The sequence below is a fragment of the Clostridium sp. genome, from assembly GCF_050717515.1.
Lineage (GTDB): Bacteria > Bacillota > Clostridia > Clostridiales > Clostridiaceae > Clostridium_AD.
In genome coordinates this window covers 115,343-173,013 of record NZ_JBOITL010000022.1, presented here as the reverse complement: position 1 = coordinate 173,013, position 57,671 = coordinate 115,343, and the positions used below count along the sequence as shown (strand labels likewise).

Genomic DNA, 57,671 nt, shown 5'->3' with positions numbered 1-57,671 from the left:
CGTAAATTGCAGCATACATTAGGGTTCCTAATCCCCAGCATGCATCATTTAGAACTACATGTATAGCGGTCTTATATACACTAAATACAAAATTTTTAGTTATTTCTAACATATCACTAACTTTAGTAGCTAATACTTCATTATATTTATAAGTGTAGATCACCATTATAATAGCTTCGATGATTCTTGCAATTACTGTTGCAATTGCAGCTCCTCTCACACCCATAGTGTCAAAACCAAATTTACCGAAAATGAAAATATAATTTAATATGGTATTAATTAATAGCGCTATTGCACTAATTGTCATTGGAACTATAGCTTTTTCAACACACCTTAAAGCTGCACTATAAGCAAAGGTTATAGCTGTAAATATGTAACTTATACATACAATTCTTAAAAAGCCAGCACCTAAATTTACTACGGTTACATCTTTACTAAATATTGAAATTATTTTTTCAGGCATAATTATTCCTACTATAGTGAAAAGAATAGAAATACATACACCTGATATCAATGCAACACCTAGAACTTTTTTTATGTTTTTAGTGTCTTGTTTGCCCCAAAACTGAGATATAAATATACCACATCCACTGTAAAGTCCCATAACTAACAAATTGAAAAGAAAAAAATATTGATTAGCTATACCCACCGAAGCTATCTCAGCCACACCTAATTTACCTACCATTATAACGTCCATAAAATTCAATAAGCACCCTATAAGATTTTGAATAACTATAGGCAAGGCTATTATACACAAATTTTTATAAAATATTGAGTCTGTAAATAATTTTTTGAAATTATTCTTCATTAGATCCTCTCCCCTTAATAAAATAATCAGCCACCCCCATTTAAGCTTTATTTTGCTAAGGTATCCACCCTTAATTTTAAAAATGGAGGACTGAATGTAAAATTTTGTTAAAATGCATGTATTTTAAAACAAAAAAATACAACCACCTTGAAGTTGTTCAAAGTGGTTGCTTCTTCACTTATAAATAAAGTTTATATCTAGGAATATTATACCAAAAATATTTTTTTTTGCAATAGTTTGTGGTTATTAATAAAGTGAATTTCTTGATTACACAATATTTTACCGATTTTCGCTCAAAGTTAAGTGTTGCCCACGGCACTCTTTATTGAAATAATATATTCTTAATTTCTTTAAAATCTTCGATATAATAATCTGCAAATTTATTAATTATGTTATGTTGTTTTTTGTCCCTTTTTAATAAGTAACCTGTTAATACAGTCTTTATTCCTAATTCTTTTGCACCTTTCAATTCATCAGAACCACCATCGCCGATAAAAATGCATTCTTCTGGATTAACATTCATTTTCTTTAATGCAAATTCGTATATTTCTGTTTGAGGTTTTAAATATCCTACTTCATATGAGAATATTGTATCAGTGAACAAATTATTTAGGGGAGATTTATCCCAATGCATCACATCTATTATATCTGCATTACTAAGCAAACATATCTTCTTTCCACTTTTCTTTATATCTAAAAGAACGTCAAGAATTGTAAAATCTACATCAATTAATGATTTTTTAAATCTCTCTTCTCTTAATTTTAAAATTTCTTTTTTCTCACACTCATTAACCGTTATTTTCATTTTTTCAACAATACTTTCAATTATCTTTTGAGGACTTTTTTCTTTTCCTGTTGCTCTTTTTAAATATAATTCATTGTCTTCTGCATATTCTTCCCATTCAGCTTTTGTTATTCCTAATACATCATTTTCATTTCTTAAATCACTATACTTTGGGGTTACCAGTGTATAGAACAAGTCAAAAAATACAACTTTTACATCATTTATCATATTTAAATCCTCACTTTAGTTAGTTATCATTAATTACGTTTAAACAAATATTGAGAATTTCTCGTTCTACTGTATCAAATTCTTCAATTTCATCTTTTAAATCCCATAACTTTATTTCATTCATCTCTTCATTCTCACTAAATGATTCTAACTTATCTATTACTGTATAATATAACGCTTGATAGTCCATTAATTCTGTATTCGAATCATATAACTTAACTAATCCAATAAATCTTGCGTTATCAACAGATTGATTAGTTTCTTCATACAATTCTCTTATTGCACAATCTCTAGGACTCTCGCCCATCTCTATGCCGCCAGCAGGTAACTCCCATTGCTTACGCCTTGTATTATAACCAATTAATATTTTCTCATCACAGTCAACTACTATAAGAGAGCCTGTAATTGGATTGTACCTCTTAGACTTTAAATCTTGTTCTGACATAGAAATAAACTGAACTAAATTATACCCCCACATATTGCTAACTAGATACATATTTGCGCCCCCCAAAAACCAAGATTTTTATTAATTAAAATTAGTTTTTTACTTTTCTTGAAAATCCTTAAATAGTAAACTTGGCTGAATATCCGTATTATTCTGATACTTTCCACTTGAATACTTATCATATTCTCCTTCGATATTATGGTAATATATTTGGCATATCTCTACATCTGGGTATATTCTTATAGGTTGAACACAAAATATTTCTAATGTCCAATAACCACTAAATCCTACATCGCCAAATCCAGCTGTAATATGAATGAATAATCCAAGCCTGCCAACTGAGGATCTTCCTTCTAACATAGGTACATACTTATCTGTCTTTGTATATTCAACGGTTCTACCTAGGTATAACTTACCAGTTTCAAGAAGTAATCCCTCTGGGGGTATAATCAACTGTTTTGTTTTGTTTTCTTTCTTCATATCCAAAACAGAGTCTTCATAAACAAGTAGCCCATTATGTAGCCTCAAATTATAACTATTGGGGTTAAGCTGTTTATCTACAAATGGTTCAATAATAATCTCATTCCCTAACTTTTTTTTAATCTCTTTACCTGACAATATCATATAAATATCTCCTATCACTATTATTATTTTGTGAAAATATTCACTTTCTTAATTCAGATTACTAATCAATTCTAAAATAGGAGCATCGCAAATACTCCTATTTTCCTACTATAACATATGAAGAGTGTGTACTGGCATGCTATTTTAGTTTATTTAAATACAACGCATATGGAACTTCATAACATGTAGCATTATTACTAACATCAATATAATGGTTATCAATATTCTGTAATTTCACTAATTCTGAAAAACCCCATGACTTATACATTTTAGATAACCTATCAGCATCATTATTATCAGCACCAATAGTTGCTTCACAAAAGCCATTTTCAACAATCCGTTGTAATACTTTTTTCATTAGTGCCTTCCCTAAGCCAAGCCCTCTAAAATTTTCGTCAGTTCTAAAAGCACAAAGATAGGCCCTATCTTTACCATTAGCCTCCTCTTTATCTTCTGAGTTCCAAAATATATAAAGTTCGCCTATTAAGCGATTATTCTTATCATTTTCTATTGTCCAGAATTCTATATTTCCTTTCTCAATTCCCTCAATAAAATAGTTCTGAGTAGGTGAGTTGTTGTTCCCCCATAATAATTTAAGTTCATCTATTGAACCTATACGAATTAACACTTCTATTCCTTCTTTCTAATAATAGGTTATTATTTATTCAATACTTTATTAATTATAGAGTTTTGAAATTCGTCGCTAAGTATATCCATAAAAACTTCATCATACTCATTATTTCCGTATATAATCGATTTCCTTCGTCTGCCAATTTCCTTAAAACCACATTTTTTACATGCTTTTATTGCTGGTTCATTGAAAGAATAGGTTTCAATCATTATATTCTTTAGATTAAGAACATTAAATCCAAAGTCTAGTAATAAGTTCGTAGCTTCTGATCCTATGCCTTTGCTCCTGTCATTTAAATCGCCAATAAATATCCCCATAACAGCATTTCTATTTATAAAGTTTACTCTCATTAGCCTTGCGATTCCAATAACTTCATTATCATCTTCCCTTATAATATAAAATGCATAACCGCGACTATTATTCATGGTTTCAAGATATCCTCTTTGCGATTCATAGGTAATCATATCTGATATATCACCTGTTCTAATGGCTACTTCAATGTCATTACTCCACTTAGCAACTTTTTCTGTTTCACTAGCATCTACTGGTGATAAATAACACTTCTGTCCAATTAGCTTTCTTAAATGATTCATTAACCCCACACCCCTTAAATTCTGTATAATATTAGTAGTTTTACTTAAGCTCCAGTTTCTCTTCGTTTTTTAAATACCACTTGATAAACTTTTTGAAACAAGATTGGTCTTCTGTACTCAAATATTTTTCTCTTTCGGTATCGTTTAATTCAGCGATAGTCTTACCAACTTCTTTAACTTCAAATATATAACTTAATTTTGACCAATTTTGTTTATTATCTGATCCTCTTATTTCATTTGATAATTTACCTTTTGTTTCTGCCTCAAAGAAATTTATATTATTACCATCATAATAAACTAAGCATTCTTTAAATTTACAATTTCTATTTTCCTTACATTCCATTAGTTTTAAAATTCCTTCGATACCTACAGTCTCTAGAGCGTAATTCACATATGCCCTAGGAAACCCGTTTAATTCTTCAATGAAAAATCCTGAATCCATAGAAATACAGGGTTTTTTCACTATGTTATATGCTTGCATCGCTTTTACTTTTGAGATTTCTTTGATGTTATCACTTCTAGGTTCTACTAGGTCTAAGTTATATTGTATAACTTCTACATCTTCAAGCTCTCTTTGGGCTGATTTAATTTTTCCTAAATTAGATGTAACAAAAACAATTTGTTTTTTATTCATTTTAATAGGTCTCCTTACATAATTTAAATAAGCGGAATGATCTTCATTTTCGTAGATTTTGTAGCAATAAACGATTTTATATATTTATCTATTAATCTATCTCCACCAAAATCATCTTCATAGAAACCTGTGATAACAAATCCTGCTTCAATTTGCCCCCCAATTTGCTGCTCAAGACTATGTCCAAACTCTAAGGTTTGACCAGCTTCTAGACATTCATTAAGTTTTTCCTTTGATAACGCGGATAATGGTGAATAGGGAATAGAATATTTGGCTTGTAATATTCCTTCTTCTTCTTCTTGCTCGTCATCAAATAAATATAAAATGGGATTTGCAAAACCTGCAATTAAGGTCCCACCGTATTTTAAAACTCTAAAAGCTTCTTTCCAAACAGGAGAAATATCTTCAACAAATAAATTTGATACAGGATGTACAATTAAATCAAAGCTTTCGTCAGCAAAAATGCTTAGATCTGACATACCGAGCTTTACAGTCTTAATATTTAAATTATCTCGATTTGCAACATAAATATCCTGTTCTAATTGCTTTTCAGAAATATCAACTACGGTGACATCTGCACCTAAGGCTGCTATTACCGGACCTTGTTGTCCTCCACCTGATGCTAAACAAAGAACTTTTAATCCTTGGAATGGTGGAAACCAATCTTTAGGAATGCTTTTTTTACTTGTTACAGATATTTTCCATTCTCCTCTTTTAGCTTTATCTATAATTTCTTTGCTAACTGATTTGTCCAAATACTTCCACTCTCAACTTTTTTATCCCAAGCTTTATTATTGTGATCTATGATATCCATATAAGACCCCTCTCTTACTTTTATATAATCTATGCACCCTAACTATTCACAAGCTCTCCAATCCACTGATAACATTCCTCTAGCTCTGCATCGCTTATTAAATGAGACTTATGCTCAAATAAAACCTTATAATTATCATTAACCTCATTCAAAATTTTAAAATATGATTCCATATCTCCCCATCCATCAGCTACCTTCAAAGATTTAAGTGCTGGGTAATGAGCATTTGTTACATTTATGTCAACTTTCACATTCCATAAATGTACTAAATGAGTATACCTTCCAAACTTTCTAACTATCTCTTGTCCTACAAAATTATCATCCATGCTATCTTGCATATGTATTCTACCAAAATCAAGACATAATTTAATATTGGAGTATTCATCTAATAAACCCTCAAGTAAATTTGTTTCATATATATACTTATTTAATCCATCCAACTCTAATACTGGTGTGAATTTATATTTCTTCCCGTGCTCAGATAATACCTTGAAAAAATTTCTACTTCTCTCTTCGAAGTAATTGTAAGATATCTCTGATTCATAATAATATTCAGTATCATCACAAAATCTCCAGGATGACCAATCAACATTCCCATCTAAAATAACTGGCTTTGGATAATGAAGCAAAATATAATCTGGATTTAACTCCTCAGCTCTTTCAAATTCGCTCTCCATGTAGTTTATTGATTCTTCGTAAGTCTTATTATCTTTAGAAAGATATTGGGGGTCTCTTGCTTTCCATTGATTCTTTAATAGTGGAAAATGAATTCCTATCTTTAAATTTCTATCCCGAATATTATCTTTCAATATTTGCAATTCATAAAGTGACTCCATTTGATTAACTTCAATTCCAAAAAAGTAATTTCTAAAATCCCTGTTCTGTCTATTGATATCGAATCTATCGAATTGTCCGATCATAAATCTTTTCATAGTGGCCTCCTTGGAAACTAGCTTGTATGTATACTAAACAAAATTATTCAGAATTATCCAAATACTAAAGTTAATTTACATTTATTTTAGTATACTACCATTAAATGTTATTATCAACGAAACTCTGAACTCACTATATTGTTCATAAAAACTTATAATAATTTATTACTTCATATTGTAATTACATAAACCCTTAAAACATTAATGTATTTTTAAGAGTTTATGTTAAATATTAAGCATAAGACCCTGTATATTTTTTTGAAACTCAATTGATAGCATAGGAATATTATTACATCTATAAAGACCATATAGCCAAAATTTACTTTAAATAAGCCATATACTCATTGTTGGAAATTTCCCATAGCTCAATCATTTTATCTAGTTCATTACTCAGCTCTTCTCTTTTACAGTAAAGTTTATTCAATTCATCATGATTAGTTCCCAGCGCTACCATACTTTTATCGACTTCCTTCACTTCTTCCTCTAAGGATTCTATATTGATCTCTAGTTTAGACAAATCTATTTGATTTTTTTTATTATTATTAATAATTGTTTGCTTTATATTATTATCTTTCTTTATAATCCGTGGTTGTGTTATTGATTTACACAATTCATTTTTCTTATTTTTATAATGATCATAATTACCAAGATAATTTACAAAGTTGTTTTTTTCAATGGCAACTACCCTGTTACATACTTTATTTATAAAGTACCTGTCATGAGATACAAAAAATATAGTTCCTTTAAAATCTTCCAATGCTTCCTCTAGCGTTTCCATTGAGTCAATGTCAAGATGATTAGTAGGTTCATCCAGTATCAATAGATTTATTTCATCATATAAAAGTGTGCTTAATTTAAGTCTAACCCTTTCTCCTCCAGATAAATGTTTAACCTTTTTAAATGCTTCTTTACCAAAAAACATAAATTTTGCAAGATGTTCTCTAGCCTTTCCCTCTAATATTGACTTGTTTTCTCTAAAGCATTCTATAACAGTATCTTCTTCATTATTAAAAATAATATTCTGTGGCAAGTATCCAACTTTCACATTTGCACCTAGCGCTACTTCACCATTATCTACAGTAGTTTCATTGAGCAGCATCTTTAAAAAGGTGGTTTTACCACTGCCATTTGAACCTATAAGTGCTATTCTTTCACCTAAAGTAACATATAGCTTTGCATCCTTAAATATAACTTTATTGTCAAAGCTTTTCGATAGGTCACATACCTTTATTATTTCATAACCAGCCCTGTCTGTGGTTTTAAAATTCAACTTAATGTTCTGCTTTTCAAAAATAGGCTTATCTATTCTATCCATTTTATCCAGCTTCTTTTGAATGCTCACAGCTCTTCTAAAAAATTTATTGTTATCTGCTCTTAAAGCCCAATCTCTTAAATCTTTTATAGTTTTTTCCATAGATTTTACCTTCTTTTTCTGCTCTCTATAGTTTTCATATTGCAGAAGCATATTTTCTTCCTTTTGCTTAACATAGGCAGAATAATTTCCCTTGTAAGTTTCACATACTTTGTCCTCAACCTCAATAATCTTTTTTACTACATTGTCTAAAAAATATCTATCATGGGATACTATCATAACAATACCCTTGTAACTCCTAAGATAGTTTTCAAGCCACTCCACAGACTCCATATCCAAGTGATTGGTAGGTTCATCAAGAAGTAAAATATCAGGATTTTGTAATAGAATTTTTCCAAGGATTACAGTTGTTTTTTCTCCTCCGCTTAATATATTGAAGTCTTTTTCCAAAAAAACAGCATCAAGCTTTAAACCACTACAAACTTTACTTAACTTCTCTTCCCTCTCATATCCCCCTTTAGCATCATAGTTTTCTTGCATTTGACTATACTGTTTTAATGCTCGTTCAAGGGATACCCCTTGTAAATTCCCCATATTACTTTCTAGCACTCTAAGCTGTTGCTCCAAACTATAAAGATCCGCAAATGCTAAATTCAAAATATCATTTACCTTGAAGCCATCAGGGTAACTTGGTAATTGCTCAAGATAGGCTACGGATGTCCCTTTAGTCATTGCAATCCATCCTCTAGCTTCTGCCGGGTATCGATTATCTCTATCCGTTGGTTCAATTCCAGCTATTAGTTTTAGAATAGTACTCTTTCCACTTCCGTTAATACCTACTACACCAACCTTTTCTCCATCATAAACCTTAAAATTAATATCATTAAGAATCAAGGTATCACCAAAGTGTTTTATTATATTATACAATGTTAATTCAATCATCAAAATCCCTCATTTCATAAAATATTTATTTTCAAAACGCAAAAAGACCGTAAGAAGATGGTTTCTTCTTACGGTCTAAAAATAATTATAATTAACAAAATCAAAAGCATATAGATATAATCATCCCAATAAAGTCATTTTTAATAATGCCTTGGACTAATCAATAAATCCATATAAAAATCCTGTTTAACTACTTAAATATATTTTAGTAAAGTAAGTTACCATCTAATTACCAATTTCATTAAAGAGTACAACAAACAAGCCTACCTAAAACAAGGCAAAGCGAAACTCTTTAAGAAATAATTATTAATTTTAATAAATTAATGTTAGTAATTTGCTGGTGTCATAACTTACTTCCTCCATTCTATTACAATTTAACAACATTTTACACCTATATGTATTAATTGTAAATAGGTTTTTTATTTAATCTTTTCTACCATTACTATTTTTCATTTCCACGTTTAAAATTTCCGGTAACCTTGGCTAAAATTAATTGAGCCTCTTTAGAATTGGCGTTCTGTATTTTAGCTAGAAATTTTTCGCTTTCTTTACCTTTTAAAATCAATACTTGCTTGCCGTACCAAAACACAAACACTTTGTTATCTTTTGATACCTTATACGAAAAAAACTCTTCATCAAGTTTATTGCGCTTATCAATTTCATTCAATTTTAATGAGTCCCCCTTAAAACTTATATTAACAAATAATTTATTTGGTTGGATTGCATATATTTTGTATTTGATTTAGTTGTTTTTCTAAAGAAGCAATAACGGTATCATTGCTCTCAGTCTCTATTCCGTTATATTCTAGTGTAACTATATTTGGATTTGTGTAATTAAGAATCCACTCTAATAATTTGTAATCTTCATTTTCCATAGATTTATGTATATCTGCTGGAAAACCATCTTTATCATAACCAGAACCATTTACGTGAATTTCTACAACACGATTAAGTGGTAGCTTGCGAAGGTAATCATGAATATCCCAGCCACGATATTGTGCTGTAATCTTTGCATGTGTTAGATCAAGCAAAAATGACACATCATTATCTGCAAACAGTCGATTATACTGATCTGGCATAATATAAGGATAATGATCAAATAGTATACGATCTTGTGGCGAATCAGGAGTGTTCTCTAAGAGCAATGGTACTGCTAGGTTCTTTTTAAAAATCTGAATTTGTTTGCTCATATGTTCATATATATCTTCATCTGTCATACCTTGATGCATGTCCGAATTTTTAATTGAAAGATGCAGACCATAATGTGGAGAATTACAATTTTTAAGGAGACTATTTGCAAAATTAAAATCTATCATTTCTATATTTTTCATTCCTGTGTGCTCAAAATATCCTAGACCGTGTAGTAAAATTGGTCTCATTGAACGCATAGTTGAAAACTCTTCATTAAATGTTCCCCATGCACCAGACTTAATATAATCTATTTTAACAGCATCTTTTTCAATAAGATATTTTAGAGCTTTTGACCAATTGCACCCAATATACATATTTCACATCATTCTCCCATCACATCATTGATATTTTTATTGATAGTTCTTCGCATGGATAATAACATAGGACTAAAATTCTTCCTCCAAAATTTATTAGCATACAGATTTGCAGTTTCAAAATCCACATGAATACAGGATATATTGTTTAGACTGCAATATTCATTTATACTTTTTAACAATTGCGTCCCAACTTTTTTACCTCTATACTCTAGCTTTATGTAGGCGCCTATTTCATCAATTAATCCACAGTTGTAAGGGGTCATATCTATTGGGTTATTATTTTTTGATATACTTAAGTTAATAAACCCAACTGCCAACTCTTTATCCCAGGCAATAAATACATTACTTTTCGAGATGATTTCAGAGATTTCTTCTTTTGATATTCGGTCCCTTTTTAGAAACAATGGTGCAGACTTATAATAATCTTCTGATTCTTCTACAAGCTCATATAAAGTGGTTATATCTTCAGAACTAGCTTTTTTAATTTCAAATAGACACTCATTGTCCCCTTTAATATTCAAACCACTGAAGGCATCTATCAGGTATGAACCGTACCCTAAATCAAATAAAATATCTTTTAATTCTGTATCATTATAAAAGATGGTCCACATATGATTTAAGATTCCTTTATTAATCCATTGCTGTGAAATGTTCTTGTATAATGAAAGATAAGCGCTTTCTTTATATTCTTCCGCAGCACAATGCCCTATTGCAGGGCAAAACACTGAATCTTCGCCATTAAAAGGGAATTCGTCATAAGCCAAAAAACCTACTATTTCCTTATTTAATTTTGCTACTATAGCACTGTTATTTTCAATCTTATTATTTAAAAAACTTTCAAGCTCATTTATATTATTTACCCAATAAGAAGGAAAATCATTGTTATTACCACAATAGTTTTTATACTGATCAGTCCATATCTTTATAGCTTTGTTAATATCTGTTTTTTGCATATTACTTACTTTACATTCATAAACCATTTCTATTACCTCACTTGTATATTTGTTTTACTTTACCATTTTACAAATAATACTATTAAAAACAAAGGTAAAGAATAATTATAGTTATTCTTTACCTTTATAATTATTTAGCAGGAATATGATTTATAGCTTTTTCTTTAAAAAATACTGTACTATACCATTTGGATAATCAGCAAGCTTTGCGAAAACTTGATAACCACATGATTTATAAAATATCCCAATAAGATAAATTATATTTGTTTTTCTACCACATGAGCTATTACTTGTGGTAATTGTAAAATCTTATTTTTTATAAATAGTGGATATATATCTAAATCTTTAATCTTATCTATATCTTCCCAGTAAAAAGAAAGATTATGTTCTCCATTTTCTTTAAGTATAAACTCATTTCCTTTATTTATTAATTTGTCATCAATCAGATCTAATAAATAGAAAAAACATATTTCGTGAAAGTTCTCATGAGGATTTTCTTCGTGGAAGAGATTTTCATTGACCCACAACATGCGATTAACTTTAACTTCAGCATTTAATTCTTCTTTTATTTCCCTAATAATTGCATCTTCACTTAATTCATTCATGGCAACTCGGCCACCAGGAATATAATAGTAGGGTGAATGATCATCTTTCATAATCAATAATTTATTATGGTGAATTATAATACCAGCTACTCTATAATTAAATCTTCCTTCATCAGTTTTAAATGAAATATCCATATTTAAAATCCCCCTATATAATGAATTGTTTGTACTATATGGAATTATATATTTACACAATTCCTTAAGCGTTCAAAAATCTACCCATTAAAATAACATCCTTATATCCTTCATTTGTTTTTATAGCTTTTCTTTTTATTCCTTCTTTAATGAAACCAAATTTCCTATACAGCTTAATTGCTGAGGTATTATCTTCAAAAACCTCTAAATCAATTTTTTCAACTCCATTAAGGCCTGCCCATTCAATAATTTTTCCCATCAAAAGACTTCCTATACCTAGTCCACAGGACTCTTTCGAAATAGTTATACCAAATGTAGCAGTATGTTTTAACTTACTCAAAGTGCTCCTATCTAATGTAGCTGAACCTACTATCTTACCCTCTACTTCTACAACTAAAAAAAGTGCCGTGCTTTTTATGTACGCCTCTTCCTGCTCAACAGTAAAATTAAATTCATCAGCCGTTCTTGGAAAGAATGAGGTTCCATCAATAACTTGTTTAACTATCAGTATAATTTCAGCAGCATCTTTAGCTTGGGCACTTCTAATGAGTAAATTTTTACTGCACACTAAATTTTCTATCATCTTTTATCCTCCTGTATTTACTATTTGTCTACAATATGATTTTGCACTCAAGATGTTACTGAGATGTATTTTTCTTCGGCTGGGAAGTAACGTCTTTCGTATTTATGTTTAATAGCTTCTAATCTGCCTATATATACATCTCTTGCTAAAACATATGTATCATTTTCTTTATCATATAGTTCTACTAGCTTATCAATTTACTATATTTTAGCATAACAACCTTTATATTAACAGTTATTTTAAAAAAAAGGATGTACTCATAGTTTGGAATATATATAACTTTTGAAAATTAAACTGAGGTTAGAATAGGACATATTTACTGTTTTACCAAGTCACAGTTACCTTATATTTATTTTATGACAATAATACTATTTAAAATGACATACATTATTATAAAAATGACAACTTTTATTGACAAAATGATAATTATAATTTACACTAGAATTATAGACAGGAGGGAATTATTGTGGAACTTAGAAATAGAGTGAAGGAATTACGTGCTAGATACAATCTTAGCCAAGGTGATCTTGGTAAATTAGTTGATGCATCAAGGCAGACCATAAGTCTTATAGAAAGAGGAGACTATTCTCCATCTATTTTATTAGCTTTAAAAATAGCAAAAGTATTAAAAGTTACCACGGATGAATTGTTTTACTTAGAAGGAGGAGATCACAATGAAGAAATATAAGAATCTTATATTAGTAACGATGGTATCAGGTATATTGGGTGTATTTATGGGCTTTTTTTCAGAGGAATTATCAGAAGTTGATTTTACTTTTACTGGAAATATAAACAATTATATTTTCAAAATATTCTTAGGAATAACTTGCATTTTAACTATTTATTTGTTATAAATTTAATATACATAAGGACAAACTATAAAAAAATAAATTTAGATGAAATCCCAAAAAACATTGAAAGAAAAATAGCAAAAGTTATAAACTACAGTACAGTGCAAGTAGTATTAGGGTTAACTTGGGAGGCTATTGTAATTAATAAGAATTTTGATAGAAAATTATCATATTTAGTAATATTCCCAACAATGGTTATATTTGTAGGAGCTTTATTACAATCAATCACCATAAAATATTATAATTATTTATATCCTAATAGAAAATTAAATATCTTTGAAAATAAAGCCGAGGAAAAGTTTTTTCAAAAATTAGACGAAGGGGAAAAATGGGTTACATTCAATTGTAGTTATACTACTTTTAAGAAAATGCAATTGGTATATGCAGCAATAATTGTTATATGCATTATTTTATCTATAATTATCGATGTACCAATGATATTACCTATAGTAGTAGGTATACTATGGATAATTCAAATATCAATTTATATGTTTGAGGAAAAAAAATACGAAGAGTAATAAATTATTTGAAAATAACGGGAGGACTTCTAATGATAAAAAATAAAACAAATATAAAATCTAAAAAGAAAAATAATTTTTCCGCTGCAGCTATGTTTTTTGTGATTTGCGCAACCATTGGTGTTATCATGGGTATTCTCTCAAATACCTATTTAAAGGGTTTTAATGACCATATCGCTAGCAATAATCCATTTTTAATATTCTTTATATTCATTGTAGGATGCCTAATACACATAGTTATCCATGAATCAGGGCACCTTGTTTTTGGACTTATGACAGGATATTCTTTTGTATCCTTTAGAATTGGCTCCTTTACTTTAATAAAAGAAGATAAAAAGTTAAAACGCAAAAAATTCAATATACCAGGTACAGGTGGTCAGTGTCTTATGATGCCGCCAGCTTTGAAAGAAGGCAAGTATCCTTTTGTTATATATAATTTAGGTGGAGTTATAATGAATTTAATAGTTGCTATAGCAGGAATATTAGTTGCTGTTTTTGTACAAGGAGTGGCATTCCCAATGAATGTCATATTAATTCTAGTTAGTTCGGGTGGAATAATTATTGCATTAACTAATGGAATTCCAATGAAGTTTTCCGGAGTTCCTAATGATGCACATAATGTATTATCAATGCTAAAGGACCAAGAAGCTAGAAGCTCTTTTTATGTTCAGCTTAGGGTTAATGGACTACAAAGTTTAGGTACAAGAATTAAGGACATGCCCCTTGAAATGTTCAAGTTGAAAGAGAATTCAGACCTTTGTAATCCACTGAATACAGCTGTTAGGTTAATAGAATATAACTGGCATCTTGACAATATGGATTTTGACAGCGCAAAACAATGTATTGATTCCTTTATACCTTATCTTGATAAATTGGTTGCTTTATTTAGAAATGAAATCAATTGTGAGCGAATGTTTTTAGAACTTGCTAGCACTTGTGATAAACCTTTTATTGATGATTTGTATGATAAGAATCTTAAAAAATATATAAAGGCAGCAAAATTTATGATTGGTAAGAAAAGACTTCTTATGGCTTATGAAGGTTTTTATAATGAAGATAAGAATAAGGCTTTAGAATATTATGAAGATACAAAACGGTTAGCTAAAAAGTATCCTGTAAAGGGCGAGGCTGATATGGAGCTAATGATTGTAGAGTGGATTAAGGGAAACTTGAATTATTCCTAAAACACGGTGAAAAACTATTGTTCATAATTAATTAGTTGATTTACCGATTTAATATTAGCTAAATATAAAAAGAGCACCAGATTAATCCCAAAACAAATTGCAATGATTAACCTTACATTTAATATATCAGCTAATATACCACCAAGTGCCATGGCGATAGGTATGAGCATGGAAGACATTGTTCTTTTGAATCCAAAAACTTTTCCTCTTATATTTTTAGGTATAGCTACTTGAAACCCAGCTTGCATTAAAGCATTAGTTATTGATACACAAAAACCGTTTAAAGCAAGTAAAAATATTATTAGAGGGAAATATGTAGTTATTGATAAAAATATCATGGAAACAGCACTTGTTAATCCACTTAAAATGAATGCTGAAAACCTATTTATAACTTTAAAATTAATCATTGTTAGGGCTAGAAGACTCATTAGCACGCCAACTGTTTCAAAACTCATCGCTATTCCAAATCGTGCTGCTCCAAGTTTTGAACTATTATTAAAAAAAGGTAAAATCAATATTCTTGACATACTACCAAAAAAGTTTAAGAATGCTACTGTAATGTAAAGGTATTTTATACCATTATTATTTTTAATATAAAAAAAGCCTGATTTTAAATCTTCAATAAAGTTAACCTTTATATTTTCATAGTGGACATCTGGTATTTCTACAAATAACTCCGTAATAGCAGAAAAAACAAAGCTAATACCATTAAGTATAAACAATATTGGGGCACCTACTGATTGATATAAAAACCCTCCAACTGCTTTACCCATAATGCTAATTGTAGTATTCATAATAGAGAATGATGAATTTGCTTTTACAACTTTAGATTTTGGTACAATGTCCGGTATGGAGGCATCAATAGCTGGATTGAAAAAACAAGAGCATATTCCTAATATTATACCAACAACTAGTACCATCCAGGTTTGAATAGAACCCCAAATAGCTACAGCTCCAAGAAAAGTTACTGCAATTCCTCTAATACTATCAGCAATAATTAGTATCCACTTTTGCTATGTCTATCGACTACTGTGCCAGCTATGGGTGAAAGAAATATGCGGGGCAAAACTGTAGCGGCACTAAGTAATCCCATTAGGGTAGTTGAACCAGTGAAAGCAAGAATCCAAAATCCAAGAGCAACGCCGTAAACGGTATCGCCGATTTCAGAAACTAATTGACCTTGCCAAAGCAAAAAGAAATTCAAATTTAACAATTTGTTTTCTGATTTATTAATCTTTTTTTTCTTTACGTACATTTGCATAGTATTTATCCCTCCACAAAATATAAATGATATTCAAATACTTTTTTAGTTCTTCATATCTAATAGATAGCTAGGCAATCCTAATGATTGTAAAACATTTACCACAATTTGATGGGCCTGTAAGTAAAATTGCACCGCAACCCTCTGCGACTACTTTTTGAACAATAATTTTTATATTACCATCTAATATCGAATTATTACTCATTTCAAAACCTCCAAAATATTAATGGTTAACGCTTCTAGCAAAAACATGCTTAGATTTATCCCTTCCAAGGGAAAACTCAGCTTTATTATAAAATTTCCTAGTACTTTTGTAGTGATTATAACCTATAAATAGATTATAAACCAAAAATTTACATATTGATATATAAAAAGAGCCTACCAGTCCAGGCGGACTGCAACATTTTCTTATTTATAGTCTCGCAAGAATTTTTTCTCACCTTAGATAAAAAATAACTTTAAGGAACTAATGCAATCAGGTTCTCGGTAGCAACTTACTTAAATGGTACATTTTATTCTTTTACTATTGTATAAAAGTTATAATGTTTGATATAATGTTTTTATCAAACATTATAATAAAACTTAATTCATGGAAATTTTAGAATAGGTAATTTAGCGAATCGGCTGTCTACTGTAAAATAGGGGGGTGTAACATTTGAATGAGAAAATACAGTGATAAGGCTCAACTTGCTAAGTTTTAAAATTAGATTATTTTTTAAAATTTCAAGTTTTAAATTCTTATGTAAACATGTAAATGTTTGGTTAAATTAGTACATTGAATTTTTATACATTGCAATGGGATTAACATGCAATGTTACATTGAAAGAGGTGCCTCGTGGAAATACAAACGATAAAACATAAAAAATCTAAGAAAGTCGGTATAATTACTTTCTCTATTTTCTTTGCCCTTTATTTGGGTATATCAATATATTTTAGCACTCATTTTTATTTTGGTGCTGTAATTAATAACATTAATGCTTCAGGTAAAACTGTAGAGGAATTGGATAAAGAAATATCATCAAAATGTGAAACATATACACTGGAACTGAAAGAACGAGACGGTGTTAGTGAACAAATTAAGGCTGCTGACATTGATTTGAAATATAATGCAAAGGATAAAATACAAGGTTTAAAAAATAGTCAGAATTCTTTTACGTGGATTTATGGGCTTTTTAATCAAAAACATTCTGAAATATACAGCATAGTGACTTATGATAAGAAACTATTAAAAGAACGTTTTGATAAGCTCTCTTGTTTTGATAGTAAGAAAGTAATTGAACCTCAAAATGCTAGCTTAAAGTATTCAGATCTCGGTTATGTGATTGTAAATGAAGTTAAGGGAAATAAAGTAAATAGCAAGAATTTGTATACAGATGTAGTAAATTCAGTTCTCAAGGGAAAAACGGTAGTAAATTTGGAGACAACAAACTATTACATAAATCCCAAATATACTTCAAGTTCCAAAGAAGTTATAAACGCTAAAACTTTGCTTAATAAATATATATCTTCAAAAATTACTTATACCTTTTCTGGAGGTACAAAAGTTCTAGATGGATCTATAATACATAACTGGCTTGGAGTTACCGAAAACCTTTCTATTTTGTTTAATGAAAATGAAGTAGAAAATTATGTAGGTGAACTGGCCAATAATTATAATACATATGGCAAGGACAGAGATTTTGTTACATCAGTAGGAACAACGGTAAAGGTCAGTGGCGGAGATTATGGATGGTTAGTCGACCGCACAGGAGAAGTCAATGATTTAATTGTGGCTATAAAAGGGGGACAAACTATAACAAAGGAACCCAACTATACCCAAACCGCAGTATCTCATAATATAAATGATATGGGGAATACCTATGTGGAAATTAATATGACAAAACAGCATATGTGGTTTTATAAGAATGGTGCTATTCTTGTAGACGGAGATGTTGTTACTGGTGATGTAAGCAAAAAGTATTCAACACCAACAGGTGTTTATAAACTAAAATATAAAGAAAAAAATGCCACATTAAAGGGAGAGGGTTACAGTGTACCTGTCAATTGCTTTATGCCATTTAATGAAGGTATTGGAATACATGGTGCAAGTTGGAGAACTGCTTTTGGTGGAAGTATATATTTGACAAATGGTTCTCACGGCTGTATAAATTCACCAGACAAGTTAGCAATTACGATATTTAATAATATTGATACTAATACTCCTGTTATTTGTTATTAGCAATTAAAATTTCACCCCAGGGGAGTTGTGAGATGAAGTCCCTTTGCACTTCACTTACAACTAGTACAACCCAAAATACTCATAATCTATGATTATCATTCTTCTAAATTCAACAATCTCAAATGTTTTTTTATCTTGATTTTCAGTCATTTTTATTTACTCCTTATTCAGTCATTTTTCTAATTCAGAAATAATATCGGCATAACGTTTAATGGCATCTATTGTTCCTGTTACCTCCGCAGTTCTACTCCCAATCAATAATAATGGGATTGTCTTGACTCCACATAACATTTTTAGAATCCAAATCCCTATGACTAATAACCATATCTGATGCAAGTTATTTAAATTCATTACCTCAATTTTCACTACATAAAAAAAGAACATAAAAACACTTAACTTCATAATATAAATAATGTAGTTATATTGTGGAGGGAAAGCCTTGAAAAAATTAAATCCTGAAAAATTACAAGTTAAATTTGGTGCGATGACAAGTGAAACACAGCCGATTATACCCAGAAAATATACCCTTACTCATTCAGATTCTACAGGAGAACTATTTCTGACAATAGCAGCAAAATATGATTATGATAAAATCACTGTTATGAGAGATGAAGTGCTGGGGGAATGGAGTAGGGCTAATAATGACTATGCCCTCATGGTTAATGTTATGGTAGACAAAGAAAAGAACCCAGTAATGTCAGCTATCCGTAATGATATATTTGTGAAAGAGCTCCCTTTGGCATTAGAGGCAATTGTTTATGGAGATAGGGAGCTTTTAAAAGCTAATACTTTTTTATATAAAGCACCTATTTATGTGAAATTTAATTCTGTGTATCCTATGTTTAATCGCCAGGAACTATGGGGGACCCTATCAGATTATAAGTAAAGATTTCCCTTAGAAGGCGTTAATATGGCAGAACCACAGGCGATGATTTAATTCAGCATCCATATAGTACAGTTTAAAACCCCCGCAAAGGATACCCAAGCTATATAGGGAATCATAAGATAGGCAGAAATTTTATCTATCCTATGAAATTCAAAAGTAGTTAAAAGAATAAATACTAATAATAGAAGTAATTCTAAGAAAGCTATTGCATAGAGTCTAAATCTGAAAAATATAATGGACCAAAGAAAGTTGAAAAATAACTGGACAACATATAAAACTAATGCTTTTGTTACATCCTCCCCGGATCTACCTTTCATCCAAATTCTATAAGCGGCTATAGCCATTAAAAGGAATAGAATTGTCCATACTACAGGAAAAACCCATCCAGGTGGTGCAAAGGAGGGTTTATTGAAATTTTTATAATCGCTAGAGGCGGACATACTCAAAAAGCCACTTAAAAAACCTACACCTTCTGCCAGTAAAACGCTAATAATAAGAGCAATAATGCTTTTTTCACCTTTTACCTTAAAAATACTAAACATATATTATCTCCCTTTCTATTATTATTTTAAATAAGGACTCTAGTTATGTCAGCTTCAAAGAAGAAGATATAACTATATATTTTATAATATATTTATTTCGGAGTGATATTATACCTATAAGAATTTTAGGTACTTTGTGCTGATTTTTTTACTTTCAGAAGATAGCCATATGAAAAGTGTTGCTTTAAGTTATATTTTCATATAAGTTAAAGCAACACTTTAATTTTACCTACTAATTTTCCATACACATTCTGCATATGAGGTTCATTGCTATATAAATTAACCTCATCTATTGGAATCCATTTTACAGCACTATTTTCATCTTCTTTTACAACAAGTGGTTCATTTTCATCAGCCTCAACTAAATAAGCAACGGACAAATGTAAATGTGCGGATATGTAGTTGCCTTTTCTTACATGAGCAAGTACAGGTAATATATCTAGTGAGAATATATGGGAAGTTACAGGGTAAATATTTTTCACCCCAGTTTCTTCCCTTGCTTCTTTAATTGCAACAGCCAATAAATCATCTTCGCCATCTGCATGACCACCTGTCCATGACCAGGAATTATATATATTATGGTGTACCATTAAGACTTTATCTTTTGTTTTATTTACTACAAAGCCAGAGCTTGTTATATGAGCCATGCTGTTATCCCTAGTTAAAATATCTTCGAATTTATTTATGCAATACTCAATTAATTCTTTATCTTTATTTTCTTGTTGATTATAAGGGATGTAATCTTTTATTGACTTAATCCAATTCATGGTCTTTATCATCTTCTCTCTCAAGGATTATTATGACTATAGTTTTTATTTTTTAGGATTCGGTGCAACAGGCCTAGCTGGTTTTATAGTTTTCCACCTTTTTAATTTATGAGTATTTCTTGTTAAGAATTTTGCCACAAATTTAGGAAGCTTCATTTCTATTATTTTATTAGTTACCATTTCTTTCATTTCAATCACAGTAATGTCGGGCAAAGTAAAATCACCATTTTCATAGCAATGACGGCAATATATTTCACTTAAGCTTCCGTTAGCTTCAGTTCCAATATATTTTTCATCCTTATTCAAAGGCATTCCACAACTTTGACAATTAATCTCTTTCTTTTTCATAATTAACACCCCATTTCTAATATATGTATTAAACTTTTAATTACATTTTAAACTATAATATGTAACTTGAATATATAAATATAGGAAATTTTATATATTCATTTATTTGCGTCCACTCTCTTTTAAATAAAGCCATAAATAGCATATCAGTTCCTTTATTATCAATCATTGAGGTCATTTTCAGTCCCCTATAATTTATGAGAAATAAGCTACATATCAAACCATCCTTTACGTTTAAACCATAAAAGCATCTCTGTTGCAATAATGGCCATAATTAATAAAACTACAAAATAACCATGCTTCCAAGTAAGCTCAGGCATATTTTGAAAATTCATACCGTAGACTCCGACTATAAATGTTAAGGGTATAAAAATACTTGATATCACAGTTAAAAGCATCATATGTTTATTCATACGCGATGAATTTATGGACAAGTAATTATCGCGCATATCTGATGTTAGTTCTCTATCAGAAGCTATCATATCCGATAGTTTAATTAAGTGATCATGAATATCAGAAAAATATAATTTATGTTCATGAAATCCTATAAGCCGCTGAGAGTTTAATATTCTATATAATAAATCACGCATAGAATTTATGGTTCTTCGAAGGTTTAATAAATCGGTTCTTATTTCAAAGATTTCATCCATAAGGCTTCGAACATGCATTTTTTTAACGTTATTCTCAATTTTATCTAATCTATCTTCAATTTTATTAATAGTGGGAAAGAAGGAATCAACTATATTATCTAATATTTGATGAGCAATATAAGAAGGTCCTTTATCCCAATTTTCTTCATCTGTTTTTGCTCGCTCCCAGGCTTCATCCAGTTCATTTAATTCAGTACCATGATAAGACACGATGTATTTATTGCCTACGAAAAGAGAGACTTCTACTGGATCTAAAGTATTTTTATCTAAAGCATTAAGTACAAAAAAATTATAATTATCATAATAATCTAGCTTAGGGGTATTAAATGAAAAAACACAATCTTCTATGGATAAGTTATGAAAATGAAAATAACTGTCTAACAAGGATATTTCATCTTCGGTAGGATTATTAAAATCCATCCAATACCACATTATGTTATCTTTTGACAATTCATCTAAAGGTAAATCACAAATTAGTTTTAAATCTTTTGTAATGGCTATAACACGAATCAAATAAATCCATCCTTTCTTTGTGAATGTTTATAAAACAAAAATGCAATTATATTACTTGATAGTAAAATAAAGCTGCTACAAAGTCCCACCTGTTCACCAGTTAGTAAATTTAATATAGATAATATACCTACTGTTGAAAAACTAAATCCTGTTATAATATCTGAAATTTGTTGGCGTTTAAGATATTTATTTAGTAAACTCTTGTTTTGAATGTTCATTTTTATTATTTTTTTTGGAGTATCATAAATGCCTAACAAAATGAGTATTATCCCTAAAACTATTATAATTAAACTCATTGCTATTTTAAACATGCGGGTCCCTCCCATTACATAAGTATAATTGTATTTTTTTAACACATTTTTAAATATAGCGATTAAGAAAATATTTATTTTTTTAGATATGAAAGACTACTCACAAGTATCAAACTGTAACAATTCCATTATAATACAAGCATTCCTAATGACAACTAAAATATTAAATAAAAGTATATTAAAATAAATATTTTTTGAAATATAGTAAATACTAAAAAGTATGGAAATATAAAACTCTATTATTAAAAAGAATAAAAATAGTTATAAAATACTTTTGTCTTGACATACAATATAAAAATATATATACTTTGACTATCAAACTATTTGAAAATCAAAGTAAAGGGAGAGGGATAATTATGAAGTTACCTCCTTTAAAAATTGGAGAATTAATAGCAACTGTTCCTATAATTCAAGGCGGTATGGGAGTAGGAGTATCTCTTTCCGGTCTTGCATCAGCTGTTGCAAATGAGGGCGGGATTGGAATAATATCTACTGCTCAAATTGGGTATAATGAAAAAGACTTTGGAACAAATGCAAAGGAAGCAAATAAAAGAGCATTAAGAAATGAAATTAGGCGAGCTAGAGAATTAAGTCCTAAAGGTATTATAGGAATAAATATTATGGTAGCTATGAATAATTATGAGGAATTAATAACAACTGCCTTAGAAGAAGGCATAGATTTAATAATATCTGGTGCAGGTCTTCCACTTAATTTACCTAAAATAGCTAAAGGCTTCAAAACAAAGCTTGCACCTATAGTATCATCAGCAAAAGCAACTACAGTTATATCAAAGATGTGGGATAGAAAAGATAAGTGTGCCGCAGATTTAATTGTTGTTGAAGGACCAGAAGCTGGCGGACATCTTGGTTTCTCTATGGAATCATTAATAGAAAAGAAGGCTCAGGGCCTAAAGGACATAGTTAAAGAAGTTATTGAGGCAATTAAGCCCTTTGAAGAAAAGTATAACAAAAAGATTCCTGTAATAGCTGCTGGTGGAATTTATACGGGAGCAGATATTGCGGAAGTTATAAAACTTGGTGCGGCAGGGGTGCAAATGGCTACTAGATTTGTGGCTACTGAGGAATGTGATGCTTCTTTAGCTTTTAAAATGGCATATGTTAATTCAAAACAAGAAGACATAAAGATAGTAAAAAGCCCTGTAGGTATGCCAGGAAGAGCTATAAACAATAAGTTTATGAAAAGCGTCTTGGAAAAGGGATGTAAAGTAGAAAAATGTTATTTATGCATAAAGGACTGTGATCCAAGACAAACCCCTTACTGTATTACAGAAGCGCTAATACAAGCAGTAAAAGGAAACTTAGACAAGGGACTTATTTTTGTGGGAAGTAATGCCTGCAAAGTAGATAAAATTATTTCTGTTAAAGAACTTATGAGTGAACTTGTAGCACAGGCAGAACTCGAACTTTAATACTTATGGTAAAAAAATTGACAAATAACGCTGTCAAAGATATACTTTGATTATCAAAGTATTCGAAAATCAAAGTATGGGGAATGGAGATAAACATGAGTAAAGCTGTTAGCGTTGTCAATGAGCTTCTAGTAGAGACATTTAGTGATATATTGCAAATAGAGCAGAAGGCACTTAAAGAAGGGGTACTTAATGATCTATCAATAACGGAGATTCATACTATTGATGCAATAGGAATGTACCAATATAGAACCATGACGGAAGTATCCCAAGATCTTAAAATAACTTTAGGTACTCTTACTACAGCTGTAAGTAAACTTCTAAAAAAAGGGTATGTAGATAGAAAAAGAGGGGAAGAAGACAGAAGATCAGTAATGATTGCCCTTACTAGAAAAGGAAAGCTGGCCTATAGAATACATGATAAATTTCATTCTGAAATGGTGCATGCAACTATAGATGGTCTTAATGATGATGAAGAAGAGATATTAATAAAATCTCTTGAAAAATTAAATGATTTTTTCAAAGAAAAATATAAACTATAAGGTTAATGAAAGGGGCAATTAAGCAATGAATGAGGTACAAATAATTGGTACAGGAAGTTATGCTCCTCTAAACATAATGACTAATAAACAAATATCAGAATTTGTAGATACTTCTGATGAATGGATAGTTTCTATGACAGGCATTAAGGAGAGACATATATCACAAGGTGAAAATACTTCAGACCTCGCTACAAAAGCTGCCTTAGAGGCATTAAAGGATGCAAATGTTAAGCCTTGTGATATAGATCTTATAATTCTTGCAAGTACATCTCCAGATCAATTCGTTCCAGCCACTGCATGCATAGTTCAAGGAAATATTGGAGCAGATAATGCTATGGCCTTTGATATATCAGCAGCATGTACAGGGTTTATATTTGCACTTAATATAGCAATGCAATTTTTAAGAACAGGTGAGCGAAAAAGAGCCTTAATAATAGGTGCGGAAGTACTATCAAAGATTGTTGATTGGACAGATAGAAACACTTGCATACTCTTTGGAGATGGTGCAGGAGCAGCAATACTTGAGGCAGGTAGTAAAAAAGGAATTATTTCTGTGGAGTCAGCTTCAGAAGGTAAGAAGTTTGAACTTTTAACTTGTCCAACTGTAGATGTAAAAAACACTTATACAAATGGACGTGAAGATTTTAAAGCAAAAATAGATATGGATGGCAAAGAGATTTTTAGGTTTGCAGTAAATACTATTGTAAGTAGCGTAAATAAAATTTTAGATGATAATAAATACACATTAGAAGATATTAAGTATGTAGTTTGTCATCAAGCAAATTTTAGAATAATAGATTTTGTTGTTAAAAAATTAAAAGCTGACAAAGATAAATTCTTTGTAAATTTAGACAGGTATGGGAATACTTCGGCAGCAAGTATAGCTATAGCCATGGATGAGATGAATAAAACTAATTTACTTACAGCTGGAGATAAAATTATACTTGTAGGCTTTGGCGGTGGATTAACCTACGGAGCTTCATTAATAGAATGGACAATTAATAAATAAAATATTAGGAGGAATTAATAATGGTATTTGAAAAAGTTAAAAATGTAATAGTTGAACAATTAGGTATAGATGAGGTAGAGGTAACGATGGAGGCGAATTTTGCAGATGATTTAGGAGTAGATTCTCTTGAAATATTTGAGATTGTAATGTCACTGGAAGAAGCTTTTGAAATCGAAATACCAAATGAAGATATCGAAAACATTAAGGATGTAAAGGGAATTGTTAAGTATATAGAAGCAAAACTTAAATAACAGGAATTGTGGGGTTAGATAATTAGAGAGCTGAACTACTAAGTGTATTAAAATTTAGTTTCCTTCAGTGCATTAAAAAAGTATATATTACGTGAAATGTAGTTTTAGTAATATATACTTTTTTTATATAATTATCTAACCCTAACTATATTATTTTAACGACAGTTTAGAAGGCAGGTCTCCTACTCATATAAGTGGGAGTTGTATGCTATAACAAATATACAAATTCAATGGGAGTCTAAATCATCTTCTGAAGTCGTTAATATTGCAGCTGCGAAGAGGATGATTAAGAATCAAGGAGGGGTAAAATGTTTAATTCTGTATTTTTTAAAAGTTTAGGTGTAAAGTATCCAATAATTCAAGGTGGAATGGCTTGGGTTGCAGATAGTAGCTTAGCTTCTGCGGTATCAAATGCAGGGGGCCTGGGTATTATAGCAGCAGCCAATGCACCAGTTGATTATATAAGAGATGAAATTAGAAAAGCAAAACAGTTAACAGACAAACCTTTTGGTGTGAATATAATGCTTTTAAGTGAGAATGCAGAAGAAATTGCACATCTTGTATGCGAAGAAGGGGTTAAGGTAGTTACTACAGGGGCAGGAAACCCAGGAAAATATATGGATCTTTGGAAAGAACACGGAATCAAAGTAATCCCGGTGGTACCCTCTGTGGGCCTTGCTAAACGTATGGAGAGAGCAGGAGCAGATGCAGTTATTGCAGAAGGATGTGAATCTGGAGGGCATATTGGTGAACTTACAACTATGGCACTGGTGCCTCAAGTTGTTGATGCAGTTAATATTCCTGTAATTGCAGCAGGGGGCATAGGTGATGGACGTGGCGTGGCAGCAGCCTTTATGCTTGGAGTACAGGGAGTTCAAGTAGGAACAAGGTTTTTAGTAGCAAATGAATGTACAATACATGAAAATTACAAACACAAAGTATTAGCGGCAAAGGATATAGATTCAGTGGTTACAGGAAGATCTACAGGGCATCCTATTAGGGTTCTAAAAAATAAGTTATCAAGGCAATTTCAAAAGCTTGAAAAGGAAAATGCTCCAGTAGAGGCTTTAGAGGAACTCGGACGAGGATGTTTACCAAAAGCGGCAAAAGAAGGCGATATAGAGATGGGGTCTATTATGGCAGGACAAATTGCGGGTCTTGTAAAGAGAGAACAAAGTTGCAAGGAAATTATAGAAGAAATGTTTACAGAGGCAGAAGAAGCTATTAAAAAATTCATATAAAAGAGAATATTATTATTTGAAATAGATAGAAGTATTTAAGGAGGGAATTTATGAGTAAAATTGCTTTTATTTTTCCAGGACAGGGAGCCCAATATATTGGAATGGGCAAGGAATTATTTGAGAATATTGAGGAATGCAGAAATATATTTAATATAGCAGATAGAGAACTTGGGTTTGAGTTAAGTAAACTTTGTTTTGAAGGTTCGCAAGAGGAGCTAAATATCACAGAGAATACACAACCCGCTATTTTAACTACTAGCATAGTGGCGCTTATGGCATTAAGTCAGAAGGGCATAAGATGTGATGTAACCGCAGGACTTAGTCTTGGGGAGTACTCAGCACTTGTTTGTAGTGGAGTTATGGATTTTAAAGATGCTGTAAAGCTTGTTAAAAAGCGCGGAAGATTCATGCAAGAGGCGGTGCCTGTAGGAATAGGAACTATGGCAGCTATAATAGGCCTTACTACAAATTGCGTTGAAGAAGTTTGTAGTGAAGCTAGAAATTCTGGCATAGTAGAAATCTCTAATTTAAATTGCCCAGGACAAATAGTAATTGCCGGGGAAATAGCGGCGGTAGAACTTGCTTGTGCAGTGGCATTAGAAAAAGGTGCTAAAAAAGCAGTTATTTTACCAGTAAGTGCACCATTTCATACTTCTATGTTAAAACCGGCAGCAGAAAAGCTAGAACTTGAGCTTTGCAATATAAATCTTAAAGATATTACTATTCCGGTAATGACAAATGTTACTGGTGATTATGTAAATACGAAGGATGATATAAAAGCTAATTTAAAACTTCAAGTTATGAGCTGCGTTTTATGGGAAACAATTATAAGAAATATGATAAAAGATGGTGTTGATACCTTCGTAGAGATAGGTCCAGGTAAGGTATTACGTGGCTTTATTAAGAATATAGATAGAAAACTTACAGTGCTTAATGTAGAGGATTTGGCATCTTTGGATAAAGCAGTAGAAGTGCTTAAGTAGTAAAGTTGCTTAAATATTAGAATTGCTTAAACAGTAAAACTAATTAAGTGAGTGTATTATATTGATTAATAAGTGGAATCTTCGTAAGAAACAAAGCCACTATAAAAGACGTAAAGGAGCGCAGATATGTTAAAAGGAAAAACAGCAGTAGTTACAGGAGCTAGTCGTGGCATTGGAAGAGCTATAGCATTGAAGCTAGCAAAGCTTGGAGCAAATATAGTTGTTAATTATAGAAATAGTGTAGAGGCAGTACAGGAAGTAGTCAAAGAAATAGAAGATTTAGGAGTTAAGGCACTGGCAGTTCAGTGTGACATAAGTAGTTATAGTGATGTAGATTATATGATGAAAAAATGTATTGAACAATTTGGGAGCTTAGATATTCTAGTTAATAATGCGGGAATAACAAAAGATGGTCTTTTAATGAGAATGAAGGAAGAGGATTTTGATAACGTTATAGATATCAACCTAAAGGGTGCGTTTAATTGCACAAAGCATGTATCAGCAATAATGCTTAAGCAACGAAGTGGAAGAATAATAAATATATCTTCGGTGTCTGGGCTTACAGGGAATGCAGGTCAAGTAAATTATTCCTCTGCAAAAGCAGGGATTTTAGGCATGACTAAGGCTGTTGCTAGAGAATTTGCAAGTCGTGGAGTTACTTGTAATGCAGTAGCACCAGGATATATTCAAACAGATATGACTGATGGTTTGTCCTCAAAAGTAAAAGAGTCTATACTGAGTACTATTCCATTAAAGAGACTTGGCATGCCAGAAGATGTGGCAAATGCAGTAGCATTTTTAGCCTCAGAAGAAGCTTCATACATAACAGGTCAAGTTATAAACGTAGATGGTGGAATGGTAATGTAGTCTAAAAGCATTTAATACAGGACTTTAGGGTGATAATTAAAGGAGGTTCAATTTATGAAAAATAGAGTTGTTATTACAGGCATGGGAGCAGTTACTCCTATAGGAAATGATGTAGTTAATTTTTGGAATAATGTAAAAGAAGGTACTTGCGGCATAGATGTAATTAAGTCTTTTGATATTTCAGAGTTTAAATGTAAGTTGGGCGCAGAGGTTAAGGATTTTGATGTAACAGTGGCCTTAGATAAAAGAGAAGCTAGAAAAATGGATAAATACTGTCAGTATGCAATGGTTGCAGCAGACGAAGCTATTAAAAATTCAGGAATTGACTTAAATGCTATAGATAATGAAAGATTAGCAGTTATAGTTGGCTCAGGAATAGGTGGACTTGGTACTATTGAGCAAGAGCATGCAAAGCTTATGGAAAAGGGACCGGGTAGAGTGTCACCATTTTTAATACCTATGATAATAGGTAATATGGCAGCTGGTAATATTGCAATAAAGTATGGCGCTAAAGGCAAGTGTACTAGTGTAGTTACTGCTTGTGCTACAGGAACTAATGCCATAGGAGATGCTTTCCACATGATTCAAGATGGAAGAGCAGACATAATAATAGCTGGAGGAGCAGAAGGCTCAATAACTCCACTGGCTTTAGCAGGGTTTACTTCTTTAACAGCTTTAACTAAAAGTGAAGATCCATTAAGAGCATCTATTCCTTTTGACAAAGAGAGAAGTGGTTTTGTTATGGGCGAGGGTGCAGGAATAGTTATACTTGAATCTTTAGAGCATGCTAAAAAAAGAAATGCAAAAATATATGCAGAGATGAGTGGTTATGGAGCAACTTGTGATGCTTACCATATAACTTCACCGGCTCCAGATGGAGAAGGCGCTGCAAGAGCAATGGTAATGGCTCTTAAAGATGGGGATGTTAAGGCAGAAGAAGTATCTTACATCAATGCTCACGGAACCAGTACTCCCTACAATGATAAGTTTGAAACTGCAGCTATAAAATCTGCTTTTGGGGAATACGCATATAAAATACCTATAAGTTCAACAAAGTCTATGACGGGACACCTTCTGGGAGCATCAGGAGCTATAGAAGCTATAGTATGTGTAAAAGCCTTGGAAGAAAGTTTTGTACCAGCAACTATAGGATATAGTGTTCCAGATGAAGATTGTGATTTAGATTACGTTCCAAACATTGGACGCAAACAGGGGCTTAAATATGCAATGTCTAATTCACTAGGCTTTGGTGGTCACAATGCTACTATACTACTTAAAAAATGGGATGGTAAATAATTATGGATTATAAAAATATTCAAGAGCTAATAAAAACTGTTAGTGATTCACAGCTTACATCCTTTGAAATTGAGACAGAGGGTATCAAAATAAAGATGGAGAAAAAAGAGCAGCAGGTGGTAGTCCAGAAAGTACCTGTAAATGTTGAACCTGTCCAATCAGTTATTAATGATTCATTAAATAGAGAAAATATAGCTACGAATGGAGTGGCGATAGAAGAAATACAAAGCAATATATCTAGCGCTATAGAAAATGAAGCCAAGATAATACCACAGGAAAATCTATTTGTAGTTAAATCCCCTATTGTTGGAACTATGTACTCCTCACCTAGTGATGAATCACAGAATTTCGTAAAAGTTGGGTCTGTGGTTAAAAAGGGAGACACGCTTTGTATTTTAGAAGCTATGAAGCTTATGAATGAAATTGAAAGTGAAGTAGATGGAGAAATTGTAGAAGTATTGGTCTTAAATGAAGATATGGTAGAGTATGGGCAGCCATTATTTAAAATACGTAAAAAATAGTGTCGGTAAAGTAACTGAGATATGAGTGAAAGGTGGAAGCAATAATATGGAAAATATAAAAGGTACTACTTTGAATATAAAACAAATTCAAGAAATTATTCCTCATAGATATCCATTTTTATTTGTGGATAAAGTAGAGGAATTAGAGCCAGGAAAACGAGCTGTAGGATATAAGAATATTACTATGAATGAGTATTTTTTCCAGGGACATTTTCCTACGGAACCTGTACTTCCAGGGGTAATAATAATTGAAGCTCTTGCACAGGTTGGAGCAGTAGCACTTTTAAGTATGGAAGACTACAAAGGTAAAATTGCTTACTTTGGTGGTATTAATAAAGCTAGATTCAGAAAAAAAGTTGTTCCAGGAGATGTACTAAAGCTTGAGGTAGAAATAATCAAAATGAAGGGACCTGTTGGAATTGGAAAGGCATTAGCTACAGTAAATGGAGAAAAGGTTGCAGAAGCTGAAATTACATTTGCAGTGGGAATCTAATAATAATTTTAAGGGCAGGGAAGGTAAATACTATGTTTAAGAAGATATTAATTGCTAATAGAGGCGAAATAGCAGTAAGAATAATTCGGGCTTGTCATGAAATGGGCATCCAAACGGTAGCAGTATATTCTGAGGTAGATAAAACTGCTCTCCATACCCAAATGGCAGATGAGGCTATATGTATAGGACCAGCTAAATCTAAGGATAGTTATTTAAACATGCAAAATATTTTAAGTGCCACAGTGCTTACAGGGGCAGAAGCAATTCATCCTGGATTTGGATTTTTATCTGAAAATAGTAAATTTGCACAGATGTGTGAGGAATGTAATATAAAATTTATAGGACCGGATTCGCAAAATATCGATAATATGGGTAATAAGTTAAAGGCAAGAGAAATGATGATAAATGCTGGAGTGCCAGTAGTACCTGGATCAGATGGAGCAATTGCCACTGAAGAAGATGCAATAAGCTCAGCTGAGAAAATAGGATACCCTGTAATGATAAAAGCTTCAGCAGGTGGCGGGGGACGTGGTATAAGAGTTGTTACAAAAGTAGAAGAGCTTATACCGGCCTACAATACTGCAAAGGCAGAGTCAAAAACAGCTTTCGGTGATGACACAATGTATATGGAAAAATTTATAGAAGAGCCAAGGCATATAGAGTTTCAAATATTAGCGGATGAGCATGGAAATGTTATTCATCTTGGTGAGAGAGACTGTTCTATCCAAAGGCGGAATCAGAAGGTAATAGAAGAGGCGCCAGGAGCTGCCATGACGCAGGAACTTAGAAAACAGATGGGTGAGGTTGCAGTTAAAGCAGCTAAGTCTATTAAATATAAAAATGCTGGAACTATAGAGTTTTTATTAGATAAGTATGGAAAATACTATTTTATGGAGATGAATACTCGTATTCAGGTAGAGCATCCAATAACAGAAATGATTACAGGGATAGATTTAGTTAAAGCTCAGATAATGATTGCTTCGGGACAAGTGCTTCCTTATAAACAGAAGGATATAAAAATTCAGGGGCACGCTATTGAATGTAGAATAAATGCAGAAAATCCAAACAAAAACTTCATGCCTTGCCCAGGTGAAATAAAATCACTTCACCTTCCTGGAGGAAATGGAGTGAGAATTGATAGTGCGGCATATCAAGGTTATAAAATTCCACCTACCTATGACTCTATGATAGGAAAACTAATTGTACACGGAAAAGATAGGCAGGAAGCACTATGCAAAATGAGAAGGGCCTTAGGAGAGTTTATAATTGAAGGTGTGGATACTAATATAGATTTCCAATTTAAAATAATAAACAATGAAAAATTTATAAATGGGAACTTTGATACTAGCTTTATTAGTAAAGAATTCAGAAATCTTTAAAAAGTAGCTAAACATATACTGGAATTTATTACCTGAAAGTTTTATACTATAAGAATGAGTATAAAACAGAGGTGAATTGGTATAGGGAAGTTAGTTTACAACTTTCAAGGTTCAATTCTAAGTTGAGTGATGGTATGTTTTTAGAAAGGGGCAGCTATATGTTTGAGTTTAAAGGTATATTTAAAAAGAGTAGATATATCGAGGTTAAAAATTTAGAAAATGAAGATGGCGAGAAAAAACCTAATATCCCCACCGGAATGTGGGTTAAATGTGAGACTTGTGGTAAGATCCTTTATAGTAAGGATTTAGAAAATAGTATAATGACCTGTGAAAATTGTAGAACACATTTTAGAATTGGGTCTAGAGAAAGAATAAACTATACTATCGATAGTGGAACTTTTATAGAATATGATAAGGATATGATATCAGGTAATCCTATAGAATTTGAAGGATATGAAGATAAACTTCAAGATCTAAGAGACAAAACATTACTAAACGAAGCTGTGATAACTGGAGAAGGAAAGATAAATGGTCAGGATACTGTAATTGCAGTGATGGATAGTAATTTTATGATGGGGAGCATGGGGTCTGTTGTTGGAGAAAAAATTACAAGGGCTATTGAAAGCGCAACAGAAGATAAAAAACCAATTATTATATTTACAGCTTCTGGGGGAGCTAGGATGCAGGAAGGTATATACTCTTTAATGCAAATGGCTAAAACTAGTGCTGCTATTGCAAGACATAATGATAAAGGGTGCCTTTATGTAACAGTTCTTACGGACCCCACTACCGGAGGGGTCACTGCAAGTTTTGCAATGCTTGGAGATATAATAATAGCTGAGCCCAATGCACTAATAGGGTTTGCAGGTAAAAGGGTTATTGAACAAACCATAAAGCAGCAATTGCCTGATGGCTTTCAAAGAGCTGAATTTTTGCTCCAAAAGGGTTTTATAGATAAGGTTGTGGATAGAAAAGCTATGAAGGATACCTTAACTGAGATACTGAAAATTCATAGCTAATATAGATTGAAAAAGTAACATATAGGGAGGCGATTTTATGGGAACTTTACCTTTTGAAAAGCACATGTATGAACTTAAAAGTAAAATTGATGAACTTAAAAATTTAGCAACAGAGCAAAATATGGATTTAGGAAAAGAAATAAGGCAGATGGAAGTTAAACTTTATAATATGCAAAAGGAAGCCTATAAAAATTTAACTGCCTGGGATAAAGTAAGCATTGCAAGGCTTGTGGAACGGCCTACTGCGCTTGATTATATAAATAGAATTTTTGAAGACTTTATGGAGCTACATGGGGATAGATATTATGGAGATGATTCTGCTATTGTAGGTGGAATTGCTCGACTTAATGGCATTCCTGTAACTGTTATAGCTCAGCAAAAGGGAAATAACACAAAGGAAAATATAAAGAGAAATTTTGGAATGCCAAATCCAGAAGGATATAGAAAAGCTTTAAGACTTATGAAACAGGCAGAAAAGTTTAAAAGACCTGTTATTTGTCTTGTAGATACTCCAGGAGCATATTGTGGACTAGGTGCAGAAGAAAGAGGGCAAGGCGAAGCAATTGCTAGAAATCTTATGGAAATGTCAAATTTAAAAACACCAATAATCTCCATAGTTATTGGAGAAGGCGGTAGTGGTGGAGCTTTAGCCTTGGCGGTGGCGGATGAGGTTTGGATGCTCGAGCATGCAATTTATTCTATTTTGTCACCAGAGGGTTTTGCAAGTATATTATTTAAAGATGCAAATAGGGCTAAAGAAGCGGCTAATGCAATGAAAATAACAGCTCAAGATTTAATTGATTTTGGAATAATAGATAGAATTATAAAAGAGCCACTAGGGGGAGCCCATACTAATGTAGATGAGATGGCATTAAGTATTAAGCGTAATTTGGAGGAGTCAATTAATAGATTAGCAGCGGAACCAATAGAATCATTACTTACTAAAAGATATTATAAATTTAGAAAGATTGGTAAAGTTGTGGAATAAATAATAGCTTAAAAGGATAAATAATAGAATTAATGTGTTTCATTTTAGTGCGGTTAAGAAAAGTATATATACTTTTCTTTTTTTTTGTATTGAAGTGTATGTATAAATCATACATAATAGAAGATGAGAATAATATTTATCAGAATGGCAAAGGGGAATTGAGTTATGAGTAAAAAACATAGTGAGACAATTTTAGTAATAGATTCAGGATGCGATTTACCTTTAGATTACATTGGACAAGAAAATATAGTACCCATAGGTTTAGTATGCAATTTTAAAGGTAAATCAATAGAGGATGACTTTGGAAAGAAATTTATTCGTAAGGACTTTTATGATGCTTTAAGGCAAGGAGAAATGCCTACTACTTCACAGATAAATAGCGAAAGATATGTAGAAGTTTTTAGAAAGTATGTGAAGAAAAAAAAATCTATTATATATATTGTAATGTCTTCTGGAATATCAGGAACTATAAATAGTGCAAATCTAGCAAGAGAAACAATACTTGAAGAATTCCCAGAGGCAGATATAAGTATAGTTGATAGTAAATGCGCAAGTCTTGGACAAGGACTTTTAGTTTATTATGCTTATGAAATGCTAAGAAAAGGAAGTTCGAAAGATGAAATAGTTAACTGGCTAGAAGAAAATAAACTTAAGATTAACCACTGGTTTACAGTTAATGATTTAAACCATTTAAAAAGAGGTGGAAGAATATCAAGTTCAGCTGCAACAGTTGGTACATTATTAAATATAAAACCTGTTTTATTTATGGACAATGAAGGACTACTTACTCCTTTTTCTAAATGTAGAGGAAGAAAAAAGGCAATACACACCTTAGCTGAAAAATTTAAAGAAAGAACAAATCCAAATGTATTGCAAGTTATTGCTATAGGTCATGGGGATTGTATTGAAGATGCTCTAACTCTTGAGGGCTTGGTTCGCGAGAATGGAAATGTTAAAGATGTCATTTTAAATTATGTGGGTACAGCCATAGGGTCTCATACAGGTCCAGAAATATTAGGATTATATTTTATAGCTGATAAAAGATAGGGGCTAAAGGATATTGTGGAAAATAAAATCGCAATTATAATTTCATTTAATAGATAAGAAGGGGGATGTCTGTGACATCCCCCTTCTTATAATGCTAAAACTATTCTGTTTCTTTTCCTAATTTCTTAGATTCTTTAGAAACGCCTATTTCATTTGCAGTTTCCATTCTCATTTTAGATAATTCTTGTTTTGTTTTTGGATTAGCCTTTTTATTATCTTTGCTGTTTTTGTTATCTTTATGTGACATTGTATAAACCTCCTTGTATTGCTTAAGAGTAGAAAACAATTATTTAATTGCTTTGTCTCTTGCTAATAAATATGTTCATTAATAATATAACCAAAATTATAAAATGTATTCGAGAAAAATGTATTTTAAAATGATATAATTAGAATTATTTTAAAAATGACTTAGGAGGAAAGGGTTATATGAATAAAACAATAGGATTTATAGGCTGCGGTAATATGGCACGAGCTATGATAGGTGGAATAGTAAAATCTAATTTAGCTGCTAGTGAAAAAATAATAGCAAGTAATCCATCAGATAGGAGCTTAAATAAGGTAAAAGAAGAATATAATATTTTAGTAACTAAGGATAATGTGGAAGTTGCACAGGTTTCTGATATAATAATATTAGCTATAAAGCCTTATAAATATTTTGAAATTATCCATGAAATCAAACCATATTTAAAGAAGGAGGTAGTCATAGTAACTATAGCTGCAGGTATAACGCTAGAGGGTATGAGTAATACCCTGGGGGCCGATGCAAAGGTTATTAGAACTATGCCAAATACTCCAGCACTTGTAGGCGAGGGAATGAGTGCACTGTGTGCTAATAGAAATGTAACTAAAGAAGAATTGCAAGAGGTAGTAAGTATTTTTGAAAGCTTTGGTAAGATAGAAATATTAGAAGAAAATCTTATTGATGTAGTTCCAGCGGTAAGTGGTTCATCTCCTGCTTATGTGTATATGTTTATTGAAGCTTTAGCAGATGGAGCTGTACTTCAAGGAATGCCAAGAGACAAGGCTTATAGAATGGCAGCTCAAGCAGTTTTAGGAGCAGCTAAAATGGTTATAGAAACAGGTGAACACCCAGGAAAACTAAAAGATGATGTATGCTCACCAGGAGGAACTACTATAGAGGCAGTATATACCTTAGAAAAGAAAAATTTTAGGGGCTCAGTAATTTCAGCTATGGAGAGTTGCACACAAAAGGCAATTAAGATGGGTAAAAGTAACATTTAATAAAGAAAAATAGGATTTTAATTGTAAAACGGTTTAAGAAACAGCTTGCACTTTCTAGGCTGTTTTTTTATATCCTAAAATAGTGCATCATCTATAGATGCACTAAACCTAATGTAAGGAACTAGAGTGAGTTTGCTATAAAGATAAACAAAGTTTATACTTTGTTTATAATTTGTTTATAGAAAGTAGAGACATGTATTCTAAAATAGAATTATGAAAGGCTTTCATGTTATAAAGCAAATTTAAATAAAAAGGGGATTCAATAAAATGAAATTAAATAAAAAAACAACAACAATAATAAGTTTTGCTCTAGGTACAGTAATGTTTACAACTACTGCTATTGCTCAAGTATTATCTAAAAGTGGGTATGATCAACTTAAAGATTCTGTAAAGTATACAGCAGAAAGTTGTACCACTAAACTTTCAAGCTATACCATGGATATGTCATTTAGTTTAAAGGATAATGGTACAGTTATTTATTCTGGTAATTCTCTTAATAAAGTTGATGTACCAAAGGGAGCTAAAGAAACTGTATCAACAAAATTAGAAGGATTAACTAAGAGTGAAGACTATAATTACTCTGATAAAAATGGTTCTATATTTAAAGACAGTACAAAAAACATCTATTATGCAACTGAATTTGCAAGTCCTCAGGAAATTATAACTTCTAAAAACCCTTTTAAAGAAAAGGGAGCTGATGATATGGAGAAAATTGCAGATGCTCTTGTGGGTAATTTAAAAGATGCAGTTGTAGTTACCGAAAATTCAGATGGAACTAAGACTTTATCTGGTTCTTTAAGTGAAGCTCAAATACCAGCACTTGTTAATGCAGTGGTATCTTTTCAATCTAAAAATGAAGTTGGTAGTAGATCTAATAATCCTAATAATGATAGTAGCATACCTAAAATAACAAAGGATGTATTTGTAAAAGAAGTTAAAGGTAATATGGTAACAACTAAAGAGGGATTAATTCAAAATGTTCTTGGCAGCGGAGTGATTTCTGGTAAAGATGACAGTGGTAAAGATCATAAATTAACCTTCGAACTATTAGTGAAGATGACGGGTATTAACTCAACTAAGGTTAGTAAACCAGATCTTACTGGTAAGAAAGTAGAAAAAAATATACTACAAGATCGTAGTAAATTAACCAATCCTGAAAAATATATAGGAAAATACAAATCAGATATTTTAATAGAAAAGGATGCTAAATTCGTAAGAATAGGCGAACGATTTATAGATGTTACTGCTGTAGATAATAAGAGTATTAGTGGAAGATGTTATGAAGAATATGTAAAGGGATATGAGGAATATGCAACCAATAAAAAAGACTTTAAGTTTGATGCAAAATTCGGAAAAGAACAGTTTAATGGAACATTTATTGCAGAAGGTTCTTCAAATAAAAACATAAAAGGTAATATATCTATTAACCAAGGTTTAGCAAAAATATACTTTTATATAAATGGAAATGAAAATACAATTAATGATGATTCTTACAGTAAAGTGTTTAACTAATAATAAATAAGCTCACTGGTATTAAGGGGAGGGGCTCTAAAAGAAAATATATAAATAAGGCACATGAAAATAAATAACTACATACTGACTAGTTATTTGTTTTCATGTGCCTATGGCATAAGTACCCTTCCTATTAATTATGTGATAATTTATTTTTTATTTTACAAAAAAATACTGCTGCAACGCTATAATCAGAAGGGTTATAAAACTAAATTTGGGGGGTACACAATGGAAAAAGTAATTGAAATTAAAAACCTTTCCAAGATATATAAAAATGGAAGAGGTATAACAGATATTAATCTTGATATACATAAGGGCGATATATTTGGGTTTTTAGGACCTAATGGCGCTGGGAAGACTACTGCTATGAAAGTCATGACGGGCCTTATAAAACCAGATAGTGGAGATGTTAAAATTTTAGGACATAGTATCTCTGAAGAATATCAAAAGGCTATGGGAAAAGTAGGTTGTATTATAGAAACTGCAGAATCCTATCTTTATCTAACAGCCTATGAAAATTTAAAACAAATTTCAAGATATTATAAAAATGTCGATGATGATAGAATAAATGAAGTTTTAGAACTTACGGGACTTTTTAAATATAAAAATGAGAGACCAAGAAAGTTTTCTCTTGGAATGAAACAAAGATTAGGAATCTCCGCTGCAATTTTATCAAGGCCTGAAGTAATTATTTTAGATGAACCCTTAAATGGACTTGATGTTGAAGGAATGATCGCTATGAGAAATATAATAAAAAGCTTAGTAGAAAAAGAAAATGCTACGTTTTTCATATCAAGCCATCTTATCCATGATGTTGAACTTACTTGTACCAATATTGGGGTATTGTATGATGGACGAATGCTTAATGTAGATACTATGAAAAATATATTAAACAACTATGCAACCCTTGAAAATTATTTTGTCAGTGAGGTGGAAAGAAATGGTAGAATTTAAAGCTGCTTTAACAAATGAAGTTGAAAAGCTATATAAGAGAAAAAAAATTTTAGTTGCTATGGTTATATCACTTATTTTTATAATAATAGGACAATTATCTATGGTGGTATTAAGAAGTGGGTTTGGGGTGCGTGGGGTTTCTAGCATGGAATTTCCTATGCTTGTTCTTTCTTTAGCAGTTAATACAATTCTGCCACTATTTACGGCTCTTGTTACAATAGAAAGTTTTTCTGGGGAGTTTTCACAAAATACTATGAAAATTGCACTTACAAGGCCTATTTCAAGATTTAAATTTTATGTATCAAAGTTAACTGCAATTATGTTATTTATACTTGGCAATCTTTTATTCTTGATGATTTTTTCAATACTAGCTGGTTGTCTTTTTAATTCGAATTCCTTGGCATTAGGAAGTGTTTTTAAAATTTTACTCTCATACATTGTAACATTAATGCCTATGGTTATTTTATCAATAATTATCGCTTTTTTCACCAATATAATTAGAAGTGGAATAGGTGTATTTTTCCTATCTATTTTTGTTTTTGTTACCTTTAAAGGATTAGGAATTATATTTTACAGATATTCGGGTATGTTTATTACCACTATGATGGAATGGTATACGCTATATAATATGCAAACTATACCTGCTCTTAAAATTTTTCTTCAATTTATGATGATGCTAAGTTATGGTATAATATTTTTTACAGCAGGATATTATTTATTTGATAAAAAAGAATTTTAAAAGTCCAGATTAAGCGAATTTAGAAGGTCTTTGAGGTGAAAAATGAATATAAAAAAACGGTTAATTATCTCCAATACTATAACTATATTAATTCCTTTTGTCATTACAATTATAGCGGCAATGCTATTTATTTTTGCTTCTTCAACAATTTTTAATAAGGATGTAAGTTATGATAATTTTAAAAAATTTATATTTTTAAAAACGGAGTTAGCTGATACTAAAAGTACCATATGGAAACAAAATCCTGATGATATAGAAGATCTAAAGTTTCAGAAGTATTTGTATCATAAGCTATCAAATATAGATGGAGACCTTATAATACTTAAAAACAATAATGTTATTTTCACATCCAAGGATGTAAATAAAATAGATATAGAAAAATGCTTATTAGAAGCTGAAAGTAAATCTCAAAAGAAAATAGTTGTAATTGATACTAAAGATTATATGGTGGAAGTAGCACCACTTAGGTTTAAAGATGAATCTTTAGGCAATGCTATATTATTGGCACCAACTTTTGAGTATTCAAGTATTCTTGAAAAATTTATTGTATTTATCATTGTGGTATTCATTATGACTTTTATAGGGGTTAATATATTTATGTCCTATGTGTTCTCAAAAAGAATAATAAAGCCCTTGTCACTTTTGAAAACAGCTGTGAGAGATATTAGTAAGGGTGATTTAAGTTTAGAAATCATAGAAGGTGGCGATGAAGAAATTGTGGAGTTATGCGCTGATTTTGAAAAGATGAGAGTACAACTTAAGGATGCTGTTAGTTTGAAAAAAAAGTATGATGATAACAGGACAATGTTAGTTTCTAGTATATCTCATGATCTTAAAACACCTATAACCTCAATAAAAGGTTATGTTAAGGGTATTTTAGATGGTGTGGCTAATACTCCTGAAAAGGAAGAACGATACTTAAGAACTGTTTATTCAAAAACAGAACAAATGGATGTTATGATCAATGATTTGCTTTTATATTCCAAATTGGATCTTAGTCAACTTCCCTTTAATTTTGAAAAAACTGATATTATAGATTATTTTAATTACTGCATTAATGAAAGTTCTATAGAACTTGAAAAATCTAATATAAAAATCTGCTTAAAAAACGATTTAAAAGGATCAAAATACGTTAAAATAGATAGAGAAAGATTAATGAGGGTTATACTAAATATTATTGATAATGCTCGTAAATATATGGATAAAGAGCAAGGTGAAATTACCATACTGCTTAGAGAAACTAATTCTAGCATTATTATTGAAATAAGGGATAACGGTTGCGGTATTGATGAGAAGGATGTAAATAAAATCTTTGATAGGTTTTACAGAGCGGACTGCGCAAGAAGCGAAGCAACAGGAAGCGGCCTTGGACTTGCAATTGCAAAACAAATTGTAGAGGGACACAAGGGCACAATATGGGCTGTAAGTCATGAAAATCATGGTACAAGCATTTTAATATCATTCGGTAAAATACTAGAGGGATAGAGGAGTATTATGAAAAAAATTTTAATAGTTGAAGACGATGTGTGCATTGCTGAACTTGAAAAGGACTATTTAGAGCTTGAGGGTTTTGAGGTTAAAATATGTAATAATGGGGTAGATGGATTAAATGCCTTAAAAACAAATCAATTTGATTTGTTAATTCTTGATGTTATGCTTCCTAAAATGGATGGATATACTATCCTTCGTAGTTTGCAAGAGGATAAGGATATTCCAGTTTTAATGGTTTCTGCAAAAAAGGAAGACATTGATAAAATAAAAGGTTTAAGTCTTGGTGCAGATGACTATATTACAAAGCCCTTCAATCCCAGTGAATTAGTTGCCAGAGTTAAGTCACATATTCGAAATTATGAAAGAATAAAGAATAAATTTAATGGCAACGTCAAAAACAATACTCTCATAATAAGAGGGCTAGAAATAAAAAAAGATTGTAGACAGGTATTTATGAATGGAGCTGAAATAAATTTAGCTCAAAAAGAATTTGACCTATTGCTATATCTAGCTGAAAATCCCAATAGAGTATTTAGCAAAGATGAATTATTTGAAAAAATTTGGGGGTTTGATGCTATAGGAGATACTGCAACTGTTACAGTACATATTGGCAGAGTCAGAGAGAAAATTGAGGTATCTACGTCTACTCCTCAATATATTGAAACTGTTTGGGGCACTGGGTACAGGCTTAGGGTATAAAAAATATTCTAAACTTGTACCTTTTTAATTATTGAGGTTCCATTAAATATTACTCCTAATACTTATTAGGAGTAATATTTATTATAGGACAAGCATATATAATTAGAAAAGATATCAAAAATTTATGAAATCTATTGACATGAGAACAAATGTTCGCTATAATGTGAATATAGTAATAAAAATAAAAATACCTGTAAAGTATTTTTTAATATATAGTTATTGTATTTTATAGCGGCTTAGATTTACAGCTGGACTGCATTTTATTGACCACTTTAGTAGATGATTTAACTGGAGGTAAAACAATATGGAAACAAAGGATTTATGGGTTAAGATTAATTATTCAAAGCAGGGTAATGACAGTTTAGCAATAACTTATACTGCGAGTACAAACAAGGTTAATCATTCTTCTAAGTATTTAATTTGTGGGGGAATGTATAATAGAAATGGTGGAACTATAATGTTTAAGGCAAAGAATATTGAAGAAGCTACAGAAATAGCTAATAATAATTTAGTAGCCAATGCAGGTTCTAATAAATATGAGTATCTTAAAAGAAGTGTATAGTAAGACTCCCAATAGCTCAAAGGTATAGTGGCTTATAGCAAACTATAAGTTAGTTAAATAGTCTAAGTTCTAACTGACTACGTTAATTAATGATTTTTAATAATAAAGGGTATTCTGATATTTCAGAATACCCTTTATTACGTTTAAGAAACCTGAGTGTAAAACATTAAATGGCAAATTCGATATCTTCAATTACTATATCTAAATGTTCTACTAATGAAATAGTTGTCCCAATTTCTTTTGAATTAGCGGTGATTCCACTTTTCACGATTTTAACTTGAGGTCTTAAAGCAAAGTTAGGAAATACATCTGTGACTACCCCGATATCACCAGTGTTAAGTTTTACTAGGGTTCCAGGGGGGTAAGGAACAACTGCCTTAGAAAATGCTTTAACCATTTCATAATCAAATTGGGTGTCACCATGGGAGAAAATATATTCTACAGCATCATTAGGGCACATAGCTTTTCTATAAGGCCTGTCCGAAGTAAGTGCATCATACACATCTGCAATAGCAACGATTCTAGCGAATCTATTTATAGATTTATCTTTTATATTATCTGGATATCCGTGTCCATTTATTTTTTCATGATGTTGAAGAGCTACAATTCTGGCGGGAGCAGATATATCCAAAGAACCTTTTAAATAATCATAGCCTTTAGTAGTATGCTCCTTTATAATTTTAAACTCATCATCAGTTAAGGGGCCAGGTTTTAGAACTATTTCTTTTGGAACAAGAACTTTACCTATGTCATGTATCAGTGCGCCCATACATAAAGTATAAAGTTCATCTTGGTTTAGTTGCAACTGAACACCTAATACTAGAGAAATTACAGCTACATTTACACTATGTTGGTAGGTATAATTATCCATACTTTTAATATCTACCAGATTAATCATTACATTTTTCTTGCTTATAATTTCGTCAATTATATCTCTCGCAATACTTCCTATAGATTCGAAATAGGATTGTTTTTCTTTTGCAAATTTTTTTTCGTTAAAATTTATATTATTAGAATATAAACTGTATTTTTCAAAACTATAAAAGGTGTCTTTTACAGCTTTTATAGCAGTTTGGCGTAACTCAGGTTTTATTACATCTTCAATTATAGTTTCGCTATATTCATCATTAATATACACAGAATAAATCTGTAAACCTTTAATTCTTAACAAAAATTTTTCGGTTAAAGTAACACCTTCTCTTAATAAAATCCTTCCATCATTATCAAATATAGTTTTAGCCAAGAAATTTCCTGGTTTTGCAAATTCGATTGGTACAAGTCTCATAACTACATCACACCCCAAATATAACAATTAAGTAATTTATACAATTTTAATGAGTTCTAATATTTAAATTAATATTAAAGCTTGTTTTTAGTGAAAAAAAACCACACATACATAATAATTTAAATTAATGGAATTTAAAGACATAATAATATATTTTACACTATTAAGGGCTAAAATCACAGTATTACTTATTAATAAGGTATAAATAATATATTTTACAACATAAGTTGCAATTTTAAGTGTAAATATATACAGTATTTACACTTAAAATGAAAATATATGCAATTACAAATATAATACATATATTATAAAAAATGGTATAATATTATTATGTAATTTCGATTTAATTAATATGTAAAGTGGTGATGTAAAATGAAAAAGTCTATTAAAGCACTAGTAATTATATGCATCTTCGTAGCGACACTTATCAGCGCAATAACTATTAATATCAAGGGTGATAATTATAAAGCCAATAAAGATCCTGAGGTTAATAAAAAAGAGGTTGAAAAAAAATTGCCAGCAAGTGAGAAGCTAGAATATAAAGTGGCAAGCGTTATAGCCGTGGGGGATATATTAATTCATGAAGATCAGTTAAAAGCACAATTTAATAAGGACACAGGAGAATATAATTTCGAAAATAATTTTAAATATGTGAAATCACATATAAAATCCGCAGATATTGCTCTTGCAAATTTTGAAACCACCTTAGCTGGTAAAAAGGAGAAATATACAGGATTTCCGCTTTTCAATTCCCCTAGTAGCATAGTTGATGCTATGAAGGATTGTGGTTTTGACATTTTATCTACAATTAATAATCATACTATTGACAAGGGAAGTGCTGGAGTTCTTAAAACCCTTGAAGAAATCCAAAAGAGAAAACTTATAGCCCTTGGCACAAGGGAGAATCTGCAGAAGCCGTCTTACCTAATACAAGAAGTTAAAGGCATAAAATTAGGAGTTATAAGCTATAGCTTTGAAACACCAAGAAAGGGACAAGATAAGACGCTAAATGCAATAAAAATCCCAAGTGATATTGTAGATTTATTGAACACCTTTAGTTATGAACACATTGAAGAGGACCTGCGTAAAATTAAAGCACAAATTGATGAAATGAAAACTAAGGGAGCAGAAGCAATTATTTTCTATATTCATTGGGGGAACGAATATGAGAGAGCGCCTAATATCCATCAGAAACGAATTGCCAATGCATTATGTGATTATGGAGTAGATATTATTTTAGGAAGTCATCCACACGTTGTTCAACCTATTAAATTTATAACTTCAGAAAAAACAGGTAAAAGGTCCTTGGTGGTTTACTCAATGGGAAATTTTATTTCAAATCAGCAATATGAAAGAACTAATAATAGATATACTGAGGATGGGATTATTGTAAATATACAAATTAAGAAGAGCAATTTATCTAATAATATTACAATAAGTGGAGTATCTTATATACCTACTTGGGTACATAGATATACTGAAAATAATAAATTTGTTTATGAAGTTTTACCCTTAACTGATGCACTGGCAAGTAAAGAAAAATATAACCTTAATGAGAGTGCAGAGGTGTGGAGAGCTGAAAATTCTGAAAAGAGTACTCGAATGCTAATGGGCGAAAGTGTGGAAATAATAGAGGGTGGAGCGAAAGAAGTTATGAATTAAATCCTTTGCTGTTGATAAGTTATTAAGTTAATTACAGAGTTAGGGTTATTATATTTGGTGGCTGTTATACCTTCTCTTAGAATAATTTATAAAAAAGATTTTAGAATAAGGTTGAATACTTGCAATTATAAACTATAATTAAGGGTGAAACTATCAATATAGCATATTATCTTGAAAATTCAAGATCACTTAGAAATAAGCATATGCCGTTAAACTAAATTGTAATTGATGGCTTGAATAATTCTAATTGGGAGGAAATATAATGAGCATACTATCACGAAATGATATTTGCTGGTGTGGCAGTGGTAAGAAATATAAAAGATGCCATATGGAGCAGGATATATTTATAAGTAATATAGAACAAAAAGTAGGTTATAAAATACCTAGGGATATTATGAAAACAGAGGAACAAATAGATGGTATAAGAAAGAGCTGCAAGCTAACTCATGAAATACTTGATATGGTGGGTGAGCGAATAAAAGTGGGAGTAACTACAAATGAAATAAATACTTGGGTGCATGAATATACTGTTGAGCATAATGCATATCCAGCACCATTAGGCTATGGTGGTTTTCCTAAGAGTGTATGTACATCAATAAATGATGTAATATGCCATGGCATACCTGATGATACAGTTCTAAAAGATGGTGATATAGTTAATGTGGATGTGACTTGCATATTAGATGGCTATTATGGCGATGCCAATAGAATGTTTATTATGGGTAAAGCTTCAAAAGAAGCAATAGATTTGGTACGTGTATCAAAAGAGTGTCTAGATCTTGGAATACAGCAGGTTAAACCCTACAATACCCTTGGGGATATAGGAAATGCAATTCAACAGCATGCAGAAAGTCATGGATATTCTGTAGTATATGATTATGGTGGGCATGGTGTTGGACTTGAGTTTCATGAAGAACCTTTTGTACCTCATATAGGCAAAAAGGGAGAAGGCACAATATTACTACCTAATATGACCTTTACTATTGAGCCTATGCTTAATATCGGAAGCCCTGAGGCTGATGTGCTTGAAGATGATTGGACAGCTGTTACAATAGATGGTTCATTGTCATCTCAGTGGGAGCATACCATACGTGTTACTGAAACTGGATATGAGATATTAACATAGAACTACATTGTATATTAAAAACACCTCCAATTATTGGGGGTGTTTTTAAGGTTACATTAATAATATGGGTAAAAGGTTAGTCTTATAAATATCATCAAAAGGAGAGATATATTTGAAAATTAATAATTATAAAGATAAAAACAAGGAAAATAGAATTAACAAAGATAAAGAAAGCATAATATTTAATAAATCATATATAATTATGATTTTAGCACTTATAAGTTGTTTTTTATGGGGAAGTGCTTTTCCATCAGTAAAAGTAGGTTATCAGATATTTTCTATAGGAGGAAATGATACTTATCAAAAGATACTTTTTGCAGGTTTTAGATTTTTAGTATCTGCTCTTATGGTATTCACATTTTGCATAATAACAGGAAGATCTTTAAAGGTAAGAAGGGAAGATATATTTAAGGTAGCCTTTTTAGGATTTGTACAAACCTCCATACAGTATGTATTTTTTTACATAGGTCTTTCAAATACTAGTGGTACAAAGGGCTCTATATTGGCAGCTACAACCACATTTTTCAGCGTTATTATAGCTCATTTTTTTTATGAAGAAGATAAACTTAGTTTTAGGAGAATAATAGGAGTGGTACTTGGATTTATAGGTGTAGCTATTGTAAACATGAGTGGTGGGGAAATTCAAGGTGGATTTACATTAACAGGAGATGGATTTGTAATAATTTCCAGTTTGGTAGGTGCCTTAGCTGGTATATACACTAAAAAGATTGCAAAGGACATACCCACCTTTGTAATTTCAGGATATCAGCTATTTATTGGTTCTATATTTTTGATATTGACAGGATTTGCTGGAGGAGCCAGGGGATTAGATTTTAGTCCTAAGGGTTCAGTATTGCTTTTATACTTAGGATTTATATCCGCAGCAGCCTTTTCAATATGGACAGTTTTACTTAAATATAATGGAGTTGGAAAGGTTACTATATATAAATTTTCTATACCTTTATTTGGTGTGTTTTTATCCTATGTGTTTCTAGGCGAAAGGGTGGTTGGGACTAAGGTTATAATGGCGGTTATTTTAGTTATAGTAGGCATAATAATTATCAATACAGAAACAAAAAAAGTTTAAAAGTTAGGTTATTCAATTCTTATGCATGCAACAACAGTATTGGATATGTTGTTTTAGTAGTAATATTTGACGTTTTACAAAAAAAAAAGATAAAGTCTATAAGGATTTGTTATAATGATAGAAAAGTACAAATTTTAGAGAGATTATAAAAAATAGAAAATTATAGAAAAATTTTTCTGCAAAGTGATGATGATATACAAAAAATATGTTATATTTGTATTGTGGTACAGGGTCAAAGCTGATTTTAGTATTGTAGCACTTCAGGTTATAATTTAATTAATATTTAAGGAAGTGATTTTAATGGAAATTATTAACAATAGATACAGAATAGTTAAGTGTATAAAACAAAATAGGGTAGTTTCCAGTTATGTAGTTAATGACATAATAAAAAATTACGATACGGTACAATTAAATATTATTAATTCAGAATATCTAAAAAAAGAATTAATAGAATTCTATACAAAAGAGTTCATTAGTTTAACTAACCTAGACTGCAAAAATATAACATCAGTATATGATTTTGACCTAGTTAAGCTTTTAGATAATAAAAAATTAAATGATAAAGTGTATTTTTACACAAATGAATATGTGCAAAATAACTTTAGCATTTTAGATATTGCAGATGAAATGTCAAATGAAGATATATTAGATTTGTTTATAGAAATCTGCCAAAGTATAAATTATCTTCATTTAAAAGGTTTTATTTATGGAGGTATAAATTTATCGAATATTATAGTTTCAAGTATAGAAAAAGGTGAAGAAAATTGCATTAAATTCAAAGATTTTGCCACTATTGAACTTGAAACACAGGGTTTCTGGAAGGAAGAAAATAAGGTTGATTATTTTAAGGCGCCAGAAATATTAGCAGGTGGAAAAGACAGTATTTCTAGTGATATATATTCTCTAGGGGTATTACTTTTTATTATATATATGAAAAGTGAAGATCATAATTTCATTATTGATGAAGACATTATAGATCTAGATGAGTTCAAACTTTGGGAGAAAATTAATGAAAATGAAAATTTTAATGTAAAATTTAAAAAGATAATTAATAAAATGATTTATAGTGATGCCACAAAAAGATATAAAAGCATTTCAGAATTAGTAATGGATATAAATATTATTTTTAGTAAGAAATACGTACCACATAGAAAAAAAGAGATAGAAAAATTGAATTTCAATTTGAAGTTGATAGGTAGAGATGATGAAGTTGAGAAAATTATTAATATATATGAATCTATCAAAAATAAAAATAATTATAATTCTACTATTTTAATTCATGGAGAATCAGGCATTGGTAAAACTAGGATTCTTAATTCACTAAAATACATTTTTTCTTTGAATAAAGTAAACGTTTATAGCAGTTTTATGTTGGACGCTTCTACTAAAAATAGTAATAAGGCTTTTGTAGATATATTAAAACAATTTATTTCTGAATGTGAATCAGAGGTGCTAGAAAGATATGAGTCGGAACTAGTAAAATTTATCCCTGAACTAGGTGGTAAAAAGAGTATAATACCATCGGAACCATTAAGCGGTCATAAAGAAAAGTTTAGACTTATACATTCCGCAACAGGGTTTATTGAAGAATGTGTCAATAATATACCCATAGTTATTATTATTGATAATTTCCACTTAGCTGATGATTTTACCATAGAATTAATGGATTACCTTATGAGAAAAAAACTACCTAATAAAAATATCATGGTCATAATGTCCTACTGTGACGGAGAGTGTGTGCTAAATAAGAAATTCACGGAATTTAATAAAAGTATAGCTCAGAGCAATGATGTAACTAATATTTTTTTAAAAGAGCTAGATGAGAAAGAAGTAGGAAGAATGATTCAAAATATCCTTGGTATGCCTAATATACCCTATAAATTAGCAGCTAGTATATATGAAAAGACAAAGGGTAATCCATTATTTGTGCAAGAAATTATAAAGAGTTTTTTCAGTAAAAAATACATTTATGTAGATGGTGAAGAGGGGCGTTGGACTAAAGAATGTGAATATTCTGATTTTATACTACCGACAGATATGCATGGAGTACTATTAAATCAAGTTAAAGAAATGGGAGAATTGAATTACAACATTTTACAAATAATATCAATATTTAATAGTGCTGTTTCTTTAGAAATAATTGTTAGTTTTATTGATAAAGATAATAAAGGTTTAGAGAAAGCTATTGAAGGGCTTATTTCCTCGGGAATACTATGCAAAAAAATTGAGGATAGAGGTTTCGTATTCGATTTTTACAATAAGTTTCTTAAAAGTCTTATGTATGAAAAAATCAGGTCGGAAGATAGAAAAGCTATGCACAAATTAGCCTCAATAGTACTTGAAAACCAGTATAAACAGGGTGGTACGGAATATATTGATGAATTAATTTATCACTTAGAAAAATCTAATCAAGAGGGAAAGATTATTGATTATTGCATTGAAAATGCTGAAAAAATGAAGCTCCTAAAAAATAGAAGTGATGCTATAAAAAATTTAACTAAAGCCGAATCTATTATAGAGTATTCATGGGATCCAATTAAAAATATAAAGCTTATTATGGACCTTGCAAATTTGCACGAACAGGAGGGACATATTGATTTAGCTGTAAAATACTATTTATCAATACAGAAATATAAGGAAAATACAGAGTTTTACAAATATATAATAGATAGCTTAGTTAAAGTAGCAGAGGTGTATTTAAGTAAAAATAATATAGATAGTACAGTTTATTATATTGAAAAAATTCAGACTATGCTTTCAAAAGTAGATTATCTTGCAGGAATGCTTAGATGTCAGGGGATACTTGCTTCTATATATGACATAAAGCAAGAGTATGAAAGTGTACAAACTATATGTAATAATTGTATAGAGAAGTGTATAGGGGAATATGAAGAACTTAAGACAATATTTTATAACCATAAGGGATTAGCTTATTTAAGAAGTGGTAGAGCTCAAGAAGCGTTAGTAATTTTTGAAAAAAATATAGAAGTTTGCAATAAATATAATAATATTGAGGGGTTAATAAAATCCTTAAATAGAATAGGTGTTATTTATGGAGATTATTATCAAGAGGATGATAAGGCCATAAAATATTTCCTAAAGATGAAGGATATATGTGAAAAAAACAATATGAGCTCAAAGGTCATACTTGCTTTAATAAATATAGGTGCTACATATTTTTCCAAAGGGCAGTATGAAACATCCTTACAATATTTTATGGAGACACTAGAAATGTGTAAAAAATATGAAGATGAATTCCATACTTTTTATTGTTATAGTTATATTGCTAGTTCTTATTTGAAATTGGGTAATTACGATAATGCATATAAATATTATGAACTTTGTAATAAAGAGCTAGAAAATTATCCTACTCAAGGAAAAGAAATAGGGGAATTCTACTTTTTAGCGGCTCAAATAAACTATAAAATGGGTGATTTGAAAAAGGCTCAGTTATATATACAGCAGGCACTAAATATATATGAAAATGACGAATGTATTTTTAAATGGCAGTCTCAGATTTTAAATGAATATATATTATTTCATTTTAGAGAAAATGATGATAAATCTAATGAAATCATCGAAAATATTATAACTATAGCAAGTAAAATATCCTCATTAAGTAGTAGACTTAACATATTTTATGAGGTTATAATTTTTTTATATGAAAATGGAAAACGAAAGCTTATACCTACCATTTTTAGTGAAATTAACAAGATTGACATTGATATAAAAGAGCAAAGAGTGTATGTTAAAAAGTTATATGTCGATGGATTAATGGAAAAGAAGAAAAACATTAAATTTTTCAATGAAGCATTAGAATATTCAAATAAATATAATGAAGTTGATATATATTGGAAAGTATATACTGCAATGGGAGATTATTATTTTAATAAAAAGGATTATTTGTATGCAGTAATATACTACTTTGAGGCTTGTGGTATATTAAAGGATATAATTCACAAGTTACCGTTAGAGAGCAGATTAACTTACATTCAACTAAACAATGCATTGAGGCCTTTCAATAAATTTTTAGCAATTAATAATTATTATAAAAACAATAAAGATACGAAAGTATTAGAAGCTGATCCTTTTATTATCAGCGATGAGGCAGGGCTATTATATTTATTAGACCAAGTAAATCACAAAGAAATTTTAAAAAACAAGAACTTTATAAAGTCCATAAAAAAAATATATTCATCTGCCCTTCATGAAGATATTCATGACATTAGTGATGTATTAGAAAATCTACAAGGGGATAATGGGAAAAACTTAGAGCTTATAATTGATTATTTATCATATATAACACTAGCCACAAGGGGAACTATTATTATAAATGATAATGACAATGCCTATAAAGTTATCGCATCTAGTGATAGAAGATATGAATTGCCACAAAACCAAGAGGTATTATCTAAAGTTTTAACTGGAGAGAGACCAGTTTTAGTAGGGGATGTAACTCTAGAACAAAATGTAAATGGGGGTGCAAATAGTATTCATAATACCTTAAAAGCCTTTATTTGCATCCCTATTATTATAGAAAATACTAATGAAAAAGGCTTTATTAAAAATGAAAGAAGGAAAAATATACTGGGCAATAAGGATGTTATTGGATATGTATATATTGAATCACAAAGAGTATTAAATAATCTTAATAATGATAGCATGAAAAAATGTATTGAGCTCAGTAAAGTTATAGGTATAATAATTGAAAAATATAAATTTAGATTAACTGCGTCTATTGATAAATTGACAGGAACTCTTACTAGAAAATACCTAGAAGAAGCCTTAGGTGAGCAAATTGAAGTAGCAAGCCAAACAGGGAGCGAATTTTCACTTATTATGTATGATTTAGATCATTTTAAAACAATAAACGATAAGTTTGGACATAGGACAGGAGATTATGTGTTAAAAAGGGTTTGCGATGTGGTGATGAGCAATTTAAGAGAAACAGATATTGTAGGTAGATATGGCGGTGAAGAATTTATTGTTATTCTTCCAGGAACTAGTGTTTGTGATGCTGAGCTTATAGCTGAAAAACTTAGGACTAAAATAGAAGGAGAAAAAATACTAGACAATAGACGAGATGTTACTGTAAGTTTGGGTGTGGCCTCCTATCCTCTTCATGGTGAGTGGCAAGAAGAATTAGTTGAAAGAGTAGATCAAGCTTTATATGTGGCAAAACAGCAGGGGCGGAATAGATATGACATTTGGAACCGTGAGTTCTCTAAAAAGGCGAAAAGAACAGATAGACTTGCTGGAATAATATCTGGTAATGCAATACAAGACCATAGAAATGTACTTGCTATGATAGAATTAATTGAGCTTATAAACATAAATACAAGCAGAGAAGATAAAATATATACTTTATTAGGTAGAATAATTGAAATTACAGAAGCAAAAAAGGGAATCTTATTTATTTTGAAAAATGGAAATATTATAGATAAATATTCAAGAAAAATTCTTAAAAATGAATGGATGGATATAAATACCTATAATGAGAATATAATAAAATCTGTAATTGATAGTAAACAAGGAGTATGCAAGATAGATTGGGATACAATAACTGAGTATGATACAGTTACAGGTGTTCCGAACTGGCAATCTGTAATGGTAATTCCGTTGATTCAGGGTGACATAGTAAAAGGAGTATTATACTTAACGGAATCTACGGTGGCAAAAGAATTTGGTTTTGAGGATTTTAATTTTGTAAATACACTGGGGAAGATAATAGTTCCAATACTATAACAATATTTTGTTTTTTAATTATAGTATATACAAAATAAAAATGAGGGAACATAGATGTATAAAAGCATTTATGTTGTTAGCTCTATGGAAGTATATGGTGTATAATAATGTTAGGTGCCACTCACGTGGCAAGTGGCAAGTGGCAAGTTTGCAAGAGCTAAAACACACAATAAGTGTTTTGAATTTTCGAGAGATAGTATGAGGAGGAGAAAAATGAAATTTACAATTGGTACTACATATCATGGCTTTAAGTTAATCCAGGAGAAAAATATAGAAGAGTTAAATTCACAGGCAAGATTATTTGAACATGAGAAAAGTGGAGCTAGACTATTGCATTTAGAAAATGATGATGATAACAAGGTGTTTTCTATAGGATTTAGAACACCACCTAAAAGTAGCAATGGACTTCCACATATATTAGAGCATTCAGTGCTTTGCGGCTCTAGGAAGTTTCCTACAAAGGAGCCTTTTGTGGAACTCATAAAGGGGTCTTTAAATACATTTTTAAATGCTATGACCTTTTCAGATAAAACAATGTACCCTCTAGCTAGTAAAAATGAAAAAGACTTTTTTAACCTTATGGATGTTTATTTAGATGCAGTTTTTTATCCTAATATATATTCTAAGCCAGAAATATTAATGCAAGAGGGTTGGCATTATGAATTAGAAAACAAGGAAGATAAGCTATCCTACAAAGGTGTAGTTTATAATGAAATGAAGGGTGCGTTTTCCTCACCTGAGGGATGCCTTATGCGTAAGATTCAAGAATCCTTATTCCCAGACACCTCTTATGGCGTAGAATCGGGTGGAGATCCAGAGTTTATTCCAGACTTAACCCAGGAGGAATTTATAGAGTTTCATAAAAAATATTATCATCCTTCAAATAGTTATATATTCCTATATGGAGATGGAAATATTGATAAAGAGCTACAATTTATTAGCGAAAAATATTTAAATGACTTTGATAAAATAACAGTAGACTCAGCGATACAACTTCAGAAACCCTTTAGTAGTATGAAAGAACTTAAAATAGAGTATCCTATTTCCTCAGATGATGATGAGAAGGACAAAAGCTTCTTAAGCATGAACTTTGTATCAGGAGATAATATTAGTCAGCCTGAACTTCATTTAGCTTTTGAAATTTTAGAGTATCTATTACTAGAAAGTGCTGCAGCACCGTTAAAGAGAGCACTTGTTGAAGCGGACCTTGGCAAAGATGTATTCGGAAGCTTTGATAATAGCATATTGCAACCAGTATTCAGTATAGTAGTAAAGAACTCCAATGAGGCTAAAAAAGAAGAATTTAAAGAAGTTGTGTATACAACATTAAAGAATTTAGTTAAGGATGGAATAGACAAAAAGCTAATAGAGGCTTGTATAAATATAACGGAATTTAAATTGCGAGAAGCTGATTTAGGAGGTTTTCCAAAAGGATTATTCTATTATATAACTAGCATGGACAGTTGGCTTTATGATAAAGACCCAACTATGCATTTAGAATATGAAAGTTATTTAAGCAAGATAAAAGCTGCATTAACTACTAATTATTTTGAAAACCTTATAGAGAAGTACTTAATAAACAATACCCATAGTTCTATGGTTATTTTGAATGGCAAAAGGGGTCTAGCAGAACAAAAGTCTAAGGCAGTAGAAGAGAAGCTCGCTAAGTATAAGGCTAGTATCTCAGATAGTGAGATAGATAAAATAGTGCAAAGAACAAAAGCGCTTAAAGAAAGACAAATGACACCAGATACTAAAGAAGTGCTTGAAACTATTCCACTACTTGAACGTTCAGATATTGAAACTACAGTGGAACATTTACCCCTAAAGGAAAAGGATGAAAATGGAGTAAAGGTATTATCTCATAATATATTTACTAATAAAATTGCCTATATAAATATATTATTTGATGCTAAAAAAGTAGATATGGAATTAGTCCCTTATGTAACATTACTATCAACTCTTTTAGGAAGAGTAAGTACAGAGAGTACTAACTATTCTGATTTATCTAATGAAATTAATATCCATACAGGCGGAATTCATTTTACAACTGAAGTGTATGGTGATAGTGAAAATTTTGAAAAGTATAGTCCAAAGCTTGTAGTAAAGAGTAAAGCACTAGTTCCAAAGCTTCCTAAACTATTTGATATTATGGCAGAGATAATTAATACTACTAAATTTGATGAAAAGAAGCGTTTGAAGGAGCTAATTCAACAATTGAAATCAAGGCAGGAAATGAAAATCCTTGATAGAGGACATATGGCAGCAGCTGGAAGACTTACTTCCTACTTTTCACCAGCTTCAGCTTATATAGAAAAAACTACAGGAATATCTTTTTATGAATTTATAAATGATATCGAAAGAAATTTTGATAATAAGGCAGATGAAATTATTGAAAATTTAAATAAGGTATCAAAACTTATATTTAATAAGAATAATCTTATAGTAAGTATTACAGGAGAAGAGGATATTTATACTGCTTTTGCGGCAGAGCTACCTAAGATTATAAGCATCTTAGGACAAGAAGAATTGCCAGATGCGAAATATGATTTTGCCCTTAATAAAAACAATGAAGGCTTATTATCTTCATCAGATGTTCAGTATGTAGCTAAAGGTTATAACTTCATTAAACAAGGTTACGCTTATTCAGGTAAGATGCTAGTGCTTAAAACTATAGCAAGTCTGGACTACTTATGGAATAGAGTTCGTGTTCAGGGCGGTGCCTATGGTGGGTTTGCAAACTTAGCTAGAAGTGGTAACATAGTATTTGTATCTTATAGGGATCCTAATGTTGCAGAGACATTAAAGGCTTATGACGGAATATGTGACTATATAGGTAGTTTTGAGGCCTCCGAAAGGGAAATGACCAAATATATTATAGGAACAATTAGTGAGCTTGATTCACCACTAACACCTTCTATGAAGGGCGAAAGAGCTACAGCATACTATATAAGAGGTATTACTGAGGCGCAAAGACAAATGGAAAGAGACGAAGTTTTAAGTACAAAGTCTGCGGACATTAAGTCATTTAAATCATTACTAGATGATATTATAAAAGAAAATTGTTTTTGTGTACTTGGAAATGAAAATAAACTTAAAGATAACAAAGATATATTCACGAGTTTAGTAAATGTATTTAAATAATGTAAAGATGCCTGGTGCCACTCGCGTGGCAAGTGGCATCTTTTTTTTAACACTCTGGTGCCATCCACGTGGCAAGTGGCATACTTATTTTAAAAAAATTAGATAAGTTTGTATGAACTTTATAAAATATAGAAGTTAACTGATTGCATTTGTAGTATATTATAGAGTAATGATTTAACGAAGGGGAGGGGTTTGGATGTCTATTAAAGCACTTTTCACATACAACTACGGCGGAGATAAAATCAAAGATATAAAAGCCTTTGGGTATGATGTAAAAGTTATACCAGAGGAAGGTTTAATTTATAATGATGATTTGGAGGAGGTAGAGGTTTTAGTTTGTTATGACCCATTTAAAACCCTAGACATAGAAAAAATGAAAAAGCTAAAATGGATTCAATTATCTAGTATAGGCATTGACCAGCTACCAATAGAGTATGTTAAAAACACTTCGATTATAATTACCAATAATAAAGGTGGTTACAGTATACCCATGGGGGAATGGGTTGTATTAAAAACCCTAGAGCTTTTTAAGAATAGTAAGATGCTATATGAAAACCAAAGCAAGAGGAAATGGAAGATGGATACAAGTATTATGGAGTTATATGGAAAGACCATAGGCTTTATTGGAACAGGCACTATAGCTACTGAGGCAGCTAAAAGATTTCAGGGTTTTGGGGTAAATATAGTAGGTGTGAATACAGATGGTAGAGATATTGAATATTTTAATAGATGTTATGCAGATTTAAATGAAATGCTTAAATTGTGTGATGTGGTTGT

60 protein-coding genes (2 of these 60 running past the window's edge) are annotated in these 57,671 nt (G+C 30.9%); 33 read left to right on the top strand and 27 right to left on the bottom strand.

Annotation, left to right across the window (positions count from 1 at the left end):
• From ACREV6_RS07905 to ACREV6_RS07835, 15 genes are all read right to left on the bottom strand, one after another.
• Positions 1-808 carry the 5' portion of an MATE family efflux transporter gene (locus tag ACREV6_RS07905; RefSeq protein WP_431577467.1) on the bottom strand. The gene continues 602 nt to the left of window position 1, outside the view, so the window shows 808 of its 1,410 coding nt (coding positions 1-808); its start codon is at positions 806-808; its stop codon lies off the left edge, out of view.
• A 322-nt stretch (positions 809-1,130) separates the two neighbouring features.
• Positions 1,131-1,820: an HAD family hydrolase gene (locus ACREV6_RS07900; protein ID WP_431577466.1), complete on the bottom strand. Its 690-nt coding sequence runs from the start codon at positions 1,818-1,820 to the stop codon at positions 1,131-1,133.
• A gap of 19 nt (positions 1,821-1,839) precedes the next feature.
• A complete protein-coding gene (locus ACREV6_RS07895) occupies positions 1,840-2,316 on the bottom strand; it encodes an NUDIX hydrolase (RefSeq protein WP_431577465.1) in 477 nt (158 codons plus the stop codon).
• A 48-nt stretch (positions 2,317-2,364) separates the two neighbouring features.
• Positions 2,365-2,889 (bottom strand): dCTP deaminase, encoded by a 525-nt coding sequence (dcd, locus tag ACREV6_RS07890; protein WP_431577464.1) that lies wholly within the window; start codon positions 2,887-2,889, stop codon positions 2,365-2,367.
• A gap of 139 nt (positions 2,890-3,028) precedes the next feature.
• Complete coding sequence (locus tag ACREV6_RS07885; protein ID WP_431577463.1) at positions 3,029-3,517, bottom strand: GNAT family N-acetyltransferase; 489 nt, start codon at positions 3,515-3,517, stop codon at positions 3,029-3,031.
• A gap of 29 nt (positions 3,518-3,546) precedes the next feature.
• Positions 3,547-4,113, bottom strand: a complete 567-nt coding sequence (locus ACREV6_RS07880; protein ID WP_431577462.1) for a GNAT family N-acetyltransferase — start codon at positions 4,111-4,113, stop codon at positions 3,547-3,549.
• Positions 4,114-4,153: 40 nt separating this feature from the next.
• Positions 4,154-4,747, bottom strand: a complete 594-nt coding sequence (locus tag ACREV6_RS07875) for a non-canonical purine NTP pyrophosphatase (RefSeq protein WP_431577461.1) — start codon at positions 4,745-4,747, stop codon at positions 4,154-4,156.
• A 23-nt stretch (positions 4,748-4,770) separates the two neighbouring features.
• Entirely contained in the window at positions 4,771-5,502 is a 732-nt protein-coding gene (locus ACREV6_RS07870; protein WP_431577460.1) for a class I SAM-dependent methyltransferase, read from the bottom strand.
• A gap of 97 nt (positions 5,503-5,599) precedes the next feature.
• Positions 5,600-6,493: a TIM barrel protein gene (locus ACREV6_RS07865; protein ID WP_431577459.1), complete on the bottom strand. Its 894-nt coding sequence runs from the start codon at positions 6,491-6,493 to the stop codon at positions 5,600-5,602.
• A gap of 319 nt (positions 6,494-6,812) precedes the next feature.
• Positions 6,813-8,747, bottom strand: coding sequence for a ribosomal protection-like ABC-F family protein (abc-f, locus tag ACREV6_RS07860; RefSeq protein ID WP_431577458.1), 1,935 nt, complete (start codon positions 8,745-8,747; stop codon positions 6,813-6,815).
• Between the two features lie 442 nt (positions 8,748-9,189).
• The gene (locus ACREV6_RS07855) at positions 9,190-9,414 is read right to left on the bottom strand and encodes a hypothetical protein (RefSeq protein ID WP_431577457.1); all 225 of its coding nucleotides are present in this window, start codon (positions 9,412-9,414) and stop codon (positions 9,190-9,192) included.
• A gap of 40 nt (positions 9,415-9,454) precedes the next feature.
• Positions 9,455-10,252: a multinuclear nonheme iron-dependent oxidase gene (locus ACREV6_RS07850; RefSeq protein WP_431577456.1), complete on the bottom strand. Its 798-nt coding sequence runs from the start codon at positions 10,250-10,252 to the stop codon at positions 9,455-9,457.
• 8 nt (positions 10,253-10,260) lie between these two features.
• Entirely contained in the window at positions 10,261-11,235 is a 975-nt protein-coding gene (locus ACREV6_RS07845; RefSeq protein WP_431577455.1) for a GNAT family N-acetyltransferase, read from the bottom strand.
• A 230-nt stretch (positions 11,236-11,465) separates the two neighbouring features.
• Positions 11,466-11,948, bottom strand: a complete 483-nt coding sequence (locus tag ACREV6_RS07840) for an NUDIX hydrolase (RefSeq protein ID WP_431577454.1) — start codon at positions 11,946-11,948, stop codon at positions 11,466-11,468.
• A gap of 64 nt (positions 11,949-12,012) precedes the next feature.
• The gene (locus ACREV6_RS07835; protein ID WP_431577453.1) at positions 12,013-12,531 is read right to left on the bottom strand and encodes a GNAT family N-acetyltransferase; all 519 of its coding nucleotides are present in this window, start codon (positions 12,529-12,531) and stop codon (positions 12,013-12,015) included.
• A 466-nt stretch (positions 12,532-12,997) separates the two neighbouring features.
• Here ACREV6_RS07835 and ACREV6_RS07830 point away from each other — a divergent pair, with 466 nt between their 5' ends.
• Genes ACREV6_RS07830 through ACREV6_RS07815 form a run of 4 tightly spaced genes read left to right on the top strand, consistent with a single transcriptional unit; the run spans position 12,998 to position 15,084 of the window.
• Positions 12,998-13,219, top strand: coding sequence for a helix-turn-helix transcriptional regulator (locus tag ACREV6_RS07830; protein WP_431577452.1), 222 nt, complete (start codon positions 12,998-13,000; stop codon positions 13,217-13,219).
• On the top strand, positions 13,206-13,385 hold the full coding sequence (locus ACREV6_RS07825; protein WP_431577451.1) for a hypothetical protein: 180 nt from the start codon (positions 13,206-13,208) through the stop codon (positions 13,383-13,385). Before ACREV6_RS07830 ends, ACREV6_RS07825 begins: the two co-directional genes overlap by 14 nt.
• Positions 13,358-13,900: a DUF3169 family protein gene (locus tag ACREV6_RS07820; protein WP_431577450.1), complete on the top strand. Its 543-nt coding sequence runs from the start codon at positions 13,358-13,360 to the stop codon at positions 13,898-13,900. Before ACREV6_RS07825 ends, ACREV6_RS07820 begins: the two co-directional genes overlap by 28 nt.
• Positions 13,901-13,932: 32 nt before the next feature.
• Positions 13,933-15,084: a site-2 protease family protein gene (locus tag ACREV6_RS07815; protein WP_431577449.1), complete on the top strand. Its 1,152-nt coding sequence runs from the start codon at positions 13,933-13,935 to the stop codon at positions 15,082-15,084.
• Positions 15,085-15,098: 14 nt separating this feature from the next.
• On the opposite strand, the gene ACREV6_RS07810 is transcribed toward ACREV6_RS07815, so the two are convergent.
• The 3 genes from ACREV6_RS07810 to ACREV6_RS07800 all read right to left on the bottom strand — a co-directional run bounded on the left by ACREV6_RS07810 (position 15,099) and on the right by ACREV6_RS07800 (position 16,550).
• A complete protein-coding gene (locus tag ACREV6_RS07810; protein ID WP_431577488.1) occupies positions 15,099-16,058 on the bottom strand; it encodes an MFS transporter in 960 nt (319 codons plus the stop codon).
• A gap of 23 nt (positions 16,059-16,081) precedes the next feature.
• Positions 16,082-16,345, bottom strand: coding sequence for a hypothetical protein (locus ACREV6_RS07805; protein WP_431577448.1), 264 nt, complete (start codon positions 16,343-16,345; stop codon positions 16,082-16,084).
• A 70-nt stretch (positions 16,346-16,415) separates the two neighbouring features.
• On the bottom strand, positions 16,416-16,550 hold the full coding sequence (locus tag ACREV6_RS07800; protein WP_431577447.1) for a hypothetical protein: 135 nt from the start codon (positions 16,548-16,550) through the stop codon (positions 16,416-16,418).
• A 630-nt stretch (positions 16,551-17,180) separates the two neighbouring features.
• Here ACREV6_RS07800 and ACREV6_RS07795 point away from each other — a divergent pair.
• Entirely contained in the window at positions 17,181-18,563 is a 1,383-nt protein-coding gene (locus ACREV6_RS07795; RefSeq protein ID WP_431577446.1) for a L,D-transpeptidase family protein, read from the top strand.
• A gap of 171 nt (positions 18,564-18,734) precedes the next feature.
• On the opposite strand, the gene ACREV6_RS07790 is transcribed toward ACREV6_RS07795, so the two are convergent.
• Positions 18,735-18,965, bottom strand: coding sequence for a hypothetical protein (locus tag ACREV6_RS07790; RefSeq protein WP_431577445.1), 231 nt, complete (start codon positions 18,963-18,965; stop codon positions 18,735-18,737).
• Positions 18,966-19,002: 37 nt separating this feature from the next.
• Here ACREV6_RS07790 and ACREV6_RS07785 point away from each other — a divergent pair, with 37 nt between their 5' ends.
• Positions 19,003-19,449: a staygreen family protein gene (locus ACREV6_RS07785; protein ID WP_431577444.1), complete on the top strand. Its 447-nt coding sequence runs from the start codon at positions 19,003-19,005 to the stop codon at positions 19,447-19,449.
• Positions 19,450-19,496: 47 nt separating this feature from the next.
• Here ACREV6_RS07785 and ACREV6_RS07780 read toward each other — a convergent pair whose 3' ends face one another.
• The 6 genes from ACREV6_RS07780 to ACREV6_RS07755 all read right to left on the bottom strand — a co-directional run bounded on the left by ACREV6_RS07780 (position 19,497) and on the right by ACREV6_RS07755 (position 22,580).
• Positions 19,497-19,991 (bottom strand): TspO/MBR family protein, encoded by a 495-nt coding sequence (locus ACREV6_RS07780; protein ID WP_431577443.1) that lies wholly within the window; start codon positions 19,989-19,991, stop codon positions 19,497-19,499.
• Positions 19,992-20,197: 206 nt separating this feature from the next.
• Entirely contained in the window at positions 20,198-20,758 is a 561-nt protein-coding gene (locus ACREV6_RS07775) for an NUDIX hydrolase (RefSeq protein WP_431577442.1), read from the bottom strand.
• Between the two features lie 45 nt (positions 20,759-20,803).
• Positions 20,804-21,106: a zinc ribbon domain-containing protein gene (locus ACREV6_RS07770; RefSeq protein ID WP_431577441.1), complete on the bottom strand. Its 303-nt coding sequence runs from the start codon at positions 21,104-21,106 to the stop codon at positions 20,804-20,806.
• A 52-nt stretch (positions 21,107-21,158) separates the two neighbouring features.
• Positions 21,159-21,284 carry a hypothetical protein gene (locus tag ACREV6_RS07765; RefSeq protein WP_431577440.1) on the bottom strand — a complete coding sequence of 42 codons (126 nt, stop codon included), beginning with the start codon at positions 21,282-21,284 and terminating at the stop codon, positions 21,159-21,161.
• A 31-nt stretch (positions 21,285-21,315) separates the two neighbouring features.
• Positions 21,316-22,269, bottom strand: a complete 954-nt coding sequence (corA, locus tag ACREV6_RS07760) for a magnesium/cobalt transporter CorA (protein ID WP_431577439.1) — start codon at positions 22,267-22,269, stop codon at positions 21,316-21,318.
• A complete protein-coding gene (locus ACREV6_RS07755) occupies positions 22,266-22,580 on the bottom strand; it encodes a hypothetical protein (protein WP_431577438.1) in 315 nt (104 codons plus the stop codon). The genes corA and ACREV6_RS07755 overlap by 4 nt, the downstream gene beginning before the upstream one ends.
• A gap of 356 nt (positions 22,581-22,936) precedes the next feature.
• Between ACREV6_RS07755 and ACREV6_RS07750 the strand changes: the two genes are divergently transcribed.
• The 14 genes from ACREV6_RS07750 to ACREV6_RS07685 all read left to right on the top strand — a co-directional run bounded on the left by ACREV6_RS07750 (position 22,937) and on the right by ACREV6_RS07685 (position 35,646).
• Positions 22,937-24,010 (top strand): NAD(P)H-dependent flavin oxidoreductase, encoded by a 1,074-nt coding sequence (locus ACREV6_RS07750; protein WP_431577437.1) that lies wholly within the window; start codon positions 22,937-22,939, stop codon positions 24,008-24,010.
• Positions 24,011-24,105: 95 nt separating this feature from the next.
• Positions 24,106-24,552: a MarR family winged helix-turn-helix transcriptional regulator gene (locus ACREV6_RS07745; RefSeq protein WP_431577436.1), complete on the top strand. Its 447-nt coding sequence runs from the start codon at positions 24,106-24,108 to the stop codon at positions 24,550-24,552.
• 25 nt (positions 24,553-24,577) lie between these two features.
• On the top strand, positions 24,578-25,561 hold the full coding sequence (locus tag ACREV6_RS07740) for a beta-ketoacyl-ACP synthase III (RefSeq protein WP_431577435.1): 984 nt from the start codon (positions 24,578-24,580) through the stop codon (positions 25,559-25,561).
• Between the two features lie 20 nt (positions 25,562-25,581).
• Positions 25,582-25,812, top strand: a complete 231-nt coding sequence (gene acpP / locus ACREV6_RS07735; protein ID WP_216298997.1) for an acyl carrier protein — start codon at positions 25,582-25,584, stop codon at positions 25,810-25,812.
• Positions 25,813-26,120: 308 nt separating this feature from the next.
• Positions 26,121-27,053 carry an enoyl-[acyl-carrier-protein] reductase FabK gene (fabK, locus tag ACREV6_RS07730; RefSeq protein WP_431577434.1) on the top strand — a complete coding sequence of 311 codons (933 nt, stop codon included), beginning with the start codon at positions 26,121-26,123 and terminating at the stop codon, positions 27,051-27,053.
• 50 nt (positions 27,054-27,103) lie between these two features.
• A complete protein-coding gene (gene fabD, locus ACREV6_RS07725) occupies positions 27,104-28,036 on the top strand; it encodes an ACP S-malonyltransferase (protein ID WP_431577433.1) in 933 nt (310 codons plus the stop codon).
• Positions 28,037-28,162: 126 nt separating this feature from the next.
• Positions 28,163-28,903: a 3-oxoacyl-[acyl-carrier-protein] reductase gene (gene fabG / locus ACREV6_RS07720; RefSeq protein WP_431577432.1), complete on the top strand. Its 741-nt coding sequence runs from the start codon at positions 28,163-28,165 to the stop codon at positions 28,901-28,903.
• A gap of 54 nt (positions 28,904-28,957) precedes the next feature.
• Positions 28,958-30,199, top strand: coding sequence for a beta-ketoacyl-ACP synthase II (gene fabF / locus ACREV6_RS07715; RefSeq protein WP_431577431.1), 1,242 nt, complete (start codon positions 28,958-28,960; stop codon positions 30,197-30,199).
• Between the two features lie 2 nt (positions 30,200-30,201).
• Entirely contained in the window at positions 30,202-30,720 is a 519-nt protein-coding gene (gene accB / locus ACREV6_RS07710; protein ID WP_431577430.1) for an acetyl-CoA carboxylase biotin carboxyl carrier protein, read from the top strand.
• A gap of 46 nt (positions 30,721-30,766) precedes the next feature.
• Positions 30,767-31,213, top strand: a complete 447-nt coding sequence (gene fabZ / locus ACREV6_RS07705) for a 3-hydroxyacyl-ACP dehydratase FabZ (protein WP_431577429.1) — start codon at positions 30,767-30,769, stop codon at positions 31,211-31,213.
• A gap of 32 nt (positions 31,214-31,245) precedes the next feature.
• Positions 31,246-32,592, top strand: a complete 1,347-nt coding sequence (locus ACREV6_RS07700; RefSeq protein ID WP_431577428.1) for an acetyl-CoA carboxylase biotin carboxylase subunit — start codon at positions 31,246-31,248, stop codon at positions 32,590-32,592.
• A gap of 158 nt (positions 32,593-32,750) precedes the next feature.
• Entirely contained in the window at positions 32,751-33,611 is an 861-nt protein-coding gene (gene accD / locus ACREV6_RS07695) for an acetyl-CoA carboxylase, carboxyltransferase subunit beta (protein WP_431577427.1), read from the top strand.
• Between the two features lie 37 nt (positions 33,612-33,648).
• Positions 33,649-34,599, top strand: coding sequence for an acetyl-CoA carboxylase carboxyltransferase subunit alpha (locus ACREV6_RS07690; protein ID WP_431577426.1), 951 nt, complete (start codon positions 33,649-33,651; stop codon positions 34,597-34,599).
• 165 nt (positions 34,600-34,764) lie between these two features.
• The gene (locus tag ACREV6_RS07685) at positions 34,765-35,646 is read left to right on the top strand and encodes a DegV family protein (protein ID WP_431577425.1); all 882 of its coding nucleotides are present in this window, start codon (positions 34,765-34,767) and stop codon (positions 35,644-35,646) included.
• 100 nt (positions 35,647-35,746) lie between these two features.
• Here ACREV6_RS07685 and ACREV6_RS07680 read toward each other — a convergent pair whose 3' ends face one another.
• Entirely contained in the window at positions 35,747-35,893 is a 147-nt protein-coding gene (locus ACREV6_RS07680; protein ID WP_124998663.1) for a small, acid-soluble spore protein, alpha/beta type, read from the bottom strand.
• 179 nt (positions 35,894-36,072) lie between these two features.
• Between ACREV6_RS07680 and proC the strand changes: the two genes are divergently transcribed.
• From proC to ACREV6_RS07645, 7 genes are all read left to right on the top strand, one after another.
• On the top strand, positions 36,073-36,888 hold the full coding sequence (gene proC / locus ACREV6_RS07675) for a pyrroline-5-carboxylate reductase (RefSeq protein ID WP_431577424.1): 816 nt from the start codon (positions 36,073-36,075) through the stop codon (positions 36,886-36,888).
• Positions 36,889-37,155: 267 nt separating this feature from the next.
• Positions 37,156-38,400, top strand: a complete 1,245-nt coding sequence (locus tag ACREV6_RS07670) for a hypothetical protein (protein ID WP_431577423.1) — start codon at positions 37,156-37,158, stop codon at positions 38,398-38,400.
• Between the two features lie 228 nt (positions 38,401-38,628).
• Entirely contained in the window at positions 38,629-39,354 is a 726-nt protein-coding gene (locus ACREV6_RS07665) for an ABC transporter ATP-binding protein (protein ID WP_431577422.1), read from the top strand.
• Complete coding sequence (locus ACREV6_RS07660) at positions 39,341-40,093, top strand: DUF2705 family protein (RefSeq protein WP_431577421.1); 753 nt, start codon at positions 39,341-39,343, stop codon at positions 40,091-40,093. The genes ACREV6_RS07665 and ACREV6_RS07660 overlap by 14 nt, the downstream gene beginning before the upstream one ends.
• A 42-nt stretch (positions 40,094-40,135) precedes the next feature.
• Positions 40,136-41,578, top strand: a complete 1,443-nt coding sequence (locus ACREV6_RS07655) for a sensor histidine kinase (RefSeq protein WP_431577420.1) — start codon at positions 40,136-40,138, stop codon at positions 41,576-41,578.
• Positions 41,579-41,587: 9 nt separating this feature from the next.
• Positions 41,588-42,283 carry a response regulator transcription factor gene (locus tag ACREV6_RS07650; RefSeq protein WP_431577419.1) on the top strand — a complete coding sequence of 232 codons (696 nt, stop codon included), beginning with the start codon at positions 41,588-41,590 and terminating at the stop codon, positions 42,281-42,283.
• A 304-nt stretch (positions 42,284-42,587) separates the two neighbouring features.
• Positions 42,588-42,845, top strand: coding sequence for a hypothetical protein (locus ACREV6_RS07645; protein ID WP_431577418.1), 258 nt, complete (start codon positions 42,588-42,590; stop codon positions 42,843-42,845).
• 166 nt (positions 42,846-43,011) lie between these two features.
• Here ACREV6_RS07645 and ACREV6_RS07640 read toward each other — a convergent pair whose 3' ends face one another.
• The gene (locus ACREV6_RS07640; RefSeq protein WP_431577417.1) at positions 43,012-44,130 is read right to left on the bottom strand and encodes an HD-GYP domain-containing protein; all 1,119 of its coding nucleotides are present in this window, start codon (positions 44,128-44,130) and stop codon (positions 43,012-43,014) included.
• A 372-nt stretch (positions 44,131-44,502) separates the two neighbouring features.
• Here ACREV6_RS07640 and ACREV6_RS07635 point away from each other — a divergent pair, with 372 nt between their 5' ends.
• The 6 genes from ACREV6_RS07635 to ACREV6_RS07610 all read left to right on the top strand — a co-directional run.
• Positions 44,503-45,792, top strand: a complete 1,290-nt coding sequence (locus tag ACREV6_RS07635) for a CapA family protein (protein WP_431577416.1) — start codon at positions 44,503-44,505, stop codon at positions 45,790-45,792.
• Positions 45,793-46,054: 262 nt separating this feature from the next.
• On the top strand, positions 46,055-46,918 hold the full coding sequence (locus ACREV6_RS07630; RefSeq protein WP_431577415.1) for a methionyl aminopeptidase: 864 nt from the start codon (positions 46,055-46,057) through the stop codon (positions 46,916-46,918).
• 112 nt (positions 46,919-47,030) lie between these two features.
• The gene (locus ACREV6_RS07625) at positions 47,031-48,005 is read left to right on the top strand and encodes a DMT family transporter (RefSeq protein WP_431577414.1); all 975 of its coding nucleotides are present in this window, start codon (positions 47,031-47,033) and stop codon (positions 48,003-48,005) included.
• Between the two features lie 300 nt (positions 48,006-48,305).
• The gene (locus ACREV6_RS07620; RefSeq protein ID WP_431577413.1) at positions 48,306-53,750 is read left to right on the top strand and encodes a diguanylate cyclase; all 5,445 of its coding nucleotides are present in this window, start codon (positions 48,306-48,308) and stop codon (positions 53,748-53,750) included.
• A gap of 213 nt (positions 53,751-53,963) precedes the next feature.
• The gene (locus ACREV6_RS07615) at positions 53,964-56,894 is read left to right on the top strand and encodes an insulinase family protein (protein ID WP_431577412.1); all 2,931 of its coding nucleotides are present in this window, start codon (positions 53,964-53,966) and stop codon (positions 56,892-56,894) included.
• Between the two features lie 196 nt (positions 56,895-57,090).
• A protein-coding gene (locus ACREV6_RS07610; protein ID WP_431577411.1) for a phosphoglycerate dehydrogenase crosses the window boundary here: on the top strand, positions 57,091-57,671 show its 5' portion. Its footprint extends 361 nt past the window's final position; 581 of the gene's 942 nt are visible here — the first part of the coding sequence; the start codon lies at positions 57,091-57,093; its stop codon lies off the right edge, out of view.

Bases quoted from the DNA above. Each gene is read 5' to 3' on its own strand.
- ACREV6_RS07635 (WP_431577416.1), top strand. From the start codon at position 44,503: ATGAAAAAGTCTATTAAAGCACTAGTAATTATATGCATCTTCGTAGCG.
- abc-f (WP_431577458.1), bottom strand. From the start codon at position 8,747: ATGATTGAATTAACATTGTATAATATAATAAAACACTTTGGTGATACC.
- ACREV6_RS07840 (WP_431577454.1), bottom strand. From the start codon at position 11,948: ATGGATATTTCATTTAAAACTGATGAAGGAAGATTTAATTATAGAGTA.
- ACREV6_RS07775 (WP_431577442.1), bottom strand. From the start codon at position 20,758: ATGAATTGGATTAAGTCAATAAAAGATTACATCCCTTATAATCAACAA.
- ACREV6_RS07740 (WP_431577435.1), top strand. From the start codon at position 24,578: ATGAATGAGGTACAAATAATTGGTACAGGAAGTTATGCTCCTCTAAAC.
- ACREV6_RS07825 (WP_431577451.1), top strand. From the start codon at position 13,206: ATGAAGAAATATAAGAATCTTATATTAGTAACGATGGTATCAGGTATA.
- fabK (WP_431577434.1), top strand. From the start codon at position 26,121: ATGTTTAATTCTGTATTTTTTAAAAGTTTAGGTGTAAAGTATCCAATA.
- ACREV6_RS07620 (WP_431577413.1), top strand. From the start codon at position 48,306: ATGGAAATTATTAACAATAGATACAGAATAGTTAAGTGTATAAAACAA.
- ACREV6_RS07680 (WP_124998663.1), bottom strand. From the start codon at position 35,893: ATGTCACATAAAGATAACAAAAACAGCAAAGATAATAAAAAGGCTAAT.
- ACREV6_RS07615 (WP_431577412.1), top strand. From the start codon at position 53,964: ATGAAATTTACAATTGGTACTACATATCATGGCTTTAAGTTAATCCAG.
- ACREV6_RS07800 (WP_431577447.1), bottom strand. From the start codon at position 16,550: ATGAGTAATAATTCGATATTAGATGGTAATATAAAAATTATTGTTCAA.
- accB (WP_431577430.1), top strand. From the start codon at position 30,202: ATGGATTATAAAAATATTCAAGAGCTAATAAAAACTGTTAGTGATTCA.
- ACREV6_RS07655 (WP_431577420.1), top strand. From the start codon at position 40,136: ATGAATATAAAAAAACGGTTAATTATCTCCAATACTATAACTATATTA.
- ACREV6_RS07670 (WP_431577423.1), top strand. From the start codon at position 37,156: ATGAAATTAAATAAAAAAACAACAACAATAATAAGTTTTGCTCTAGGT.
- ACREV6_RS07765 (WP_431577440.1), bottom strand. From the start codon at position 21,284: ATGACCTCAATGATTGATAATAAAGGAACTGATATGCTATTTATGGCT.
- ACREV6_RS07630 (WP_431577415.1), top strand. From the start codon at position 46,055: ATGAGCATACTATCACGAAATGATATTTGCTGGTGTGGCAGTGGTAAG.
- ACREV6_RS07895 (WP_431577465.1), bottom strand. From the start codon at position 2,316: ATGTATCTAGTTAGCAATATGTGGGGGTATAATTTAGTTCAGTTTATT.
- ACREV6_RS07640 (WP_431577417.1), bottom strand. From the start codon at position 44,130: ATGAGACTTGTACCAATCGAATTTGCAAAACCAGGAAATTTCTTGGCT.
- ACREV6_RS07835 (WP_431577453.1), bottom strand. From the start codon at position 12,531: ATGATAGAAAATTTAGTGTGCAGTAAAAATTTACTCATTAGAAGTGCC.
- ACREV6_RS07700 (WP_431577428.1), top strand. From the start codon at position 31,246: ATGTTTAAGAAGATATTAATTGCTAATAGAGGCGAAATAGCAGTAAGA.
- ACREV6_RS07845 (WP_431577455.1), bottom strand. From the start codon at position 11,235: ATGGTTTATGAATGTAAAGTAAGTAATATGCAAAAAACAGATATTAAC.
- ACREV6_RS07650 (WP_431577419.1), top strand. From the start codon at position 41,588: ATGAAAAAAATTTTAATAGTTGAAGACGATGTGTGCATTGCTGAACTT.
- proC (WP_431577424.1), top strand. From the start codon at position 36,073: ATGAATAAAACAATAGGATTTATAGGCTGCGGTAATATGGCACGAGCT.
- fabF (WP_431577431.1), top strand. From the start codon at position 28,958: ATGAAAAATAGAGTTGTTATTACAGGCATGGGAGCAGTTACTCCTATA.
- acpP (WP_216298997.1), top strand. From the start codon at position 25,582: ATGGTATTTGAAAAAGTTAAAAATGTAATAGTTGAACAATTAGGTATA.
- ACREV6_RS07690 (WP_431577426.1), top strand. From the start codon at position 33,649: ATGGGAACTTTACCTTTTGAAAAGCACATGTATGAACTTAAAAGTAAA.
- accD (WP_431577427.1), top strand. From the start codon at position 32,751: ATGTTTGAGTTTAAAGGTATATTTAAAAAGAGTAGATATATCGAGGTT.
- ACREV6_RS07665 (WP_431577422.1), top strand. From the start codon at position 38,629: ATGGAAAAAGTAATTGAAATTAAAAACCTTTCCAAGATATATAAAAAT.
- ACREV6_RS07880 (WP_431577462.1), bottom strand. From the start codon at position 4,113: ATGAATCATTTAAGAAAGCTAATTGGACAGAAGTGTTATTTATCACCA.
- ACREV6_RS07805 (WP_431577448.1), bottom strand. From the start codon at position 16,345: ATGCAAATGTACGTAAAGAAAAAAAAGATTAATAAATCAGAAAACAAA.
- fabD (WP_431577433.1), top strand. From the start codon at position 27,104: ATGAGTAAAATTGCTTTTATTTTTCCAGGACAGGGAGCCCAATATATT.
- ACREV6_RS07660 (WP_431577421.1), top strand. From the start codon at position 39,341: ATGGTAGAATTTAAAGCTGCTTTAACAAATGAAGTTGAAAAGCTATAT.
- ACREV6_RS07685 (WP_431577425.1), top strand. From the start codon at position 34,765: ATGAGTAAAAAACATAGTGAGACAATTTTAGTAATAGATTCAGGATGC.
- ACREV6_RS07790 (WP_431577445.1), bottom strand. From the start codon at position 18,965: ATGAAGTTAAGTGTTTTTATGTTCTTTTTTTATGTAGTGAAAATTGAG.
- ACREV6_RS07745 (WP_431577436.1), top strand. From the start codon at position 24,106: ATGAGTAAAGCTGTTAGCGTTGTCAATGAGCTTCTAGTAGAGACATTT.
- ACREV6_RS07770 (WP_431577441.1), bottom strand. From the start codon at position 21,106: ATGAAAAAGAAAGAGATTAATTGTCAAAGTTGTGGAATGCCTTTGAAT.
- ACREV6_RS07755 (WP_431577438.1), bottom strand. From the start codon at position 22,580: ATGTTTAAAATAGCAATGAGTTTAATTATAATAGTTTTAGGGATAATA.
- ACREV6_RS07865 (WP_431577459.1), bottom strand. From the start codon at position 6,493: ATGAAAAGATTTATGATCGGACAATTCGATAGATTCGATATCAATAGA.
- ACREV6_RS07900 (WP_431577466.1), bottom strand. From the start codon at position 1,820: ATGATAAATGATGTAAAAGTTGTATTTTTTGACTTGTTCTATACACTG.
- ACREV6_RS07850 (WP_431577456.1), bottom strand. From the start codon at position 10,252: ATGTATATTGGGTGCAATTGGTCAAAAGCTCTAAAATATCTTATTGAA.
- ACREV6_RS07645 (WP_431577418.1), top strand. From the start codon at position 42,588: ATGGAAACAAAGGATTTATGGGTTAAGATTAATTATTCAAAGCAGGGT.
- dcd (WP_431577464.1), bottom strand. From the start codon at position 2,889: ATGATATTGTCAGGTAAAGAGATTAAAAAAAAGTTAGGGAATGAGATT.
- ACREV6_RS07815 (WP_431577449.1), top strand. From the start codon at position 13,933: ATGATAAAAAATAAAACAAATATAAAATCTAAAAAGAAAAATAATTTT.
- fabG (WP_431577432.1), top strand. From the start codon at position 28,163: ATGTTAAAAGGAAAAACAGCAGTAGTTACAGGAGCTAGTCGTGGCATT.
- ACREV6_RS07780 (WP_431577443.1), bottom strand. From the start codon at position 19,991: ATGTTTAGTATTTTTAAGGTAAAAGGTGAAAAAAGCATTATTGCTCTT.
- fabZ (WP_431577429.1), top strand. From the start codon at position 30,767: ATGGAAAATATAAAAGGTACTACTTTGAATATAAAACAAATTCAAGAA.
- ACREV6_RS07875 (WP_431577461.1), bottom strand. From the start codon at position 4,747: ATGAATAAAAAACAAATTGTTTTTGTTACATCTAATTTAGGAAAAATT.
- ACREV6_RS07750 (WP_431577437.1), top strand. From the start codon at position 22,937: ATGAAGTTACCTCCTTTAAAAATTGGAGAATTAATAGCAACTGTTCCT.